This window comes from Pseudomonas sp. NPDC086278, assembly GCF_050280905.1.
Taxonomy (GTDB): domain Bacteria; phylum Pseudomonadota; class Gammaproteobacteria; order Pseudomonadales; family Pseudomonadaceae; genus Aquipseudomonas.
Genome location: NZ_JBNNWE010000004.1, coordinates 57,234 through 113,908 on the forward strand (window position 1 = coordinate 57,234; position 56,675 = coordinate 113,908).

At 57.7% G+C, this 56,675-nt stretch carries 51 protein-coding genes and 2 pseudogenes (2 of these 53 cut by a window edge); 29 read left to right on the top strand and 24 right to left on the bottom strand.

Features of this window, described 5'->3' with window-relative positions; all coding sequences use genetic code 11:
* Nucleotides 1-245 carry the 5' end (the start) of an ATP-dependent nuclease gene (locus tag ACQKP4_RS02510; RefSeq protein ID WP_427630097.1) on the bottom strand. Its footprint begins 1,312 nt before the window's first position, so the window shows 245 of its 1,557 coding nt (coding positions 1-245); the start codon lies at nt 243-245; the stop codon falls past the left edge of the window.
* A gap of 432 nt (nt 246-677) precedes the next feature.
* A complete protein-coding gene (locus ACQKP4_RS02515; RefSeq protein ID WP_427630098.1) occupies nt 678-1,007 on the bottom strand; it encodes a hypothetical protein in 330 nt (109 codons plus the stop codon).
* 417 nt (nt 1,008-1,424) lie between these two features.
* On the opposite strand from ACQKP4_RS02515, the gene ACQKP4_RS02520 reads away from it, so the two are divergent.
* The gene (locus ACQKP4_RS02520) at nt 1,425-2,672 is read left to right on the top strand and encodes an OprD family porin (protein ID WP_427630100.1); all 1,248 of its coding nucleotides are present in this window, start codon (nt 1,425-1,427) and stop codon (nt 2,670-2,672) included.
* Nucleotides 2,673-2,700: 28 nt separating this feature from the next.
* Entirely contained in the window at nt 2,701-4,311 is a 1,611-nt protein-coding gene (locus tag ACQKP4_RS02525; protein WP_427630102.1) for a lyase family protein, read from the top strand.
* Between the two features lie 45 nt (nt 4,312-4,356).
* On the opposite strand, the gene ACQKP4_RS02530 is transcribed toward ACQKP4_RS02525, so the two are convergent.
* Nucleotides 4,357-5,583 carry a cation:dicarboxylate symporter family transporter gene (locus tag ACQKP4_RS02530; protein ID WP_427630104.1) on the bottom strand — a complete coding sequence of 409 codons (1,227 nt, stop codon included), beginning with the start codon at nt 5,581-5,583 and terminating at the stop codon, nt 4,357-4,359.
* A 120-nt stretch (nt 5,584-5,703) separates the two neighbouring features.
* Between ACQKP4_RS02530 and ACQKP4_RS02535 the strand changes: the two genes are divergently transcribed.
* Nucleotides 5,704-6,618, top strand: a complete 915-nt coding sequence (locus ACQKP4_RS02535; RefSeq protein WP_427630106.1) for a LysR family transcriptional regulator — start codon at nt 5,704-5,706, stop codon at nt 6,616-6,618.
* A gap of 290 nt (nt 6,619-6,908) precedes the next feature.
* On the opposite strand, the gene ACQKP4_RS02540 is transcribed toward ACQKP4_RS02535, so the two are convergent.
* Both ACQKP4_RS02540 and ACQKP4_RS02545 read right to left on the bottom strand, forming a co-directional pair.
* Nucleotides 6,909-7,109 (bottom strand): KTSC domain-containing protein, encoded by a 201-nt coding sequence (locus ACQKP4_RS02540; protein WP_427630108.1) that lies wholly within the window; start codon nt 7,107-7,109, stop codon nt 6,909-6,911.
* A 211-nt stretch (nt 7,110-7,320) separates the two neighbouring features.
* The gene (locus tag ACQKP4_RS02545) at nt 7,321-8,295 is read right to left on the bottom strand and encodes a hypothetical protein (protein ID WP_427630110.1); all 975 of its coding nucleotides are present in this window, start codon (nt 8,293-8,295) and stop codon (nt 7,321-7,323) included.
* Between the two features lie 1,149 nt (nt 8,296-9,444).
* On the opposite strand from ACQKP4_RS02545, the gene ACQKP4_RS02550 reads away from it, so the two are divergent.
* Genes ACQKP4_RS02550 through ACQKP4_RS02560 form a run of 3 tightly spaced genes read left to right on the top strand, consistent with a single transcriptional unit; the run spans nt 9,445 to nt 12,394 of the window.
* On the top strand, nt 9,445-10,653 hold the full coding sequence (locus ACQKP4_RS02550) for a reverse transcriptase family protein (RefSeq protein ID WP_427630111.1): 1,209 nt from the start codon (nt 9,445-9,447) through the stop codon (nt 10,651-10,653).
* On the top strand, nt 10,646-11,404 hold the full coding sequence (locus ACQKP4_RS02555) for a retron Ec48 family effector membrane protein (RefSeq protein WP_427630113.1): 759 nt from the start codon (nt 10,646-10,648) through the stop codon (nt 11,402-11,404). The genes ACQKP4_RS02550 and ACQKP4_RS02555 overlap by 8 nt, the downstream gene beginning before the upstream one ends.
* 57 nt (nt 11,405-11,461) lie before the next feature.
* Complete coding sequence (locus tag ACQKP4_RS02560) at nt 11,462-12,394, top strand: HNH endonuclease (protein ID WP_427630115.1); 933 nt, start codon at nt 11,462-11,464, stop codon at nt 12,392-12,394.
* A 78-nt stretch (nt 12,395-12,472) separates the two neighbouring features.
* On the opposite strand, the gene ACQKP4_RS02565 is transcribed toward ACQKP4_RS02560, so the two are convergent.
* Nucleotides 12,473-13,006 carry a hypothetical protein gene (locus ACQKP4_RS02565; RefSeq protein ID WP_427630117.1) on the bottom strand — a complete coding sequence of 178 codons (534 nt, stop codon included), beginning with the start codon at nt 13,004-13,006 and terminating at the stop codon, nt 12,473-12,475.
* A 398-nt stretch (nt 13,007-13,404) separates the two neighbouring features.
* Here ACQKP4_RS02565 and ACQKP4_RS02570 point away from each other — a divergent pair, with 398 nt between their 5' ends.
* Nucleotides 13,405-14,181 (top strand): hypothetical protein, encoded by a 777-nt coding sequence (locus ACQKP4_RS02570; protein WP_427630119.1) that lies wholly within the window; start codon nt 13,405-13,407, stop codon nt 14,179-14,181.
* A 194-nt stretch (nt 14,182-14,375) separates the two neighbouring features.
* Here ACQKP4_RS02570 and ACQKP4_RS02575 read toward each other — a convergent pair whose 3' ends face one another.
* The 11 genes from ACQKP4_RS02575 to ACQKP4_RS02625 form a co-directional block, all read right to left on the bottom strand.
* Nucleotides 14,376-14,741 carry a histone-like nucleoid-structuring protein, MvaT/MvaU family gene (locus ACQKP4_RS02575; RefSeq protein WP_427630121.1) on the bottom strand — a complete coding sequence of 122 codons (366 nt, stop codon included), beginning with the start codon at nt 14,739-14,741 and terminating at the stop codon, nt 14,376-14,378.
* Between the two features lie 219 nt (nt 14,742-14,960).
* Nucleotides 14,961-15,905, bottom strand: a complete 945-nt coding sequence (locus tag ACQKP4_RS02580) for a chromosome segregation protein SMC (protein ID WP_427630123.1) — start codon at nt 15,903-15,905, stop codon at nt 14,961-14,963.
* A 93-nt stretch (nt 15,906-15,998) separates the two neighbouring features.
* The gene (locus ACQKP4_RS02585) at nt 15,999-18,905 is read right to left on the bottom strand and encodes a DUF927 domain-containing protein (RefSeq protein ID WP_427630124.1); all 2,907 of its coding nucleotides are present in this window, start codon (nt 18,903-18,905) and stop codon (nt 15,999-16,001) included.
* Complete coding sequence (locus tag ACQKP4_RS02590; protein ID WP_427630126.1) at nt 18,902-19,174, bottom strand: DUF3077 domain-containing protein; 273 nt, start codon at nt 19,172-19,174, stop codon at nt 18,902-18,904. The genes ACQKP4_RS02585 and ACQKP4_RS02590 overlap by 4 nt, the downstream gene beginning before the upstream one ends.
* Complete coding sequence (locus ACQKP4_RS02595; protein WP_427630128.1) at nt 19,171-19,455, bottom strand: hypothetical protein; 285 nt, start codon at nt 19,453-19,455, stop codon at nt 19,171-19,173. Before ACQKP4_RS02595 ends, ACQKP4_RS02590 begins: the two co-directional genes overlap by 4 nt.
* Nucleotides 19,452-19,610: a hypothetical protein gene (locus ACQKP4_RS02600; protein WP_427630129.1), complete on the bottom strand. Its 159-nt coding sequence runs from the start codon at nt 19,608-19,610 to the stop codon at nt 19,452-19,454. Before ACQKP4_RS02600 ends, ACQKP4_RS02595 begins: the two co-directional genes overlap by 4 nt.
* 373 nt (nt 19,611-19,983) lie before the next feature.
* Nucleotides 19,984-20,289 (bottom strand): hypothetical protein, encoded by a 306-nt coding sequence (locus ACQKP4_RS02605; RefSeq protein ID WP_427630131.1) that lies wholly within the window; start codon nt 20,287-20,289, stop codon nt 19,984-19,986.
* A complete protein-coding gene (locus ACQKP4_RS02610) occupies nt 20,286-20,894 on the bottom strand; it encodes a hypothetical protein (RefSeq protein WP_427630133.1) in 609 nt (202 codons plus the stop codon). Before ACQKP4_RS02610 ends, ACQKP4_RS02605 begins: the two co-directional genes overlap by 4 nt.
* Nucleotides 20,891-21,172: a helix-turn-helix transcriptional regulator gene (locus ACQKP4_RS02615; RefSeq protein ID WP_427630135.1), complete on the bottom strand. Its 282-nt coding sequence runs from the start codon at nt 21,170-21,172 to the stop codon at nt 20,891-20,893. Before ACQKP4_RS02615 ends, ACQKP4_RS02610 begins: the two co-directional genes overlap by 4 nt.
* A gap of 90 nt (nt 21,173-21,262) precedes the next feature.
* Entirely contained in the window at nt 21,263-22,102 is an 840-nt protein-coding gene (locus ACQKP4_RS02620; RefSeq protein ID WP_427630194.1) for a hypothetical protein, read from the bottom strand.
* Between the two features lie 283 nt (nt 22,103-22,385).
* Complete coding sequence (locus tag ACQKP4_RS02625; RefSeq protein WP_427630136.1) at nt 22,386-23,627, bottom strand: tyrosine-type recombinase/integrase; 1,242 nt, start codon at nt 23,625-23,627, stop codon at nt 22,386-22,388.
* A gap of 104 nt (nt 23,628-23,731) precedes the next feature.
* Between ACQKP4_RS02625 and ACQKP4_RS02630 the strand changes: the two are divergent.
* Nucleotides 23,732-24,493 (top strand): annotated as a pseudogene (locus tag ACQKP4_RS02630) (class I SAM-dependent methyltransferase); the annotation flags it as partial.
* A gap of 39 nt (nt 24,494-24,532) precedes the next feature.
* Here ACQKP4_RS02630 and ACQKP4_RS02635 read toward each other — a convergent pair.
* Nucleotides 24,533-25,306: a helix-turn-helix transcriptional regulator gene (locus tag ACQKP4_RS02635; RefSeq protein WP_427630138.1), complete on the bottom strand. Its 774-nt coding sequence runs from the start codon at nt 25,304-25,306 to the stop codon at nt 24,533-24,535.
* 111 nt (nt 25,307-25,417) lie between these two features.
* Between ACQKP4_RS02635 and ACQKP4_RS02640 the strand changes: the two genes are divergently transcribed.
* Both ACQKP4_RS02640 and ACQKP4_RS02645 read left to right on the top strand, forming a co-directional pair.
* Entirely contained in the window at nt 25,418-26,521 is a 1,104-nt protein-coding gene (locus tag ACQKP4_RS02640; protein ID WP_427630140.1) for an extracellular solute-binding protein, read from the top strand.
* A gap of 75 nt (nt 26,522-26,596) precedes the next feature.
* On the top strand, nt 26,597-27,721 hold the full coding sequence (locus tag ACQKP4_RS02645; protein WP_427630142.1) for a P1 family peptidase: 1,125 nt from the start codon (nt 26,597-26,599) through the stop codon (nt 27,719-27,721).
* A 50-nt stretch (nt 27,722-27,771) separates the two neighbouring features.
* Here ACQKP4_RS02645 and ACQKP4_RS02650 read toward each other — a convergent pair whose 3' ends face one another.
* Nucleotides 27,772-28,212 carry a cupin domain-containing protein gene (locus tag ACQKP4_RS02650; RefSeq protein ID WP_427630144.1) on the bottom strand — a complete coding sequence of 147 codons (441 nt, stop codon included), beginning with the start codon at nt 28,210-28,212 and terminating at the stop codon, nt 27,772-27,774.
* Nucleotides 28,213-28,830: 618 nt separating this feature from the next.
* Between ACQKP4_RS02650 and msrA the strand changes: the two genes are divergently transcribed.
* On the top strand, nt 28,831-29,337 hold the full coding sequence (gene msrA / locus ACQKP4_RS02655; protein ID WP_427630146.1) for a peptide-methionine (S)-S-oxide reductase MsrA: 507 nt from the start codon (nt 28,831-28,833) through the stop codon (nt 29,335-29,337).
* A 51-nt stretch (nt 29,338-29,388) separates the two neighbouring features.
* Here msrA and ACQKP4_RS02660 read toward each other — a convergent pair whose 3' ends face one another.
* Both ACQKP4_RS02660 and ACQKP4_RS02665 read right to left on the bottom strand, forming a co-directional pair.
* Nucleotides 29,389-30,477, bottom strand: a complete 1,089-nt coding sequence (locus tag ACQKP4_RS02660) for a polyamine ABC transporter substrate-binding protein (RefSeq protein WP_427630148.1) — start codon at nt 30,475-30,477, stop codon at nt 29,389-29,391.
* A gap of 38 nt (nt 30,478-30,515) precedes the next feature.
* Complete coding sequence (locus tag ACQKP4_RS02665; protein WP_427630150.1) at nt 30,516-31,817, bottom strand: NAD(P)/FAD-dependent oxidoreductase; 1,302 nt, start codon at nt 31,815-31,817, stop codon at nt 30,516-30,518.
* 143 nt (nt 31,818-31,960) lie between these two features.
* Between ACQKP4_RS02665 and ACQKP4_RS02670 the strand changes: the two genes are divergently transcribed.
* On the top strand, nt 31,961-32,857 hold the full coding sequence (locus ACQKP4_RS02670) for a LysR substrate-binding domain-containing protein (protein WP_427630152.1): 897 nt from the start codon (nt 31,961-31,963) through the stop codon (nt 32,855-32,857).
* Nucleotides 32,858-32,990: 133 nt separating this feature from the next.
* On the opposite strand, the gene ptrR is transcribed toward ACQKP4_RS02670, so the two are convergent.
* Nucleotides 32,991-33,869: a putrescine utilization regulator PtrR gene (ptrR, locus tag ACQKP4_RS02675; protein WP_427630153.1), complete on the bottom strand. Its 879-nt coding sequence runs from the start codon at nt 33,867-33,869 to the stop codon at nt 32,991-32,993.
* Nucleotides 33,870-33,971: 102 nt separating this feature from the next.
* Between ptrR and ACQKP4_RS02680 the strand changes: the two genes are divergently transcribed.
* Nucleotides 33,972-35,363: an aldehyde dehydrogenase family protein gene (locus ACQKP4_RS02680; RefSeq protein ID WP_427630154.1), complete on the top strand. Its 1,392-nt coding sequence runs from the start codon at nt 33,972-33,974 to the stop codon at nt 35,361-35,363.
* 36 nt (nt 35,364-35,399) lie between these two features.
* Here the strand turns inward: ACQKP4_RS02680 and ACQKP4_RS02685 are convergent.
* Nucleotides 35,400-36,219 (bottom strand): annotated as a pseudogene (locus tag ACQKP4_RS02685) (aldo/keto reductase).
* 265 nt (nt 36,220-36,484) lie between these two features.
* Between ACQKP4_RS02685 and ACQKP4_RS02690 the strand changes: the two are divergent.
* Together ACQKP4_RS02690 and moaA are read left to right on the top strand one after the other, a co-directional pair.
* On the top strand, nt 36,485-37,273 hold the full coding sequence (locus ACQKP4_RS02690) for an alpha/beta hydrolase (RefSeq protein ID WP_427630156.1): 789 nt from the start codon (nt 36,485-36,487) through the stop codon (nt 37,271-37,273).
* Nucleotides 37,274-37,433: 160 nt separating this feature from the next.
* Nucleotides 37,434-38,432, top strand: coding sequence for a GTP 3',8-cyclase MoaA (gene moaA / locus ACQKP4_RS02695; RefSeq protein WP_427630158.1), 999 nt, complete (start codon nt 37,434-37,436; stop codon nt 38,430-38,432).
* A 49-nt stretch (nt 38,433-38,481) separates the two neighbouring features.
* On the opposite strand, the gene ACQKP4_RS02700 is transcribed toward moaA, so the two are convergent.
* Complete coding sequence (locus tag ACQKP4_RS02700; protein ID WP_427630160.1) at nt 38,482-39,459, bottom strand: NAD-dependent epimerase; 978 nt, start codon at nt 39,457-39,459, stop codon at nt 38,482-38,484.
* A gap of 594 nt (nt 39,460-40,053) precedes the next feature.
* Between ACQKP4_RS02700 and rfaH the strand changes: the two genes are divergently transcribed.
* The 14 genes from rfaH to ACQKP4_RS02770 all read left to right on the top strand — a co-directional run.
* Nucleotides 40,054-40,590, top strand: coding sequence for a transcription/translation regulatory transformer protein RfaH (gene rfaH / locus ACQKP4_RS02705; protein WP_427630162.1), 537 nt, complete (start codon nt 40,054-40,056; stop codon nt 40,588-40,590).
* A 37-nt stretch (nt 40,591-40,627) separates the two neighbouring features.
* Nucleotides 40,628-41,788: an outer membrane beta-barrel protein gene (locus tag ACQKP4_RS02710; protein WP_427630164.1), complete on the top strand. Its 1,161-nt coding sequence runs from the start codon at nt 40,628-40,630 to the stop codon at nt 41,786-41,788.
* 12 nt (nt 41,789-41,800) lie between these two features.
* Nucleotides 41,801-42,334, top strand: a complete 534-nt coding sequence (locus tag ACQKP4_RS02715) for a polysaccharide biosynthesis/export family protein (protein ID WP_427630166.1) — start codon at nt 41,801-41,803, stop codon at nt 42,332-42,334.
* 2 nt (nt 42,335-42,336) lie between these two features.
* The gene (locus ACQKP4_RS02720; RefSeq protein WP_427630167.1) at nt 42,337-44,649 is read left to right on the top strand and encodes a GumC family protein; all 2,313 of its coding nucleotides are present in this window, start codon (nt 42,337-42,339) and stop codon (nt 44,647-44,649) included.
* 148 nt (nt 44,650-44,797) lie between these two features.
* A complete protein-coding gene (locus ACQKP4_RS02725; RefSeq protein ID WP_427630196.1) occupies nt 44,798-46,189 on the top strand; it encodes an undecaprenyl-phosphate glucose phosphotransferase in 1,392 nt (463 codons plus the stop codon).
* Nucleotides 46,190-46,228: 39 nt separating this feature from the next.
* Nucleotides 46,229-47,569 carry a UDP-glucose dehydrogenase family protein gene (locus ACQKP4_RS02730; protein ID WP_427630169.1) on the top strand — a complete coding sequence of 447 codons (1,341 nt, stop codon included), beginning with the start codon at nt 46,229-46,231 and terminating at the stop codon, nt 47,567-47,569.
* Nucleotides 47,570-47,582: 13 nt separating this feature from the next.
* Nucleotides 47,583-48,287 (top strand): WecB/TagA/CpsF family glycosyltransferase, encoded by a 705-nt coding sequence (locus tag ACQKP4_RS02735; RefSeq protein ID WP_427630171.1) that lies wholly within the window; start codon nt 47,583-47,585, stop codon nt 48,285-48,287.
* A gap of 2 nt (nt 48,288-48,289) precedes the next feature.
* Nucleotides 48,290-49,372 (top strand): glycosyltransferase, encoded by a 1,083-nt coding sequence (locus ACQKP4_RS02740; protein WP_427630172.1) that lies wholly within the window; start codon nt 48,290-48,292, stop codon nt 49,370-49,372.
* Nucleotides 49,369-50,481, top strand: a complete 1,113-nt coding sequence (locus ACQKP4_RS02745; protein ID WP_427630174.1) for a glycosyltransferase — start codon at nt 49,369-49,371, stop codon at nt 50,479-50,481. Before ACQKP4_RS02740 ends, ACQKP4_RS02745 begins: the two co-directional genes overlap by 4 nt.
* A complete protein-coding gene (locus ACQKP4_RS02750; protein WP_427630176.1) occupies nt 50,478-51,800 on the top strand; it encodes an O-antigen ligase family protein in 1,323 nt (440 codons plus the stop codon). The genes ACQKP4_RS02745 and ACQKP4_RS02750 overlap by 4 nt, the downstream gene beginning before the upstream one ends.
* Nucleotides 51,794-52,747 carry a glycosyltransferase family 2 protein gene (locus ACQKP4_RS02755; protein WP_427630178.1) on the top strand — a complete coding sequence of 318 codons (954 nt, stop codon included), beginning with the start codon at nt 51,794-51,796 and terminating at the stop codon, nt 52,745-52,747. The genes ACQKP4_RS02750 and ACQKP4_RS02755 overlap by 7 nt, the downstream gene beginning before the upstream one ends.
* A 15-nt stretch (nt 52,748-52,762) precedes the next feature.
* The gene (locus ACQKP4_RS02760; RefSeq protein ID WP_427630180.1) at nt 52,763-54,181 is read left to right on the top strand and encodes an oligosaccharide flippase family protein; all 1,419 of its coding nucleotides are present in this window, start codon (nt 52,763-52,765) and stop codon (nt 54,179-54,181) included.
* Nucleotides 54,182-54,211: 30 nt separating this feature from the next.
* Nucleotides 54,212-55,267, top strand: a complete 1,056-nt coding sequence (galE, locus tag ACQKP4_RS02765; protein WP_427630182.1) for a UDP-glucose 4-epimerase GalE — start codon at nt 54,212-54,214, stop codon at nt 55,265-55,267.
* On the top strand, nt 55,267-56,675 hold the 5' portion of the coding sequence (locus ACQKP4_RS02770) for a family 16 glycosylhydrolase (RefSeq protein ID WP_427630184.1). It continues 70 nt past the right edge of the window; only the first 1,409 of its 1,479 coding nucleotides appear in the window; it begins with the start codon at nt 55,267-55,269; its stop codon lies beyond the right edge, outside the window. The genes galE and ACQKP4_RS02770 overlap by 1 nt, the downstream gene beginning before the upstream one ends.

Consider the following 56,675-nt stretch of genomic DNA (forward strand, 5'->3'; position numbering starts at 1 on the left):
TTGGCTAGTTTAAAGCCTTTTCTAAAATTGTGGTAAGCGCAGCAGGCCAAAGCGAGAATGGTTGACTTTCCTGAGCCGTTCGCACCTGCAAATGCAGTTATAGGATAGTCAAAGGTTACATCTAGTGAGCTTATTCCGCGAATTTCACCTTCGGCTATAGTTATTTGTCTCAATAGCCTTTTCGAGTAGTCGTTAGCAAACCATTGTCGGAGTTCTTTATCTAATTTACTTTCCCTATATTTCACGCGACTACCCTTCGTAAATGGTGACAATAGGCAGTTGGCCATTACGTCTAACGCTAATACTTTCTATGTGAATTGTCTAGGGAGTGATCTGGCGAAATCTTTTAATTTCAGCTTGGCCGCCCGGAATTTAGGAATCAGACTCTACTGTCCGCTTTTTGGGCCGAAACGGCTTTGAAAAATGCAGGTAGACAGAAATTGGGAAAGGGGGCGTGGGTGGGGGCGAATTTATTAATGGATTCGACTTGATGATCAATTTCGATCCAACTATCCGCCGCTACCGCTTTTTATGGCGCCCGCCTTCATTTATTGGATGTCTTTCAGACAGTTCTTGATCGCGAGGGGAGGAAAGGTTGCAGAACTGTTTTTTGCGAAGGCTCGGAAGCCAGTTCAGGTTTACAGAAGAGATGTCCCCGGTCTTGGAAGACTCACTACTCACTGAATGTCTTTCAAATAGTCCCTAAGCGCAATAACCGGAGATTCAAGCTCCTCCATAGTCCGCGCATTGCTGAAAACTGTGGATAACCGATTCAACTCCCGCCCCAGCGGCATCTCAACACCACCAATAGCCTCCAACGCCAACCCTACACAATGCGCCACCCGAAATTGAATCCCCTCAACATCCCCCCGCCGCACCAACAACCCAAAAACCTCCCGCTCATAATCACTCATGATCGGATCATCTCGCAGAATCGGGCTTTCCCCCTCGCGCTCATAAGCCAGCTTGAGGGCGAATAGGGCAACGGTTTCCAGTGGCAATTCCATTGTGTGAATCCTTGATTCGTTAGCTGAGCGGTTTGGGCTGTAGCGACTCAAAAGCAAGATCAAAAGATCGCAGCTTTCGGCAGTTCCTACGGGGTGGTGGGGTGGGCTCGCTTTTGTGTGGGCGAAAAAAAAGCCCTGCGCAGCAAGACCTTATTGATTCGGTGCCGAGGAAGACTCGAGCCTTGGTTTGCGGGCGCCATGTTAAGCGGTGAGAGGGCCGGTGTCGCTGATATTTGCTGCCTCCTAATCATCGATCGCCACCGCAAACTAACCATACTCAAAACCTCTGCAATTAAGACTTTCAATATATTTTCAATCTGCAAACCAGCTCGTTAGCCTGCGCATGCCGGATGCGTCTCCCTGTCGCCGCCCGGACAAAACAATTCTAAAAATGAGCAGTAGACAACGGGTATAACAATGAAAAAAACACCTATCGCCCTGGGGCTGACTTCGGCCACCTTGGGTTTGACGCTCGGTTTCCCTTCCTTCGCTGAAGCTGACTTTCTTAAAGACAGCAAGGCCGATCTCGAACTTCGCAATTTCTACTTCAACAGTGATTACCGTCAGGACGGTGCGAGCCAGTCCAAGCGGGATGAATGGGCCCAAGGGTTTCTACTCAACTATCAATCGGGTTTTACCGAAGGGCCGGTGGGGTTTGGCGTCGATGCCATTGGCTTGCTGGGTGTGAAGTTGGACTCCGGCCCTGATCGGCAAAATACCGGTCTGTTGCCCGTGGGCAGTGATAAAGCGCCGGACGATTACAGCCGCATGGGCGCGACCGCCAAGGCGCGGATTTCCAAGAGTGTGTTGAAAGTCGGGACGTTGATTCCATCGCTGCCGACCGTGCTGCCGAACGACGGACGCCTGTTGCCTCAAACCTTTCGCGGTGCGCAGTTGAGCAGTCTGGATATCGACGGTCTGACCTTCGACGCCGGGCGCCTGACCAGCAATACCTTGCGTAACGTCAGCGGTCACGATGACATCGAAGTCGACGGCAAAGGCATCAAGGGCGCCGTGCCCACCGACAAGTTCGACTTCGCCAGCGCCAACTACAAGTGGACCAAGGACCTCGCCACCGGTTACCACTACGCCCATCTGGAGAACAACTACTCGCAGAGCATCTTCAACGTGGTGCACACCTTGCCGCTGGGCAAGTCCCAGTCGTTCAAGACCGATTTGCGCTACGCCGACTCCAGTAAGGACGGCAACACCAACATCGATAACCAGGCCTTTGGTGCGCGGTTTACCTACAGCATTCAGGGCCACTCGTTCGGCACGGCCTATCAGCGCATGAAAGGCACGACTGGCTTTCCGCACCTCGATGGTACCGACTCCTACCTCGTCAACTACGTGATGATCTCGCCGGACTTCGCCAACCCCGAGGAGAAGTCCTGGCAGGTTCGCTACGACTACGACTTCGCCGCCCTCGGCCTGCCTGGGCTGACCTTTATGACGCGCTACCTGAAAGGCGACAACTTCGAACGCTCCAAAGGCGTGGAAGGCACCGAGTGGGAGCGCAACACCGACATCGGCTACGTGTTCCAGAGCGGCGCGCTGAAGAACCTCGGCGTGAAGTGGCGCAACGGCACGTATCGCAGCAACGACAAGGGCAATGACATCGACCAGAACCGGTTCATCGTCAGTTACACCCTGACCCTATTGTAACCCCCTATAAAAAAAGCGGAGCACTGACATGTTCACCCAGAAAAAACTCATCCACCTCGCCGTGGCCTTCGCCCTGTTCAGCAGTTACGGCGCCTACGCTGCCGACACCGGCGAACTGCCCTGCAAGACCACCGAGCAGTGCGCGGCCCAGGCGGCGAAAGTCGGCGCCGCGGTGGACACCTCGCAGGTGTCGCACAAGGCCAAGGGCGACCCCACCCAAACCCAGTTCGCCTGGCTTAACCGCATCAACAAGGCGTCGATTGTGATGCTCACCGAAGAAGGCATCGTCAAGCCGGACATGGGTCGCAAGATCGCTGGCGGCGTGCGTTATGCCATTGACCAGGGCGCCCAGCCCGGCGGCGTGCGTCCTAGCGATGTGCTGCAACTGGAAAAAATCATGACCGACAAGATCGGTCCCGAGGCGTCGCTGATCCACTCCGGCCGCAGCCGACAGGACATGCTGGCGACGTTCCGCCTGGCCAAATTGCGCTCACAGGTGTTGGCCTACAGCGAGGCGCTGAACGCCACCCGCCAACGCATCCTGAGCCTGGCGGAAAAGAACGTCGACACTATGGTGCCGGCCTATACCAACGGCGTGCAGGCCATGCCGATCAGTTATGCGCACTATCTGCTGGCGTTCGAAGCCGCGTTTGATCGCGATGGTCAGCGCATTCGCGAACTCTACGCCCGCCTCAATCAGAGCCCGATGGGCACCGCCGTGCTGGCAAACTCCGCCTACCCGCTGAACCGCGAGCGTCTGGCCGAGTTGCTGGGGTTTAATGGCGTGCGGGAAAACTCCCTGGATTCGAGCCAGGTCTCGACCTATGACATCCCGATTGAAGCGGCGAACCTGGCGGCATCTTCGGCGATTCGGGTCGGCGCGATGATTGGCGACATCCACACCCAATATCATCAGATTCGCCCGTGGCTGCTGCTGGATGAGGAGTCCACCTACACCAGCAGCGCGATGCCGCAAAAACGTAATCCGGGCTTGCTAATGCGCACCCGTGAGTCGGCCTCGGATGTCGTCGGGCTGGCGCAGACCGTCACCTTGCGCGCTCATAACGTGACCACCGGCATGACCGACTACAAGTTCGCCTTTGATTCGCTGGGGCTGTTTCATTCCACTGGCGAGATGTTCGAGAGCCTGGATGCGGTGCTCGACGCGCTGCAAATTAATCCGCAGCGCGCACTGGAGGAATTGGAGTCGGAGTGGAGCACCTCGATGGAACTGGCCGACACCCTGGAGCGGCAATTCAAGGTGCCGTTCCGCATCGGGCATGGCTTCGCGTCGTTGATTGTCACTGAAGCACGCAGTAACGGCACCACGCCGAAGACTTTCCCGTATGCCGATGCGCAGAAGCTGTATCGCCAGGCGGCCGACAAGTTCAAGTGGACCCCCAACACCTTGCCGCTGGACGAGGCGCAATTTCGCGCGGCGTTGTCGCCGACCAACATGGTCAAGACCCGCAAAGGCACAGGCGGCCCGCAACCGGAAGAGGTCAAGCGCATGCTGGTTGAGGCGCGGCAAACCCTGGATGACGACCAGAAGTGGTTGGCGGAGCGTCGGGCAAAACTGAAAGGCGCCGAAGACAATCTGGACAAGGCATTCAACAAGTTGGCCGACGCCAAGAACTGAGCCGTGACGCCCTGAAGGTCAAATGTGGCGCCGGCAACCCCGGCGTCACTTCAGGTCGGCAAATTCGCGGTTCAAGGCTTCACGATCGATGGAGTTTTGCCACCGGCATATCGCCAGGCATGCCACGCCGTTACCCAGCACATTGGTCAGCGACCGGCACTTCATTAACCGCTCCACCCCCAGCAACAACCCCACTCCTTCCAGCGGCACCAGTTGCAGAATGCTCAAGGTCGCAATCAAGGTAAACAATGCAGAGCCGGCGACACTGGTGGCGCCGAGCGAGGTAAACAAACAAATCAACAGCACTTCCAAGAGTTGCGGTGCGGTGATATCCACCCCGGCCAATTGCGCAAGAAACATCAGTGCGGTGGTCAGGTAAAGATTGGTGCCGGACAAGTTGAAGGTGTAGCCGGTGGTCAATATCAGACGCACTAACTGGCTATCGCAACCTAGCGCTTCAAGTTTGCCAATCAGTCCTGGAAGTGCGGCCATCGAAGAGCCGGTAAACGTTACCAGCAGTAGCTCTTCTTTTAAATAAATGATCAGTCTTGATAATTTCACACCCACCATTCGGGTGATTGTCGCGAATACCAGGATGACAAATAGTCCGCACGCCAGATAAATAACCACAATAAACTTCAGCAGTGGCATGACCGAACTCAGGCCATATTTCCCGACGACAAACGCCATGGCGCCAAAGGCCGCCAGCGGCGCGAATTTCAAGATGATCCGCAACAGCAGGAACATCATCTGTACGCCGCTTTCAAGCCAGCCCAGGCATCGGTCGCTGAAGGCGCCACCGCGCGTGAGCAACAGCCCGCAAACCACCGCAAGCAACATCACCTGCAATAACAGACTCTGGGTCAGAACCCTGTAAATGCTGGACGAAATGGATAGCCATGACAGCTCGTGAAGCAGTTTTTCCGGCACGTTCGGTGTGGGCGCATAGGCAAAAACGGCGGTGTTATCAAGGTTGAACAGCAAGCCCGCGGCGATTCCAAACACCAGCGCGGCGACGGACATCAGCTGAAAATACAGCACGATGCGGTAGGTCACATTGGGGTGTTTGTGCTCACGATTAAGGCCGGCAATGCCGGTGGAAACCAATACAAACAGCAGGAACGGCATCAATAAACCGAGGGTTTTTATGAAAGTGTCACTGAACAGTTTCATATCAATCGCCACTTCTGGATACACCAGGCCTAGCGTCATGCCACAGACAATGGCAATCAATATAGGCAGCGTTCCATTTTTGGCATGAGAGGGCGACATCCGAACTCCAGGCGATTTTTATTATTTGTTATTGTCGTGACTGGCCACTTTCGGCATATTGGTCAGCCTGAAGACTCACTCAGGCCGCAAATAATAAGGCCTTGTTACGGGATATACCACATGGAACTTCGGCATTTACGTTATTTCATCATAGTGGCCGAAGAACGACATATTACTCGCGCCGCCGAGCGCCTGAATATGCAGCAGCCGCCGCTCAGCCAACAGATACGCGCACTGGAACGAGAGTTGGGTTTCGAGTTGTTCAAGCGCCATCCCAAGGGCGTCGACCTGACCGCTGGCGGGCTGGTGTTCCTCGATGAAGCGCGGGTGATTCTCGCGCGTGTCGAGCAGGGTTCCCTCAAGGCCTCCCGCGCAGCCCATGGGATTGAAGGCACGTTGGTCATCGGCTTCACCAGTTCCGCCGCCGCGCATCCGCTGATCCCACGCATCATTCGCGCCTACCGCGAGCAGTACCCCGGCGTGGAGCTCTCGATCAAAGAGGGTAGCGCCCGTGAAGTCACCGAGGACACTACCGAAAAACGTATCGACATCGGCGTCCTTCGCGCGCCGGTCAGCGCGCCCGAAAGCCTGACTTTCCACCGCCTGCTCAACGAGGAAATGCTCTTGGCGCTGCCCGTGGGACACGCGTTGCTCAAAGGGGGCGACCCCAAAATCAACATGATCGACCTCAAGGACGAACGCTTCATCCTCGTCCGCCGTCCCGGCGCACCGGGCATGTATGCCAACCTGATCAAGGCCTGCCAGAACGCCGGCTTCGAGCCGAACATCGCCTTTGAAGTGGAGCGGATGCTGACCAACGTCAGCCTGGTCGCCGCCGGCGAAGGCATCTCGGTGGTGCCCGCGTCGATGCGCGACGTACACCGCGAATCCGTGGTGTATTGCCGCATCCGCGACGCGCAGCCGAGATTGCTGGCGCCCATTACGCTGGTGCAACGCGCCTTCAATCCCTCGGCGCCGTTGCAGAATTTTATTGGTTTGGCACGGGAGCTGGCCGGGGTGTATCGAAAGGCATGAACAGGGTTTGGGAAGGGGAATGCGCAGGAATCGCAGGCACAAAAAAACCGGCTAAGTGCCGGTTTATTTGTTTTCCAGTGGCTGGTAAGGACCGCTGGATCTTTGTATTTGGTGCCCGAGGGAGACTGTAGTGTTCCAGTAAACTCAAGGCCTCCAGAGAGGTTTGCTTTCTAGGGATACATATAGGGATACATGCTCGCCATTGCTGTGGGCAGTATGAAGAGTTTCAGCGATTTCATGCAATCCATTCAGTCACTGTTCCACTGAGACGCCTGGTATGTGCGGCTCGTTCAGCATTGGTAACGATCCTTTATAACTCGGTCGAAGTAGCCCCCTTTTGACGGTGCGTTCATCAGCCCTTGATAGACGTTCAATGGTACGCGGCAAAAGTCGTACGTCTTTCCTTGCTTGAAGGTGATCTTCATAAGGTTGGTCGCCGGGTCGTAACCTACAGCTGTGATCGCACTTGAGTTCACACGAACCATTTCCATTGGGACGTCCTTTCATGGGGGGGAGCTAATCGATATCTCAGCATCACTGAGCATCGTAGCTCACCATCCATTCGGCGTGTTCAAGCCGGGGTCGTTTGCACTCAACCAAAAGAGTCCCGTTTTCGTAGGGTCTCCTTGGCTGTTAGTTTTCTGGGACACAGCAAGGGATACACGAAACCAGAGTCACTGCAATGATTCTCATGCTTCAGTACTAAGTCCAACGTTGGAACGAAACGGTTTCAGGGTGGAAGAGCTCAAAATGTATTGTCTTTCCATCGCCCTCATATTGAGATTCAAGCCGTCCGAAAGTGGGTATTGATGAGGCGGACCAACCGCTACGGATTGAGCCGTATAGCGATGAGTCAAGCAGGTGTAAGGTGGCCTCCGGTGCATTCAGCGTTACGGTTGCTTTGGAGAAAGGATGCGCTTCCCCAAAATCGTAAATTGGTAAACGTGCTGCCGCGACTACAGCTTTTGCGAATTGCTCAGAAGTGGGCCTAACCGGGCCTTCACGCTGAACACTCACTGATCGTAAGAATGTCGCTAGATCCCGGGACACAAGTAAAAGGAACAACACGATTTCCCATGCCAAGCTTGTGAGCGAGTAAAGCTTCTTTGATTTGTGAAAAGTTGAACTAGGGCCTACGACGCCGTTTGCGACGCCTTCAATGAAATATCCATGCAGTGCGCCAACGTACTCATCATCCTTGAATTGAATCGCGGCTAAGCGAATTCGGGACTGTTGATGTTTGATGGCGTTCGCGGCAGAGGCAACGAAGTGTTTATGTTGCTTCACTGCCTTCTCAAGCACTCGGTATGCCGGATCCTTGTCTCGAAAACTGGTGTGCTTGAAAAAACCAGTACAAATCGACTTCACATCATCGACATGCTCTGCAGCCGCATAGAGCGATAGTTCGATGTAATCAATGATCTCTAGAAGCACCTCTCGCGTTTCACCCTGGGGACTCAGCGAATCCGGGGCGTTAAAAAACGTTTCGACCCTCCGACAAAGGCGAATCAATTTGTCAGTCACCCGAGATATCGAAACGTTGTAGATGCCCAGTGGAAGCCGTAACCCTGCGTGTTCGTGGAAGCACCCCTCGTCTGACATGGCGGTAAGGATTGCATGTGCCTCCAGAGCAGAAATTGCGCCGGTGATGTCAACGGAGAAACGTGGTTTAGTCAAAATGAGTCATCCTTCTTTGGAAGCAAAAGTGATCGTGGGGACGAGTCGCTCTGCCCCATACGACGATAGCGGAATACGATCAAAAGAGCGCGGGGGACCCTGGAGACTTCCAAGCTGTACGGGGTCGGAAACCCGCGGGATTTCGTTAGCTGCAGGCGACCCAGCTTACTGAAATTTCAGCGTTGAAATTGAAAGGATATTGAAGAAAGGAGGGCATCGTTACCGCATCGGTAACGATGTTCAGATATTGGTCAGTTCGTAGGGCAGATGCACAGGTGAACAGTAGTTCACCGGGTTCACCGGTTCACTAAGCTGGGAGTTCTCCCGCTAACAAGGTCCTGCGGGTTTCCGACCCCGTGCCATTGAGAAATGCTCAGGGTCCCCGCCGACCTCTCAACACCTTGTGCAATTGCACTTGTAAACTGTGTGTTTACCTGTTCACTAAGCTGCCCCCGGCTCCTGCTGGAAGTTATCCGCTGGAGGAACTCATTTTTAATGGGGGGCGGGGTAGATACGTAAAACTCCGTGTAACAGGTGTTACGGGTGTAACTCCTTCAATTAAACTATTGATTATATTGAAGATAGTCGCGTTACACAGGCCGAAACCTCGTAATCTATGAGGTGTAGCAACTACGCAAGGTGTAACATTTTTGTCCCTTCTAGTGAGTCTAACAGGCTGGCGTTACGCGTCTGACCGAACGGTGCACATAGGACCGTCGTCGGTTCGCCCGGACGCTGCTAGAAGATACGAATCGCCAGTAAGGCGGATTTCGGTTGCGGATCTCATCCCTAAAAAATAGCGAGGGTACCAATCCTTACATAGGTGGCCTTTGGGAATCACAAATGTGTTGCTTCCCCAAGAAAAAGGTGTATTTTGCAAATTGCATGGGCGTATCGCTCATTTGCCGCAATCGAGATAAAACATCCGCTGGTTTGCTCAGTAATGAGCGTTCAATGCGAAAGTATTGAACTGATGAGGAGAGGGCACCGGCAGTCTCCGACCCCCGCGTCCCGCTGGAGTGCTTCACGGTGGGCCTACCATGAGAAAGATGGTGGTTTTCAGCGGATGGTTTCGATGAACGCAACATCTTTCTCTTTACCCTATGTCATGGGTTGGTATGGCTCACACTTACATCCCAGGGATTGGCTATGGTGCTCGCGAACCCACTGAAAGTTTCAAAAAATTCTCTCAGTAGTCGCGAAAATCTATGCAAGCTCCTGCGCGTCTCAGATGAGTTTCTTTCTTCTGTATTGGCATTAAGTCCAGAGGAACGATACACCAAAAAAGACCATGTAAAAAAAGCTGGTGGAATTAGTCGTCCGATTTTTAATCCTCATAGATTTTTAAGAAAGCTCCAAAAAAGAATCAACGTCGCAATTTTTGCTAATCACTACGTGATTCGTTGGCCTCATTTTATTTATGGCTCAGTACCTAATCAGAAAAATAATGATGCCTATGATAGTAAGGATTACGTATCTTGTGCTGGAAGGCACTGTGGCGCAAAAAGTTTATTGAAAGTCGATGTTTCGAGTTTTTTTGACAATATTCATCAGGATATAGTTTTCTCAATATTTAATAGCTTTCTTAAATATGATGAGGAAGTATCTAGGGTGCTTACAAATTTGTGTTGTCATAATTCACACCTTGTTCAGGGTGGGTTGACGTCAAGTTATATCGCCTCCTTGTGTTTGTATGACGTAGAAGGTGATGTGGTCGAGCGGTTGAATAGGAAGGGGCTTACATATACTAGACTGGTTGATGATATAACTGTGTCGTCCAAGTCACTCAGTACTGACTTCACGTTTGCTCTTAAAATTATTAGCGATATGCTAACTGCTAAAGATCTACCTATAAACGAGAGTAAGACTAAGGTTTTTAGGACGTCAACTGAACCATTGACGGTTCATGGATTGAGGGTTAGTTTCAACACGCCGCGGCTTCCTGCCGATGAAGTGGGTAGGATAAGAGCGGCAGTTCGAAACTTGGAGTCTCTTGCAGCCCAACCTGGTTATCGGACTTCTCACAGTTATAGACATGACTATAATCGATGTATGGGAAGAGTTAATAAGCTGCACCGGGTACGTCATAATCAACATGAGCCGCTTCTTGCCCGGCTGAACTTTATCAAGCCTCTGCCGTCGAGACGGGATGTTAACAGAGCTAAAGATATGGTTGCGCGCCTTGAAAAAGATTTTGTGACGAAAAGGCATACGCACTGGTACAAGTCTAGATTTCACCGGGTTATGGAGCGGCTGATAGTTTTGGATCGTGTTTATGACTTAACATCCAAGCAACTGAGGTGTAAGTTAAGAAAGTTAAGGCCCGAGAACGAGGATGTAATTGATAAGCATGAATAACATCATAGTGTTGTTCTTTAATCGAGTTAGAGATGATTTTTTACGTCAGCATCCATACTTTAAATATCTAATTGCCTTGCTCGTTTCGATTGGTGGTATCGGTTTCTGTGTTTTTTTTATTGTCTTTGTCACGATTTTGTTTGTTGATCAGCTTTATTTGTTACCAATTTGTTTGTCCAATAAGTGTTACGTGAGTCTTTATGAAAAGTACAGCTCTGCCTTCGCGGTAGCGAAGTCGACATTAGACCTTATCGTGCTCGTTGCTACGGTTGGTGCAATCTTTGTCGCATTGCTCAGTTATTTGTCTACACTTAAATCTTCATATTTTACTAATCACATATCACATCTGTCGCTATTTCAAAGTTTTTTTGTTGAAGAAGTCAGGAAGAGGGATTTACTTTCAATCACTTCGTTTGACACCTATAAGGTGTACAATTTGATTTATGCGAATTCAAAAAGTGGGGATATGTCTTTGTCTGAGACCTATTTTGAATTTGTCGGGCGGGTAAATAAGGTTATTTCTGATTCTAACTTCAATGCATATAAAGCTACAAAGGGTCCTTTTATTTATAAGGATCATCAATCAGAAATGATTCGTGCCTTAGAAGGTATCGGATTTAATCTTCAGTTTATGCCTAAGAAAGACTTTTACGAAATTGAAACCCAAGTGCTGTCGTTGATTGACTCCATTTCAAAATCTTTCTGTGGGGGTGATACCAGAACTGAACTCGAATTGCGTATGTACAGGTAAAGACATAGAATGCGTTTTATGAACTGGCTCTAATGTCTTTAGTAAAGAGTACATGTCGTGACTAGACCTGCCATCCCGATGGAAATTCAAAGAGCAGTGTTAATTGAGGCAGGACACCAGTGCGCGATTCCTTCCTGCCGGCACCCAAGAGTTGAAATTCATCATATTGTTCCGTGGGCTAAGTCAAAAAAACATGAATACCACAATCTAATTGCTTTATGTCCTAATTGTCATACTCGTGTTCATGATGGTGATATTGACCGAAAGTCGTTAGTTAAGTATAAGTCTGCATTGGTTTCGGCTATTCGCGATTTGGGAGATTCGGCATTCAATCATCCTATCGTAGAGATCAAACGGCGGATCTATAGCATTGATGCCGGTAATCCGGAGTTTTATTTTGACTTCGAGTTTCCGGATTTTTGCAATAAGGATGTAATTATTGCATCAAAAAATATAGAGGCATGGGGCGTCGAGTTGCTCGAGGCTCATAATTCGACCATTGAGAGTAATAAGAAGTACGCAGTTGATAATGGCTGCAATTGCCGCGGAACCTACCTGGTTGGACGGTACGAAGTAAAGCGTAGGGATTCAGATGTTCTTAGTGTCCGATACACGATAAATGGTTTTTTAGGTGGTGCACACGGTTATAGAGAGACTAGGGCCCAAAATTTTCTCTTATCACCTTTCACGCCTTTAACTCTGGATTATCTAATTATTGATGAAGAGTGTTTGGGTAAGTTGTCTGCTCTAATACAGCAAAAATTCTCAAAGCAGAGTCCAGAGTTTAATGGAGAGTGGCTTATGTCAGGAACAATGCCAGAATATATTGCTGTAACTCCATTCGTTGTTGGGCAATATGGAATAGATTTCATATTTGCAGAGTACCAAGTGGCTTGCTATGCTTTGGGTAGCCCAGAAATACATGTGTCATTCTATGAGTTAGATGGTATTGCCAAGCCAGAAATTATAACTATCTTATGCGAGTATTGATGTGAGTTGATTCTCGGCTACGTGCTGTAGAGTGGGTGGGGGCGGGCGTTAGCCCGCTCCTATAGTTATTATTGATCGCTATAAACCTTTTTTGTAAGCACGTGAAAGCTCAGAGAAAAACTCTTGCCTAAGTCGTAGAAGCTCTTCACGTGCGTTGTCCATATCCTCTTCGGTTAAGCCAGGCTTTCCAACATAATATGTGCGCCGAAGCGTTTTTAAGAAGTTTGTGTAGCTCCTAAGTTTGACTGATACAGGCTCTAACCCAATTAGAAGCAATTTCGATTCGGCAATGGTCACGTTTTTTGCTTCGCTAAAGTATTCTGTTTTGACAAGTTCTAGTTGCTCAGCTCTTTCTTTTGGCCATCCTTTATTTAAATTTTCTACACGCACACACTCGACTACTAATGCCCAGTACTTTAACGCGACGTGCGAAAATTCTTCAATGTGCGCGGCGACCTGTTCTAGAGCGTCATAACGTCTTTTTACAACATCCTTCTTAGCGTCATGGTCATGATTCAGCTTTGTGACCACATAAGTGCTTGCAAAGCCGATCAGTCCGCCAAGACCAATTTTTATTGAGGTGTCTATTACTTCGATTACTGTAGTTGGCACAATGAACTCCATGATTGATTATTAATAATGAAAATTGACTTTTCCACCTCTCTTGACGATCAACGTAGTTGGAGGCGATCAATTTCTCCTTACCTTTAGGCGTAGTATCGGGCGTAAACCATGGCCAACCGGCGTCTCTCTGCCGAAACGCTCGCCTATGGGTTCCGACAATACCAGAACGTGACTTCTATCACTGAAATCGAGGCTGATGTCTAAGCATATCTGGCTGGCCGCTTGCCCAAATCTGATGGTGGACACGGTGATGGCAAATGAGTAGTGTCACCTATGCTTGTATCGAACAAGGGCTAACAGGGCGACCAGGAACATTTTGCAACACGCCATCGCGTTGAAATCGCGACGTGGCATTTCAATGACAGCTGGCTTCATGGGCGAGACTTATGCCAAGTTTTGTGTGGGATAGAGACACAGAGGATGCATGGAATGAACCTTATGAGTATGGGGGGCAAGAGCAATTCCATCGAGAGGCATGTAAAGTTTTGTCATCAATAAAGTGTCATTATGCAGAAAAAGATATGCACTTTGATCGTGATGAACAGACCCTCGACAAGGCTATATGGCTAATACAAATAGACGCCTTAGAGGCGCTAATAGATGCCTTGAAATTAACAGAGGAAAAGAGGCACCGAATTGCCTCCCGCTTATTTCGCGATGCGGTAGAAACAATGGATATTTCAGCCTACTTTTATTTGGCCGGTGACGGAGCTAAGAAAGATCTCGCGAAGTGGTACAATAATGAAGTCATTCCACATAGAGTATTTAGGGAGTTTATAAAAAAATTCGAATGCCAAGATAAAGCCAAAAAGTTAAGCAGTCTTTACAGCGATCTAAGTAAGTATACTCATAGGACGCATAGTGCGATAACCAAAAGCTACTTGCTCGGCAGAAACAATAAAATAGCCTATGATGGATTTTCTGAGTCTGGATTTAGAGTACTTCCGCATGTAATATCTCTTTCTTATGCGATAATCGCAGCGTTAATCAAAAGATTCATTACGATTGCTGAAAGTAGCCATCAAATCGACTCTGCCAAAGTTCGCGATATTTGGGAGGCGTCATTGGAGAAAGAAACGGTACCAAGACGTTTTGGTCGAGGGCCAGGTCAGCTATTGCGAAGCGCTCCTGTCGCATTTGAGCTAAAGTTGGATGAGAGTTAACTCACTTATTCCTAATTTGCTGGTGAGTTGAGCGTCTGTTTTATACCGAAAGCGGCCATCAAATTTTGCTGTTAAAACAACTTAGTTTGCGCATCTTTTTCACCACTTCGGTTTGGAGCTGTCGGGTGATTTTGTATGTAAAGGCAAGCAGCAAAAAGGGCCCCGATTGGGCCCTTTTTCAGGTGAAGCTGCTTTTACTTTTTCAGCCATCCTTCGACTACATCGGATCCGTGTTCTGCTTTCCACTCTTTCAAAGCTTTGTGGTTGCCACCTTTGGTTTCGATCATTTCACCGGTATTCGGGTTTTTGTAGACCTTGAGTTGGCGTGGTTTGCGTGTGCTGACGGCGGGAGCGGCAGATTGGCGCCGTGCACTGGTTTGCGGATCGAGTAGGTTGATGATGTGCTTCAGGCTGAAACCATACTGATCAAGCAGTTTGCGCAGCTTCGTTTCGAACTCGATTTCTTTCTTCAGTCCATCATCACCTTTCAGTGCTTCCAGTGCCTGGAGCTGTTCAGCGAGGTGTTTTTCCAGCTGACGGTATTCTGCAAGTTTGGACATTTTGATTTCCTTGTTCTGGGCTGCTGTACGTGATTATTAGGATAGTCACGATGGTTACAAGTTCAGCACTATTTTCGGCGATTCAGTTGGCTATCGATATGCGCCATTTCCGATTTAATCGCGTTGAGGGTTAGCGTTTGTATCGGACTAGCTTTGCCCGGCCCTGCGTTGATGGTCTTCAGCAGGGCATTGAGGTGGGCCTTCCGAGTTTTGAGGGAGTCAGGCCAACTGGCGCTGTTCTGTACTGGTTTGTTCATTACTTTCATCCTTGCGTTGTTCTTGATTGCTCATGTCTTCGGACTGCTGAGGTACCGGTAGGCCGTCGAGCTGGATTAAGTCCCTGGCGCGGTATTGGCGCGAGCGAGCTGATAGCTCTTCCCACGTCCAATTCCCAAAGTTCTCGCCTTGCTCTGGAACGGCAAGCTTCATAAGTCCAATCTGGTCACGGCCAATCAGGTTGTAATTCGCCCAAAGCTTTCCGCCCACCTCGAACAACGTTTTTGCGGCCTCGTTCCACTGCTCTTCTAGTACCGTCTGCGAAAGCAAAAGGGCTGTGCGCTCTATCTCTTTATGCTTTATCTGTGCTTCTGCGATGTATTTATCTACGGTGATCAGCTCCTGCTCCAGCGCAGTCATGATCAAGTGTTGCCTCCGGTTATGTTCGGCGGCGGTTGCCAGATTCTTTGCCGCCTTTTGCGCGTCGGCGTTGGCGGTCTTCTCGCCTTCGGTATCGCCCCACGCAACGGCCTGTGCGTACGCAGTGGCAGCGTCCGATTCAGCTTGGCGGGCGTTAATCATGTCCTCTTCCGCCTGTTGTTGGATCTGTTCCAGGCGGGTGCTGAGGCTTTGACGCTTTTCGTTAAGCTCCTTCTCATCAGCCTTCCAGTTATCCATCGCCTCGATGTAACCCGCCATCAGGGAATCGCAATTGGCGAGGTTCTCACGGCGACTGATCTTCCTATCCAAAATGTCGGCGTTGTTTTTGCACGAATCGAAATTCCGTTTCAGCTCGTTGTACCTGTCGCGGAGTTCGCGCTCCTGAGTCGGCTCGATGGTTTCCTCGCTTTCCAGCACAGCCTCAAGGGGCTGTAGTTCGGCATGCAGTTGGTCGGCCTCGCTCAGCAGATGGTCGCGACGGTCTTTCAGGTTTTGAATCTCGTTCATATGGTTGGTCTCTGTTCAATTCGATTATGGGTTTGTTGAGTGGCTGGCGAGGCCGGGAGCAAGCCGGCGCTACCTCGATCAGCAGAAATGCCCTCAGGCAGCCCGAGCCTCGCTCTCATCCATTCCCGGAATCGTCTTCACGATGTAGCAACGTTGCGTGCCGAGGCCGGGTAACCGGATGAGGCTCGACGCCTTACCGTCCTTGCCCGGCTCCAGAACACCGCGTTGCAGCAGCTCCTTGTTCACAGCGTTGATGTTCATGCCTCGGAAGATTTCCGAGCGCCATAGCTCGGGAAGCACGTAATAGGTATTGGCGGTGTGAAGGGCGTCGCCCAAACCGTGCTCCAATGTTTTACGAAAGCCGAGTCGGTCGATGGTGCGCGGCCCGTGCTCATCGATTTTTGCCGCCGCCGATTCCCAGCGCGTGAAACGGCTTTCGCCAAAGCGCTCAATGACCTGGCGCAGCCGCGCCAAGATCGCATCACCCTCGAAGTTCCCGGCTCCGCCTCGCTCGTTCATCCATGCGTTCAGACACACGCGAGCGGCGGTAGTGGCAGTCCCGTCGGGCCAGCCGGTAATCCCCATCGCGGTAGCCAGCTCACCCGCTGCGGCCGCGAGGCCAAAGCGAGCGGCGGCCCGGTACGCTTGTCCGCTGGCCGAGGCCGGTAGCGACTGGGCGATAAACCCTTCCAGCGTGCGGCGCAGGATGGCGGACCAACCGTGACGTTTGCCCGGTTCGCACAGCGCTGTGAGGAACGCAGTGAGTGGAGTGCCGTAATACTTCGCTACCCGTGCCTTGAGCGCGTCGGCCAGTGCCGCCGCATCCTCAAAGCTGTTGAGTGCGTCGAACATGCCGAGGCCTTTGTTCGCATCGGCCGGGACCGCGAGCATGCGTACTTCCATGCCCGCTTTCAGTTCCTTGTTGGCTTCGGCCATGTGCTGAGCCAGCGTCTTCTCTCCGGTGGAGAGAAACAGCAGACGCCACTCCTGTACCTGTCGGCCTGCTTGGCCTCGGTCATTGGCGCGTGCCTTGCCGGTGCCGTTGCCGAGCATGTAAACCGTCTCGCCTATGATGCGCGGATCGCACATGCCGATTTCATCCAGCACCAAAAGGCCGTCGGAATGCGCGGCGGCGATGGATTCCAGCGCGTTGTCGGTGGAGCGCCAGGAGCGCACCAGACGCGGCCCGCCGTAGATCGAAGCGGCGACTTGCAGGTGCGTGGTCTTGCCGCCTGAACTGTCGCCATACAGGTGGAACCCACCCGACTCATGGCCGAGCATGTGCAGCAGCGGGCCAGCAAAGGCCACGCCGACGACGAATGCCAATCGATGATTGCCGACGCACAATGCTCCGATCTGCTCTTGCCACTGTTCAAGCGTGCCCGCTTCGCTGATCGGCGGAAGCTGAGAACCGGCCTCGTAGAAATGCAGGTGTTCGCTGTGCGCGCCGACCTGTTGCTCGGGCAGGAGGAAAGCGCTGTCGTGCCAACCCAGTCGGGTGACCAGTCGTGCCCGTTGCGCGCTGTCGAAGCCGCCTAGGTAACTTTGTAGGTCATTGCGTGCATTGCGTCCGGAGCGACTACCGGCGAGACGCAAACCCATGTCCACCAGCGGGCCAAGCACGTCTTTGCCGAAGTCGCCGGTCATGGTGCGCGCCGGGATGTTCCAGCGTTTTTTGGCGCCGTCTGGATCGTCGAACTCGACCAGTAGGCCCCAGTTCTGACCTTTGTCATCGCGGGTACGGGCGAGTATTTCCAGAGGCGAACACACCGGCCTCGCCTCGCCGTCATCGCCCGAATAAAACACGCCTTCTGACGTGAGTCGAAAGCCTCCGGGCATCAGGTCATTTTTCGGCTTAGAGGGACGCTTGGCTGCTGCTTTTGCCTTCGGTTCCGGCTTGGTCTCGACCCGCTCAAGCTCCAGCTTTTCGACAACTAAACCGAATAGTTCCCCGCTGCTTTTGAGCCCGGCGAAATGGGCAGATGTCCAGCCTTTGGCGAGTGCATCAGCGGCATCGTCACCGTCGTCCCATTGACCACCTTTGGCGAACTCTGCGGCGCCGTTCTTCAGCATAGGCTTGCGCTTGAACAGCTCCAGCGCGATGACCTGCACCGAGGCGGCGCCGACCTCGCGCAACTTGTCGGCGACGGTTTCCATGCAGGCTTTGCCACTGACATCGTTGTCCGGCCACAGCAACACGTCGCGACCTTTGAGCGGTGTCAGGTCGGCTTTGTGCCAGGAGTTGGAACCGTTCGGCCAGCAGGTGGCCACGTAGCCCGGCAACAGTTCGGCGGCGGCATCGGCAGCTTTCTCGCCTTCGCAGAGAACAACCGGTGCGTCAACGCGTTGGGCCAGTTCATCAAGGCGCAATAATGGGCGCGGATCGGGCAGACCCTGCCAGCGCCATTGCTTGGTTTGGCCATCGGCGCGCTGACACCATGTCAGTGGTGCAAAGACCTTCTTCGGCCTTCCGTCTGCATCGGGGGCGAGGTCGAAGCGGTAGAGCGCCATGAGCGGCTGGCCCTGCACATCGCGGTAGATCCACATCTTGGATGGCGCACCGTGTTGCCGATGCTTGGCTGGGCACTTGTTCATGGCCTCGGGCGGGACTGGCTGAATGGCAATCCACTCAGGTGCTTTTGTCTTGGCGGGCGCTGGCTTCGCCTGGGCGGCGCCGGGCGATACGTTGAGCAGGTCTGCCAGTTTGTTGCAGGCCTCTACATCGGTGCCGCCGTCCAGATAGCGCACCAGATCAATTATGTCGCCGCCCTTGTCACCGGTGGCGAAGTCGGCCCACGTACCCTTGCTCAAATTGATCTTTAGAGAACCGGCGCGCTTGTCGCTACGGGTCGGATTCGGAGCTGTGTATTCCTTGCCGCCGTCGACGCGCTTCCCGTTGGGCAGCCGTTGCGACAGGACACAATCAATGTCTTTCAGCGCGGCGGCTTTCACGTCGGCGAAGCTCGGACGTTTTGTGTTGCTGTTCGGGCGTTGACTCATGTGTCTGCCCTCGGCAAAAACAGCGCGTCGTTGATGTCATCGATCAGGGCTTTGGCCATCTCGCCCAAGTACAAAGCTGGCCAACTGAATCGCTCGCCGTTGTCGCTCATGGCGGCGTCGAGGTTGAGCTGGTTGGCGTGATGCTGAAGCTGCGAAACCATCTCCAGTGCGTTTTCGACCGGAACACCGGCATTGACCCGAAACAGCTTCAGGTCGGTGGCGTTGACGCGGGAAAAAGTGGCGTGGCCAAGAGTGGTGGAAGTGTTCATAGCGCACCGCCTTTCTGCGCAGCAGGCGTAGAGGTGTTATCGCCGTGCAAGGCGAGCGTTTTGATCAGGCCGAGGGTGCCGCGCACGTCCCAAAGAACGGCGGCAATGATGTGATTGGCGAGGCGCGAGGATTCGCTTTCGAAGTGATCCTCCAGCAGCGTCAGCACCGAGTCGGCGCGATCAATGGCGCAGGTGATGGCGTCGATAGGTACACCGGCTTCTGCTTTCGGATTAACGCAGAGCAGGTCTTCAGGCAGGGCACAACTCAGGGCGTTGTTCATTGGGCATCGCCTGCGGTTTCGAGTGCGCGGGCTTTGGCCATGTGGTTGTTGTAGCGGGAGAGGCGTGTAGCGAGGCTGGAATTGGCGTGTAAAGCGGCGAGAGCCATTGCACGGTGTGCAGCGGCGCGATTTTTGAACGGATTGAGGGCAGGCATAGGTGACACTCCAAGTTTGAAGAAGGAGCTGCCACTGATCGTCGCCAAACGATTTAAGGTGACAGCTGTGCGCAGGTTGGCGAACCGGGAACTTGGAACCCGGCAGACCCAAAGGTCTCCCACGCACAGCTGCCATAACACGATACGGCAGGCACAAAAAAAGCGCCTGCTGTCGGATGGGGCGCCTGTGCGCCAAGTAACTCGGGTCGCCAAACCCGGTCGCTGAATTTGCAGCGACGACCAGAGAGTAACGTCCGATTTTTGAAAGTGCAACTGCGTTGATGACTTGCGGTTTTTTCAGGTGCGGCATACATTGTTCGTGCATGTAGATTTACCTCAACGCCTCCGGATCGCTCCCGGAGGCGTTTTCGTTTCAGGCATGGGCTTCCCAGCGCAGGGACAGGAGGGGCAGGAAGCCACCGTTGAGCATGGATCGTGCGTCTTCGTAGGCTTGCGTTTGTTGGCCTTCATCGACGATCACGGATCCGGTCTTTTCGCAGTGGAGGGAAAGGGCGCACCAGGTGCCGTCGGCCCAGCTGAGTACACTGACCACGCGGCCTTGCTTGTCCTGTTGGCTGCGATAGCGCTCAAGGCGCTGCATGAGGCGGGGCGAAAAGCCAATTCGGCGCAGTACCGAAAACGGGTGCATGAAAGCGTTGTCCGCGATCTTTCGGCTCATGCTGCCTCCTGCGCGGAGGCAAACAGCGGCGGCGGTGTTTCGCCTTTGAGCCAAGCCAAGATCTTGCTGTCCTCGGCGCAACGTCGGCGGTGTTCGACAGCCAGCGAATCACGGCTCTGTGCGAGGCATTCATCCACATGCTGGGTAAGATCTGAGGTCAAGCGCATGTCGTGGTGAAGGCGCTCGGTTGCGGTTTTCTCCACGGCGAGATCCTCATCCGTGATGCGTTGCCAAACCGCCGGATCATTCGCGTACCCCGCCGATTGATCCACCAGCCAGTAGGTAACCCAGTCGCTCATGCCACGCGATTTCAGCGAGGCGAGCCGGCTTTGGCTCATCGCGAAATAACCCGTGCCGTGGACACTCGAAAACTCTCTGCGCACGGCATTTTTGCGGATCAACTCGGGCAGCTCCCAAGGATTGGCTTTGAGTGGAAGCACGAGACCGTCAGGGCTGAAAAAGAATGCTTCCTGCTCATCGCCGTTCCAGCTCACGCCTGCGATAGTGCGATGACGCCAGTTGATCGCGCCGGGTTGATACAGACGGAATCCGATGCTGTAGGAGTCGAGAAATGGCCCCTTGAATGGGCAGTGGCTACGTTTCATGCGGCCACCTGGTCACGCGCCTCGATGCGGCTGCGTGCCCACGCTTGGACTTCAGAAAGAACCCAGGCGACAGGTGCACCGCGTGCGTTGCTGTTGCTCAGTTTGACGGGCTGGGGGAAACCGCAGTCGGTGCGCTGCATGAGTTTGTAGATGGTCGAGCGCTTCATCCCCACAATACCCTCCACCTCGCGCATGCGAATCAGGGTCGAAGCGGCATCAAACAGTGAAGGGTGGTTTGGGGGTGTCTTGCGGGGAAAATCGGTGACAGAGGTGTTCATAGGTATTGCTCTCGATTGATTTGGACTGACGAGAGCAATGGTCTAGAGATTGGTCGGCGGTGAGCAGTTCACTTCCATTTGAAATTTCAGTTACAGCACGAAATTGCGCTTGAGAATGCCCTCCACGCTTTTGCGAGCCAGCACTTTTTCAGTCTCGGGAGTTACCCACTCAGGTCGCTTTGGGAGCGGTTTGGCGATTTCACGTTTCAGCCAGGCATGCACGGCTGTTGTGACGCTTCTTATTGGCATGCCCTTCGCTACATAGTGGTCGGCTTGCTTCACTATTGCAGTGTCTCGGGCGTTGACCTCTTGGCTTCGCTCCATGCCGCTGAGGATGCCGCCTTTACTGCGGATGGCTGACCTCATCGCTTGATCAGCGAGAGGCGTCAGTTCGTCATCGATCAAACAGGGCAGAGTGGTGATCGGTTCTAAACTGAAAACATAATCGTCGAGTGCCTCAGTGCGCTCGTTCGTATCGATCTGTGACTCAACAAACCGGCAGTAGAGATCCCATGACCAGTCGGTCGGTACTTCTTTGATATGTAACCACACAGCGTCATCAGCGGCGCGCATCCAGTTGCTCAGAACTCCAAGCGCTTTGACGGCACAGGCCATGATGTAGGCGGCGTGCGCTTCGCGATCGGTAGCCGAGTTGCAAGCGCTGTATTGGCGGACCCAATGAGCGAGACGGTTTCTTTTGTCAGTAGAGGCGTATTGGAAAATGGTCTCTTCGCACATCGTTGTCTTGATGCACATACGGCTCAGATCGACATCGATGCCCTCGGGTTGAATACGTAGGCAGCACTGATCGATCAAGTAGCACACATCTGCGAGCTGCTCACTGCAGAGATTGTAGAGTGGTTGCGCTGATAGATAGTCGATCAGTCCGGCTGTAAACGCTGAATGAAATGCAAGTCGCTGATCAGTCATCACCAAGAAGCTCTGGCAATGTGTAGCAATCGGCCCCACGCCCTAGGTTTTGCAAGCGTAACCAGCGAAAAGCGCTGATAAATCTGCGTGTCTCGAACACGTGCCCTCAGCGACAGAAGGCTAGTATTCGCGTTACACGATTGGCGGGCGTTACATCGGGTATAAGAGCGGTCTTGAATTCGTGTAACAGGCGTGAGAGTCAATGAATTCCGGCGTTTGGCGGAGGTCGTTACACGCGTAACACCTGTAACACGGATTTTGGAGGGGATATGGATGCGCACGTTCATACCACCTTATCGAACTGTTTGTGAATGAGTTTTCCAGTTGCCAACTGATCTAGGTAATCGGCATACCACTGCATCATCTTCACTCTGTGATCGAGATATTGAGCCTTGTTGTAGATCCCAGATATTCCCTCTTCTTTATGAGCGAGTTGTGCTTCAACGTGTTCCTTCGGCCAGCCGTGTTCTCTGAGCAAAGTGCTGGCGGTATGGCGAGTTCCGTGGCCGACCAAGCGACCTTTATAACCAACCGTCGCGAAGACCTTGTTGATGGTGTTTTCACTAATGGTCGGGTTTTTAGCTCCGACGCCGGGAAACAGCCATCGACTGCGCCCGGTGAGGCAATGAAGTTCTTTGAGAGCGGAAAGCGCTTGCTCAGGGAGCGGACACACAAAGTCCCTGCGCATCTTCATCTTGGCGGCAGGTATCGTCCAAATCGCTTTATCAAGGTCGAACTCTTTCCATTCAGCTAAACGAACCATACCCGGTCTCGAAGCCGTCCATATGCAAAGCCATGCTGCAGTTCGGGCTGTCAGTCTGCTGGGTGTGTTTTTCAACGCGGTTAGGAATTCGCCGAGTTCAGGTTCAAGCAGATGGAGATGCTGTTGAGTCTTTGGTGCTTGAGCGGCGATATCACGAAGACGGCTACCCGGATCGTTTTCGGTCAAACCCAATCCAATGGCTCGCCCGAAGATCTGGTTTATCCAAGTGCGGCACTTCTCAGCGACGTTGTGAGCATCTCTAGCTTCTATGGATGCTTGAAGGTCTGCGCAATCTGTGCGGGTAATCTCGTCTAGGGGTTTGTCCCCCAGCGCAGGAAGGATGTCCTTGTCGAGGTACGTTCGGATCTTATTTAGGGTAGAAGGTGCAAGGCCCTTTTCTTCTTTTGCCTTGAGCCAAGCATCGGCAGCCGCTCGGAAGGTTCGAGCTTTAGCGGTATCGATTGCAGCTTTTGCAGATCGCTTTTGTTCGAGAGGGTCGGCACCGCTACTCACTACTTTGCGTAGTTCGGCAGCTTTGTCCCGTGCCAGTGCACCACTTACTTCAGGGTAGCCGCCGAGCCCCATCCAAGCCCAATTGCCCGCCGGACGTTTGTAGCGGAGCTGCCAGGATTTACCACCATCAGGTTTGACCCTGAAGTAGAGGCCGTTTCCGTCCAACTCCCGGTATTCCTTTGATTCCGGCTCCAGTCCCGCGAGTGTCGTGTCAGCGAGAGGGCGGCGCTTGATGTCTGCGCGCTTCATCCTTGTATCCCAAAGTTCGGTATTTTTCTCAGGATACAAGCAGGGATACAGGGATACAACGGATAAGGGGAGACAGGGGTAGACAGACAGGCACAAAAAAACCGGCCAAGTTGGAAGACTTGAAACATCGGCTGCTACAGATCACGCAATCGTCCGAATGGAAACACTGCGGCGCGCACACCTTGCTGTTGCAACATCGTTACCTGCTGCAAAGCACCACCGAGTGGCTGTTGGGCGATGTGATCGAAGAAATGAACATCACCGAGGGCGGCCTGCAATACCGCGTGGACTTGGGCCGCAAACAAAACACCGGCCTGTTCCTCGACATGCGCTACGGCCGCGACTGGGTGCGGGCCAACGCCAGAGGCAAGCGGGTGTTGAACCTGTTTGCCTACACGTGCGGCTTTTCAGTCGCCGCCGTCGAGGGTGGCGCCGAGCATGTGGTCAATCTGGACATGTCCAGCCCGGCGCTGAACCGTGGCCGCGACAACCATCGGCTCAACGGGCATGACATGAGCAAGGTGAGTTTTCTTGGCCACGACCTGTTCAAATCCTGGGGCAAGGTGATTGGCAAAGGACCGTATGACCTGGTGATCATCGACCCGCCGTCTTTTCAGAAAGGCAGCTTTTTGCTGACCAAGGATTACCAGCGTGTACTGCGGCGCTTGCCGGAATTGCTCACCGGTGAAGGCACGGTGCTGGCCTGCATGAACGACCCGGCGTTCGGCCCCGAATTCCTGATTGAAGGCGTCATGCGCGAAGCACCGAGCCTGCGCTTTGAGCGACGGCTGGAGAACCCGCCGGAGTTTCCGGATGCCGATGAGGCGTGCGGACTCAAGGCGTTGGTGTTCACCTTGGCTCAATGAAGAGTCCCGTGTGAGCGGGCCTGCCCCAGGCTTGTGTGCTCAGCGCGGCTGCAATACCAATGCAAACAGTTCGCCGTGCCCACTCACATTGAGCTTGTGATAGAGGTTGCGCCGATGCACCTTCACCGTTTCCGGCGAAATGCCCATCTGTTGGGCAATCGCCTTGCTGGAGAAACCCTGAAGAATCAGGCGCGCCGTTTCGATCTCCCGCGCCGACAAGCGTGCGTCGAAGCGATCCAGCAAGTTCGCGAGATCGCCGGCCACTGACTCGACCACCGGGCCTTCTACCGGCATCAATTGCTGGTGACGCTGAATCGCCGCCAGCACCCAATCGCGCACGCACAGCAAGCGGCCCTGCTCTTGCGGGGTAAAGCGTGTCGAGCGCCCCAACGACAAACCGAGCACGGCGCCGTCAGTGTTGACCATGAACTGCAACTCATCGACACCGACCACCGAACTGAAGTAACTCTGGTAGTACTCGCTGTGCTGGAACTGGTCCGGGGCGACTGATTCCAGGCTGTGCAGGCCACTGGCAATACCCGCGCATGCCGCTTGATAAAACGGATCGAGCAGGTACATGCCGGCGCTGTAGTCGGCCAGTTCTTCGTGCTCGGTGGCGCCCCCTTTCGAGTCGAAATCGATCAACAGCTGCGGCACGCGCCCGGCGCGCATCACCGCCACCAACGCGTTGTCCAGCGGCACCAGCAACCGCAGGGTGTCGACTAGCGCGCGCCAGAAACCGTCCTGGCCCAACGCGCCAAATACCCGCGCCAGCCCCTGGTGTACCGGCAACTCTTTCAACAACGCGTCCACGCACTACCCCTTTCGAGTAACCCATGATGGGAATGGGTGAGTTCCCCGCCTGCCGATACGCTGCAAGCACTTGTTCATCACCGGCCTGCAGCAGGCCAGGAGTGCCGCATCATGAGTCGTCCCCTTCCACAGATCAATCTCGCACTGAGCGCCTGTTTGTGTGTTTCGTTGACGGCCATCGCCGCTGAGGGGCCGACGGTTCATGTCTACAACTGGTACGACTACATCGGCCCCGACACGCTGCACGATTTCAAGCGCGACACCGGGATCGAGCCGGTCTACGACACCTTCGACAGCGCCGAAGTGCTTGAAGGGAAACTGCTGACCAGTCGCAGTGGCTACGACGTGGTGGTCGCCAGCAACTTCAGCCTGCCGACCCTGATCAAGGCCGGAGCGCTGGCGCCGTTGCCGCGTGCGCAAATGCCGGACTTCAAGAACATGGACAGCGATCTGCTGGCGAAACTGGCAAACAACGATCCGGGCAATCAATACGCCGTGCCGTATCTGTGGGGCACCAATGGCATCGGCTACAACATCGACAAGGTCCGGGCCGCGCTGGGCGACAAGGCGCCGGTGGACTCCTGGGACCTGGTGTTCAAAGAGGAGAACCTTGCCAAACTCGGTGAGTGCGGCGTGGCGATGCTCGACTCGCCCTCGGAAATGCTTCCGGTCGCCCTGCACTACCTGGGCTTGCCACCCAACAGCACCAACCCTGAGGACTACAAAAAAGCTGAAGCGTTGCTGCTCAAGTTGCGTCCGCACATTACCTACTTCAACTCGTCAAAATTCATCAGCGACCTGGCCAACGGCAATATTTGCGTTGCCGTGGGCTGGTCTGGCGCGATGCTTGAAGCCAAGACCAACGCCGAGCAGGCGAACAACGGCGTGAAGATCGCCTACAGCCTGCCCAAGGAAGGTGCTCCGGTCTGGTTCGACACGCTGGTATTGCTCAAGGATGCACCCAACCCGGCGCAAGGCATGGCGTTCATCGACTACCTGATGCGTCCCGAAGTCATTGCCCCGGTCAGCGATCACCTGTCCTACCCCAACGGCAATCGCAGCGCCACCGCGCTGGTGGCCGAAGCGACCCGTAACAACCCGGCGGTGTACCCGCCCGCCGAAGCCATGGCCACGTTGTTCACGCTTCAGCCCCTGCCGCCGGCCACTGAACGCGTGCGCACACGGATCTGGAGCAAGGTCAAAAACGGCCAATGACCCCTGGTCCGAGCGCTTGAGCACAGATTGCTCACGCCCCCTTTTTTCTGTCACACCTTGAAAATGAGAGAAACGATGAAACCACGTGCCCGCGACCTGAACATCTCGTTCGGCCAACTGCAACCTGGCCCCCTCAACGCCATCACTGATGTCCCTGGCGTACGCGTCGGCCACAGCGACGTGCGCGGACGCAGCGCCAGTGGCCGCGACATTTACACCGGCGTCACCCTGATCGAGCCGCGTGCCGGCTCGACCAACCAGCAACCGTGTTTTGCCGGTGTCCATGTACTCAATGGCAACGGCGACGCCACAGGACTGGAGTGGATTCGCGAAGCCGGCTTGCTCACCAGCCCTATCGCGTTCACCAACACCCACAGCCTGGGTGTGGTGCGCGATGCGCTGATTGCGCTGGACCGTGAGTCCCAGCCCGATGACGGTCGGCTTTACTGGAACATGCCGGTGGTGCTGGAGACGTTCGACGGCCTGCTCAGCGACATCAACGGCTTCCACGTCAAACCCGAACACGTCGCCCAGGCCCAGCGCAACGCCGTGGGCGGACCGGTGAAGGAAGGCGCGGTGGGAGGTGGTAGCGGGATGATTTGTCACGAGTTCAAAGGCGGCATCGGCACATCCTCGCGTCTCCTGAGCAAGGCACAGGGCGGATGGACCGTCGGCGCCATCGTCCAGGCCAATCACGGTATCCGCAACGAACTGCGCGTCGATGGCTACCCGGTCGGGCGTTACATGGAACAGGCCGATTCACCTTTCCTCAGAGCCTCGCTGCCTTACCCGGGGATGGGTTCGATCGTGGTGTGCCTCGCCACCGACGCACCGTTGCTGCCGCACCAATGCACCCGCCTTGCACAGCGCGCCAGCCTCGGACTGGCGCGCACCGGCGGCGGCAACGAAGACCACAGCGGTGACATTTTCATCGCCTTCTCCACTGGCAACGACCACGTGCCGCCAGCCGCTTATGAAGGCAAAGGTGCGCCCACGTGCAACAACCTGCGCATGGTCAACAACGATCACATCAGCGAGTTGTTCCTGGCGGCCACTGAAGCCGTGGAAGAAGCGATCATCAACGCCCTGCTGGCTGCCGAAACGACTGAAGGCAACGGCCACACCGTGCCGGGCCTGGACGCCACGACACTGCACAAGGCGTTGCGTCGGGCAGGTTGGCCGGGAGACGGCACCGTCTGAACCGCCGTTTCGCCTTGGCGCCCGGTACAACGCACCGGGCGCACATCGGTCTATTTCTCCAGCACCACCAGCGGTGAATCCTTATTGACGATGTAGGTCGCCAGTTCCGAGCCCTTACCGTCACCAATGTTTTTCGCCACATGCGCCGTGCCTGCCGGGATGTACAGCGAGTCGCCAGCGTTCAAGGTGACCGCTGCCCGGCCTTCGAGCTGATACTCAAACGTGCCCGAGATCACATAGGCGACCTCCACGCCCGGATGGGAATGTTTGGGCGACGCAACGCCCGCGTCGAAATCGACTCGCACCTGAATCACCTCACCCTTGGCCACATCAAGCTCCTGGCGCACCAGGTCGGTTCGATGCAACCCGGCCTGCCAGTTTTTCGCCGGGTTGACGGCCTCTTGAGCCTGCGCCACGGCGCCGAATGCTATGAGCGCCGCCAGGGTGATGCCGAGCAGGCCAGTGGTGTTGCGGGGATTGAAACGGGACATCGCAATGCTCCAGTCAGTGCGCGGTAGAACCGCACGAAGTTGGCCGCGAAGGCGGTGACTGCATTACGCGGATTGCGTGTATCAGGCAGGTGTCGAGGACAGTGGGGATTTGTATGCGAAGTTGGCTTGAAGGGCGCCAGATACACCCGAATACAAGCCGGCAGGTCCGATAGCGCTTTTCCATCCTTCAGCCGTTTGCCAAGGATGAAATCAGTCTAAAAACCCCGGCCCGACACTGGCAGGCTTTGCTAGGCTCAAAGGTGTAGGTGAAGACGCAGACTGATGCGCAAGAGGATAGCGAGGAGGCGTGGGGCGCGCTCCTGAGGGTACACGGTTAGAAAGATCCCCGCGCTGGGATCCAGCCCTTATGCCGTGTGAAGCAGGACAGCACAAAACTGTTCTGTCAGAGGCCTGATAAACCTTGTAAGCCAGAGACCAGCGCTGGCCACCTACTCGATTTCAAAGCCCGCCCTGTGCGGGCTTTTTCGTGTCGCGCGGTGGGTTACGCGTCTTGCCATTCGTCGCCGCGCTCGCTTTTTCCCTTGAATTCGACGGGTAACCGCACAACGTTGCGTTCGGCGACCACCTGATCAAATCAATGAAACAGAGGAGTAAGCGATGACCACGCACACTGAAACCGCGATTCTGGCCGGCGGCTGCTTCTGGGGCATGCAGGATTTGATCAGGAAACAGAAAGGCGTGCTGTCGACACGCGTCGGTTACTCCGGCGGTGATGTGCCCCACGCCACGTACCGCAACCACGGCACCCACGCCGAGGCGATCGAGATTGTGTTCGACCCGAGCCTCACCAGCTACCGGCAGATCCTCGAGTTCTTCTTTCAGATTCACGACCCGTCGACCGCTAATCGACAGGGCAACGACATCGGCCTCAGCTACCGCTCGGCGATTTTCTATCTGAATGAAGAACAGCAAGCCGTCGCCGAGGACACCGCCGCGGATGTCGACGCTTCGAAACTGTGGCCCGGCCGGGTCGTGACCGAGATCGTCGCCGCCGGCCCGTTCTGGGAAGCGGAGCCTGAGCATCAGGATTACCTCGAGCGTTTGCCCAACGGTTACACCTGCCACTTCATTCGGCCGAACTGGAAACTGCCGAAACGCGCATGACGCCAACATCCCCGGGCTCCAGCGACGGAACCCGGCGATTGCTTGATTCAATCAGGTATTGGTTTTCAACTTGGTCCACAGCCGCGTGCTCAACCGTGCAATCGCGGCGGGCAAGTCCTCGACCGTGAACAACTTGTCCATCACGCTTTTCGGCGGGTAAATCGCCAGATCCTGTTTCACCTGCGGATTGACCAGCGCATCCGCCGCCAGGTTCGGATTGGCGTAGTGGATGCTGTTGCTGATGTTGGCGATCACGTCCGGTTTCAACAGGTAATTCATGTAGGCGTAGCCGTTCTTCTCGTGCGGCGCGCTTTTGGGCATGACCACCATGTCCATCCATAACGTCGAGCCTTCGTCCGGAATCGAGTAAGCGATCTCGATGCCATTCTTCGCTTCCTTGGCACTCGCTGCCGCTTGCACCACGTCGCCGTTGAAACCGATCACTGCGCAGATGTTGCCGTTGGCCAGGTCGCTGATGTACTTGGACGCGTGAAAGTACTGGATGTAAGGCCGGATCTTGAGCAACGCCTGTTCGGCTTGTTTGTAGTCCGCCGGCTCGTGGCTGTGCGGCGGCAGGCCCAGGTAATTGAGGGTGATCGGCAGGATCTGCGTCGGGTTGTCGATGATCGCCACCCCGCATTCGCTGAGCTTCTTGATGTTGGCTTCATCAAACATCAGCTTCCACGAATGCGTAACGTCGGTGGTGCCAAAGATCGCCTTGATCTTCTCGACGTTGTAACCAATGCCGGCGGTGCCCCACATGTAGGGATAGCCGTACTGATTGCCCGGGTCAATGACCTCGAGCTTTTTCATTAACGCCGGATCAAGGTTCTTCCAGTTGGGCAACTGGCTCTTGTCCAGCTTCTGGATCGCCCCGGCCTTGATCAATCGCGACAGAAAATGGTTCGAGGGGCTGACCACGTCGTAACCGGTGTTGCCGGTCATCAGTTTGGATTCCAGGACTTCGTTGCTGTCGTGGATGTCGTACGTCGCCTTGATCCCGGTTTCCTGGGTGAAATTAGTCAGCGTGTCGTCTGCGATGTAGCCGTTCCAGTTGGAAATGTTGACCGTTTCGGCCGCCTGGCCGACCGTCGAAATCGCCGTGAGCGCGAGCATCAGGGAAAGCGTGTTGAGCTGCATGTTGAATCACCTTTTTGTTGTTCTGTGATAACCGGAATCTAGATTTCTGTCCTGGCCCGCACGGCCTCGACGCGCATCCGTACGAAGGCGCCGATGTCGAGCAACGGGCGCGGCGGGAGCCAGCCGGGCTGGGCTCGACGCATCACCGAATCGAGCATCGGCGAGCCAATCCCCGACGCCAGTTCGGCGAGCAATCGGCCCCACAGGGTGCCGCGCGCCACCCCCGAACCGTTGCAACCGGCCACGGCGTACACGCCCTCTTCCACCCTGGAAAAATACGCTTGCCCGGAGCGCGAGGCGCTCAAATGTCCGGTCCAGGTGTGTTCGATGTCCTGCTCGGTCAGCCACGCGAAGCGCCGCTGCAACCCGAGCACATGGTGTTGGCGCCGAACGCGCAGTTCACTGCCGGACAAGTCCCGCGAACGGTATTCGGCGGTGTTGCGGATCATCACCCGACGATCCGGCGTCAACCGCACCGTGGCGCCCAATGGCCGGGGCGACAGCACGCCCCAGGGCTCGGGACTGCCGATGTTGCGAAATTCCTCATCGCTCAGCGGCCGGGTGAGGCTGGCGCTGAGTTCCATGGCAAAGGTGCCGCTGTCCTGAATGCCGGCGCGCGGCACAAAGGCGTTGAGGCAGACCAACACCTGTTTCGCCTCGATGCTGCCCTCGATGCCGTTGGCACGCAGACGGCCTTTGCCCAGACGTTCGAGGCCGATGATGTCGGTGTTTTCGTAGACGATCACCGACTCCGGCAGCGCTTCCAGCAAGCCTTTGACGTACTTCGCCGGTTGCAGCAACGCGTTGCCTCTGCCGCACCAGATCGCGGCGCGGTAGTGCCGGGTGCCAAGCTTTTGCATCAGCGCCTCGCCTTCCAGAAACTCGGCGGTTGCGCCCAAGGCACTGAGTGTTTGCAACTTGGCGTCGACATGGGTCAGCTTGCCGGGATCGTTGACCGCGAAGAAATAACCGGCATCACGCCAGTCGCAGTCGATGCCGTGACGGGCAATCATCGTCCGCACTTCGGCACTGGCGGCACGGGAAATCGAAGTGTCCACTTCGAACCCGGCGAACCCCGGACTGCCGATCAATTCTTCACTGCCTGGGTGTTCGTGGGCCACCACAAAACCGGAATTGCGCGCCGAAGCACCCTGCGCCGCACGTTGCCGATCCACCACCACAATGCGCGCCTGCGGGTGCAATTGCGCCAGCGCATGGGCGGCGCTCAGGCCGGTGATGCCGGCACCGATCACCAGCCAATCGGCTTTTTGCGAGCCCTTGAGACGATCACGCGAGGGCGCGCTCCCTGCTTGCGCGATCCAGCCACATTCATTTTTCATGCGTCACCTGTTCTCTTGTTCTGCCGGCCTCGCATGCACTCATCGCATAGGCGATGAGTGATGATGGCCGCGTGCACTAGAATCTATTAGCTCTCAGGTGCTACAACCAACGTTATAAAATCATCGAGCCATTCATAAAACGCATGGATAAAATTCGTCACGTCCCATCCCTGCAAGCGATGCAGGCCCTGGTTGAAGTCGCTGATGCGGGCAGTTTCACGCAAGCTGCGCAAAAGCTCTGCCTGACCCAAAGCGCGGTCAGCCGGCAGATTCAACAACTGGAAAGTCATTTCGGTGTGCCACTGTTTATCCGCAGCAGCCGCAGCATCCGGCTGACGCCGGAAGGCGAACAGGTGTCGGCCAGCGCACGCAGCATCCTTGCGCAACTGAAAGCCCTGGAGGATCGGCTGTCACCGCAAAAGCGCCCGTTCCGCATCCGCATGCATGTGTCGCTGGCGGTGCGTTGGTTGTTGCCGAAACTGAGCGATTTCTATCGCGCGCACCCGGACATTTCCCTGTCGATCGAAACGGTTGCCACCGAGGTCGTCGAGCCGGCCAGTGACAGCGACGCCTACATTCTTTATCTGCCGGAACCGTCCAGCGACCCCGCTTGCCTGACCCTGTTCGAAGAAGCGCTGGTGCCGGTGTGCGCGCCCGGCCTGGCCAGTACCGACCGGCCGCTGGCATCGGTTGGCGACTTGCGGCGATTCGCGCTGCTGCATCGTTCCGCCGACCGGCAAGCCTGGAGCGAATGGCTGGCCGCCAACAACGGCAAGCCGCTTGAGGACTACCGGCATATCCCCTTCAACCTCGATGAACTGGCGCTGGATGCCGCCGCGCGTGGGCTCGGGGTGGCGGTGACCGACTTGACCCTGGCGCAGGAATCGATTGATCGCGGCGTGCTCGTCGTGCCGTTCGGGCAGCCGTTGAAGACTCGCGGGATTTATTCGCTATGCCTGCAACCTTCGGCGGCGTCGCATCCGGAATGTGCGCAGGTCATGCAATGGTTTGCCGGGCAGACCGAGCGACACGGCGATTGAAGCGAGTATGAATAACCTCCCCTGTGGGAGCGGGCTTGCTCGCGAAAGCGGTGGGTCAGCATCTATTCCTTAGCTGACCCACCGCTTTCGCGAGCAAGCCCGCTCCCACAGGTTTTTTGTGTTTGTCCAAGACTCAAGCGGTCGGCTGCACCACGCCGCGCTCTTCCAGCAAACGCACAAACATGGTCAGGCTCTGCGACACCGTGCCCCTGCGCCACACCAACCAGGTGCACAAATAGCGGAAGGATTGCGTTAACGGCCAGACGCTGACCGTGGCGCAGCCCGGCATGCTTTCGAGCATGCTGCGCGGCATCAGCGCCAGGCCGGCACCGGCGCTGACGCAGGCCAGCATGCCGTGGTAGGACTCCATCTCGAAGATCTTGCCGGGCACCGCCGCATCGTTGGCGAACCAGCTTTCGAAGTGATGCCGATAGGAGCAATTGGAGCGGAAGGCGTAGATGTTTTCGCCGTTGACGTCCTTGGCGCGATCGATCGGCGCATGGTGCAGCGGCGCGATCAGCACCATTTCTTCTTCGAACACCGGCACGCCTTCCAGCGCCGGGTGCAGCACCGGACCATCGACGAAGGCGGCAGCGAGGCGCCCGGACAGGACGCCGTCGATCATCGTGCCGGAGGGCCCGGTGGACAGGTCAAGTTCAACCTTGGCGTGTTTCTGGTTGTAGGCCGCCAACAGGCCGGGGATGCGCACCGCCGCTGTGCTTTCCAGCGAGCCGAGCGGGAACGAGCCTTGCGGCTCTTCACCGGCCACCGTGGCGCGGGCCTCCTGGACCAGGTCGAGAATGCGCCGGGCGTAATCGAGAAAACTCCAACCGGCCGGCGACAGGCGCAGGCGGCTTTTCTCACGGATAAACAGGTCGACGCCCAGGTCCAGTTCCAGTTGCTTGATCCGCGTGGTCAGGTTCGACGGCACCCGGTGGATGTGCTGAGCCGCCACGCTGATGCTGCCGTGCTCGGCGACGGCTTTGAAGATTTCCAGTTGAATCAGATCCAAGTCATTCTCCAAACGTGAACGATGCGCTCAGTATTATTCAGTTTCCATAAAACCAATGCCACCGTAATCTTCAGCGCATTCCCACCCGAGCAGGACGGTGCCATGACTGACGTTTCCAGCCTCACCCACGCCATTTCGATCAACCCCGCCACTGGCCAGCAGATCGCCCACTACCCGTTCGAATCCGCTGCGGCGCTGGACTCGGCCCTGTCGCGGGCGGCCTCCGGGTTCCGTGTGTGGCGCAGCAAACCGGTGGCGCAACGCGCGCAATTGCTAATCGGTCTGGCGCAAGCCTTGCGCGCCAACGCGGCAACCATGGCCAACATGATCACCCTGGAAATGGGCAAGCCGATCACCCAGGCCCGTGGCGAAATCGAAAAATGCGCGCAGCTGTGCGAGTGGTATGCCGAACATGGCCCGGCCATGCTCAGCGCCGAACCGACCCTGGTCGAAGGCGGCAAGGCGCAGATCGAATACCGCCCGCTCGGGCCGATTCTGGCGGTGATGCCGTGGAACTTCCCGATCTGGCAGGTGCTGCGCGGCGCCGTTCCAGCGCTGATCGCCGGCAATACCTACGTGCTCAAGCATGCGCCGAACGTGATGGGCAGCGCCTACCTGCTGCTCGAAGCATTCAAGCAAGCCGACTTCCCGCAAGGCGTGTTTGAAGTGATCAACGTCACTCCCGACGGCGTGTCGAGCGCAATCAAAGACCCTCGCATCGCCGCCGTGACCCTGACCGGCAGCGTCCGCGCCGGCATGGCCATCGGCGCGCAGGCCGGTGCTGCATTGAAGAAGTGCGTGCTGGAGCTGGGCGGTTCCGACCCGTTCATCGTGCTCAATGATGCCGACCTCGACGACGCGGTCAAAGCCGCCGTCATCGGTCGTTATCAGAACACCGGGCAGGTCTGCGCAGCGGCTAAACGCTTGATCGTCGAGCAAGGCATCGTCGCGCAATTCACCGAAAAATTCGTCGCAGCGACACGCCAACTGGTGGTCGGCGATCCACTGTCCGGCGCGACCTACATCGGCCCGATGGCGCGCTTCGATCTGCGCGACGAACTGGATCAACAGGTGCGCGACACCCTGGAAGAAGGCGCGACGTTGTTGCTGGGCGGCCACAAGGCTGAAGGCCCGGGCAACTTCTACGAGCCGACGATTTTTGCCAATGTCACCGACCAGATGACCTCCTTCAAACAGGAACTGTTCGGCCCGGTCGCCTCGATCATCACCGCCCGCGACGCCGCCCACGCGCTACAGCTGGCGAATGACAGCGAGTTCGGCCTCACCGCCACGATCTACACCGGCAACCTCGAACTCGCCCGGCAAATGGCGGGCGAACTGGAAACCGGTGGTGTGTTCATCAACGGCTACAGCGCCAGCGACCCGCGCGTGACCTTCGGCGGAGTGAAGAAAAGCGGTTTTGGCCGCGAGTTGTCGCACTTCGGCGTACGCGAGTTCTGCAACGCGCAGACCGTGTGGCTCGACCGCCGCTGATCGCATCAAGCATCTGGAAGGCGCTGGCGCCCAATCCTAGCCGACGATATCGATCAACTGCTCACGCTGGGCGTTGGTCAGCATCGGCCCGAAACCGGCGCCGGCGTTATCCGCCATGTAACGCGGGTTGCCGGTGCCCGGAATCACGCAGGTCACCGCCGAATGCGTCAGCAGAAATTTCAGGGCCATTTGCGGCCAGCTGTTGACCTGCACATCGGCGGCCCAGCGCGGCAATGGTTTGTCCTTCAAGCGGGCGAACAGGTTCCCACCGCCAAACGGCCGATTGCAGATCACCGCGACACCGCGCTCGCGACACAACGGCAAGAGGCGTTTCTCGACGCCACGGTCGTCCAGCGCATAGTTGATCTGTAAAAAAGTCCAGCGCCTCGGTCTTGAGCACCGCTTCCACCTCGTCATAGGCCGACGCGGTGTAATGGGTGATGCCGATGTAACGAATTCGCCCCGCTTCCTTCCATTCACGCAACGTCGGCAAGTGGGTTTGCCAGTCCAGCAGGTTGTGAATCTGCATCAGGTCGATGCGGTCGGTCTGCAACAGCGCGAACGACCGCTCCATCTGCGCAATGCCCTCCTCGCGGCCACGGGTCCAGACCTTGGTCGCCAGAAACGCCGGCGACCGCGGCTCATGGATCGACAGCAATTCGCCAGTGGTCTGTTCGGCACGGCCATACATGGGCGAGCTGTCGATCACCGTCCCACCCTTCTCGAACAAGGCGCGCAGCACCGCAGGCAAAAGCTTGTACGCCGGGCTTGAAGGCTCGACATCGAACCCGCGATAAGTGCCCAACCCGACAATAGGCAGCGGCTCGGAGCTCGAAGGAATGGGCCGGGTCAGCATGGTCTTGCCTCCTGTTCCCTGCGACAGCGCGGTTGCAGCAAACGCCCGGTCGAAGGTGAGGACCGCCGAAGCACCGGCAGCCAGCTTGAGTAATTGTCTTCGCGTGTACGCATCAGTGTGGCTCATGGTTGGGACCTTACACTGCGGTGATGTTTCATTTTGCGCGCGGGGTCTGCCGCGCCACGACCATCATCCGCGCCACGGCAGCGATGAACTAGACTCTGCTTTCGAGCAAGCGATCGCCCTGTCTGGCGCCGAGCTGTCCATGCCGCCCACTAAAGTTAGCCGAATGCCGCGAACCTTGATGCTCATCGTCGTCATCCTCGTCGCGTTGTACCTGACGCTGTGTGCGGCGTTGTTCGTGTTCCAGCGGGCGCTGATCTATCACCCGCAGCCACGTGCCGCGAGTTCGGCCGATTCAGTGCTGACCCTGAGCGTTGACGACGCCCAGGTGCTGGTCTCCATGCGGCAGCACGCCGGGCCGAACGCGTTGATTTATTTTGGCGGCAACGCCGAAGATGTTTCGCGCAACCTGCCCGACTTTTCGCAGGCGTTCCCGGATTACGCGATTTACCTGATGCATTACCCAGGCTTCGGCGGCAGCTCCGGCTCGCCCTCCGAAGAGGCGATTGCCCGCGATGCCTTGACCTTGTTCGACAAGGTTTACGACACCCATCCGCACATCGCCGTGGTCGGGCGCAGCCTCGGCTCGGGCGTCGCCGTGCGCCTTGCCAGTCAGCGCCCGGCCGCGCGCCTGGTATTGATCACGCCCTATGACAGCCTTGAAGGGCTCGCGGCGCGGCAGTTTCGATGGTTCCCGGTGAAGTGGCTGCTGCAAGACCGCTTTGAATCCTGGCGCTACGCCCCACACATCTCAGTGCCCACACTGCTCATTGCGGCGCAGCACGATGACGTCATTCCCCCCGCGAGCACCCTGCAGCTCTACCGCCATTTCGCCCATGGCGTAGCCACGCTCAAAGTCATCCCGGACGTGGGCCACAACTCCGTTTCCGACAGCCCCGACTACCTCAAATTAATCGGCGCCGGAATATGAGCGCCGCAACTTCATAGAGCGCGTCGATCACCCGGTCATCAACAGTGATTGGACGAATCGCCCGCCAACTCTTAGCCTTCGGCCACTCAACCCGTTAATCGCGGAAAACTCATTCAACGTGCACCGGTCCCCTCGACCAGGTTCGCCTACCGAGGCTGTGATGTCAGAACGAGTGTTGATCGACGGCTTTTCCAGGCGCGTGGATTACCTGCGGATGTCGGTCACCGACCGCTGCGATTTTCGCTGCGTGTACTGCATGGCCGAAGACATGCAGTTTCTGCCGCGCCAACGCATCCTGAGCCTCGAAGAAATCTTGCAACTGGCCGAACGCTTCGTCGCGCTGGGCACGCGCAAGATTCGCCTCACCGGCGGCGAACCGCTGATCCGGCCCGGCGTGGTGCAGCTGTGCCAGCAGATCGCCGCCCTGCCCGGCCTGCGCGAGTTGTGCATGACCACCAACGGTTCGCAGCTCGGCAAGCTCGCCGCTCCGCTGTTTGAGGCCGGGGTCAAACGGCTCAACATCAGCCTCGACAGCCTGAACCCGCAACGCTTTCGGGAGATGACCCGCACCGGTGATCTGGCGCAGGTCATCAACGGCATCGACGCCGCGAACAACGCCGGTTTCAGTCACACCAAGCTCAATTGCGTGGTGATGAAAGGTCGCAACGACCACGAGATCAACGACCTCGTCAGCTTCGCCATCGACCGCCAGCTCGACCTCTCGTTCATCGAAGAAATGCCCCTGGGCAGCATCCGTGAACACAGCCGCGCCGAGTCGCACTACTCCAGTGCACAGGTACGCGAGCGGATCGCCGAACGCTACACCTTGATCGAGTCCGCCGAGTCGACCCAAGGCCCGTCGCGCTACTGGCGCCTGGCGCAGGCGCCGAACATTCGCCTGGGGTTTATTTCGCCGCACAGTCACAACTTTTGCGGCACCTGCAATCGCGTGCGGCTGACCGTCGAAGGGCGTTTGCTGCTGTGCCTGGGCAACGAGCATTCGGTGGATCTGAAAGCCGTGCTGCGTGGCCATCCAGGGCACCCCGAGCGCCTGGACAGCGCGATCATCGAGGCGATGAAGCTCAAACCCTACCAGCACAATTTTGAAGTGAACGACGACGTTCAGGTGGTGCGCTTCATGAACATGACCGGCGGCTGACCACCTCAAGGCAGGCACCTTGACTGGCCCCGGTTGTGTGTTGAGCTGATCACACCTGGTAAAAGCCCCGATACCACGCGACAAAGCGCGCCACGCCGGTTTCAACCGACACGCCGGGGGCAAAACCGACCCAGTCGGCGAGTGCTGACACATCGGCCCAGGTCTGCACCACATCACCGGTTTGCATGGGCAGGAAGTTGCGCCGGGCCTTGAGGCCCAACGCCGCTTCCAGGCAGTCCACGAAATCCAGCAATGGCATCGGCAGGCCACGCCCGATGTTGAAGAGTCGATTGACGCCGGCACCCTCCTTGTCCGGTACCGGTGGCTTGGGCAACAAGCGGACGATGCCTTCGACGATGTCGTCGATGTAAGTGAAATCCCGCGCCATCTGCCCGTGGTTGTAGATATCGACCGGCTCGCCTTTGAGCATCGCCTCGGTGAACTTGAACAGCGCCATGTCGGGCCGGCCCCAAGGCCCGTATACGGTAAAAAAACGCAAGCCGCTGGCCTTCAGACCGTAGAGATGGCAATAGCTGTGCGCGAGCAGTTCGTTGGCGCGCTTGGTCGCGGCATACAGCGACACCGGATGCTCGACCGCATCGTCGACGCTGAACGGCAACTTGCTGTTGGCGCCGTACACCGAGCTGCTCGATGCGTAGATCAAATGCGTGGGTGGATGGCGCCGACAGGCTTCCAGGACGTTAAGAAATCCCACCAGATTCGATTGCGCGTACGCGTCCGGGTTGTCCAGCGAATAGCGAACACCGGCCTGCGCCGCCAAGTGCACCACTTCGGTGAATCCGGACATGTTGAACAAGGCCATCAAGGCCTGTTTATCGACGATATCCAGCGGCAGAAAACGAAAGCCCGGTAACGAGTCCAATTCATTGAGCCGCGCCTGCTTGAGTTCAACGCTGTAGTAATTGTTGAGGTTATCAAGGCCAATTACTTCATGGCCTTGCAGGCACAAACGCTGGACCGTGTGATACCCGATGAAACCCGCTGCGCCAGTCACAAGAACGGTCATAGTGCCTTGCCCCATTGTTAAGCCAATGAGCGCTTAGTTATAGACCCGCCCATTCAGCGAATCCAGATTTAAAAAGCACACCGACAATGGGGGAAATGCGCTACCGACTTATTACAACCACCGTGACTATAAAGGTAGAAAAAAGTTTAAACCGTTCGACGGAAAAAAATTAATCTTTTAAAACAGTCAGTTGAGTAACAGCAAATCGACCAATGGATAAATGGCGTGTTTTTTGACAAGGAACGTTTGACAGGTTGCAAAGACTGGCCGATAACTACACCGGTCTATTTGAACAAGACACGAGTGCAGTTTTTCTCGCTGGTCTGTGTTCCTGGGACAACTACTGAAGTTCTTGTTTATGGGTCTGACGTGCAGACAGTGCGGTAGCTTTGTCTTCAGTAAAGTGTCAGCCCCTTATTCCGGTTTTATTGCACCGTATAGCGACATCAGGTAATGCCGCGCCCTCTGATGAAGCGCTTTGTGATTCATTTCTGATACACACCTCTATAAAAACTAGATATCTGCTGCTTGACACTACTTGGGCCTCACTAGAGCCACTGCCTGACTAAACTTCTACTCTCAGAGTTTACCAGCATGTCAGCACTCAGCTCCGAACGGTCTAATTGGTACCTTCTGCAATGCAAGCCACGTCAGGATGAACGGGCTCACCTCAACCTGATTCAACAGAACTACCAGATCTTCCACCCGCAACTTTCAAGCGACCGCGTCATTCGCGGGAGACGACAGCGGGTGCTGGAATCGTTGTTCCCCGGGTATTTGTTTATCCAACTCAGCCGTCAAGACAATTGGGCGCCCATCCGTTCTACCCGTGGCGTCAGTCGTATTGTCGAATTCAATCATGGTCCTGCCACGGTGGCCGAACACGTCATCGAGCACTTGCGTGCGCGCTGTTGCGAAGCCTCGGAGCCGACCGTTGATGAAGCGCTGAAACCCGGCGAACACTTACAGATCATTCGCGGCCCATTGTCACCGCTGGAGGGCGTATTCATTGCTCCGCAAGGTGCCGAACGGGTAATGATCCTGCTGCAATTCCTTAACCGCGAACAGCCTGTCTGCGTCCCCTTGAACGCTCTCGAACGTCAGCAGCCTTCATTACATCTCAATAACTGATCACACGCCTTATATGCTTTTCCTCAGGAGCTATAACATGGCCTTGAACTCACGCTGCCCTGTTGCACTGATCATGGCCTCGCTGTATCCCACAATGGCCTGGAGTATTCAACCGCAAGCCATTGATGTTTATGGCTTCGACTTCACTCCCACTTTCCTGTTATCAGAAAGTTACGACGACAACTTCCGGGAGTTGGAGAACAACAAACAGTCTTCAATGATCACCAAACTGGCGCCCTCTTTCGAACTCAAGGCCGAAGACCGCAACAGCGCCACCCGGTTAATTTGGCAGCCGACTCGTTACATTTACCACGACGAAACGGATGCCTCGAACACCGCCGAACGTGTTCGGGCCGACAGCGTGATGGAGTTCACTGATCGCCACCGCCTGACACTTGAAGCCGAATACCGCAAATGGCAGCAAACGGCGTCGACGGCGGTCGAAGGCGAGAATGACAAGCTCAACAACAAACGGGTGGGCGGCTTGTACACGTACGGCGCCAAGAGCGCTGACAACCAGATCGACTTCGGCGCCAATTACGCCGAGCTGCGCTACGACAATGCCGACGGCGTCAACGATGACAAAGAACGTAATACCACTGGCGTGACCAGCACCTGGTATCACCGCATCGGCAGCAACACCCGCGGCTTGCTGGAATACGACCACACCAACTTCGACTACCTGCAATCCGACAGCACCCGCAGCAGCAAATCCAACGCGGTGCTGGCCGGCGCCGTCTGGGATTTCACCGCCAGGACCACCGGTAAAGTCCGCGTCGGGTATGAGAAAAAAGACTTCGACAACAGCCAATCCAAAGACCTCGACAACCCCACCTGGCAAGTCGATCTGCAATGGCAACCGCGCACCTATTCGACGTTTACCTTCCTCGCCCGCCAAGCCCTGGCCGAGGGTGACGACGGCGCCGATGCCGTGAAGTCGACGTTCACTCAGGTCGGTTGGCGCCACGGCTGGACCGAACGCATCAGCACCGTGGCAAAGGCCGGGGTGGGTCGATATGTCTACGAAGGCCAGAGCCGCACCGACAACCTTCAGGACTACAGCCTGGCGGTGGTGTACGCGATGCGCCGGTGGGTAGACATCGAACTCGGCTATCGCTACCGCGACAACGACTCGGATGCCGACAACGAAAGTTTCACCCGCAACGTTTTCTCGCTCAGTTTCAACGTCAGCCTTTAAGAGGGTTTCGACATGAACACACTTACGCTTGGCGTGCTGTTCACACTGGTGTTTGTCCCCGCTAGCTACGCCGCGGACCCCGGCACGCAATACAAACTGGCCGCCGGCGATGTGCTGCGCATCACCGTCTACGGTGAACCGGATTTGAGCCTCAAACGCATCCGCCTGAACGATGCCGGGACCTTCTCCTACCCGTTCCTGGGCGAGATTTCCGCCAAGGGCCTCACCCCCAACCAAGTCGAACAGATCATCGTCAACGGGCTGAAACAGGGTTACCTGAACGATCCGAAAGTCAGCCTGAGCCAGATCGAATACCGCTCGTTCTACATCAACGGCGAGGTGCAGAAACCTGGCAGCTACCCCTTCGTGCCCGGCCTGACCCTGGAAAAAGCCATCGCCCTGGGAGGTGGCCTGACTGAGCGCGCCTCGATCAAACGCGTAACCATCGTGCGCGGCGATGGCGGTTCGACCCTTACCGACGACGTCACACGCAGCACCACGATTGCCCCCGGCGACACCATTTCCATTGCACAAGGCTTTTTCTAATCATGGACAACAGCCCAAGCACCTACGTCGAACGTCCTCTTCAAACGCACCTGCATCAGCAGCACGGCGAAGACAAGGACACCATTGATCTGCTCAAACTGTGGCGGGTGATCTGGCGCGCGAAATGGAACATCGGCTGGCTGGTTCTGCTCAGCTGTGCGCTGGCAATTGCCGCGGTTTCTGCGATGACCCCGCAATACGTCGGCAGCACCACGTTGCTGTTCAACGATAAGAACCCGCCGCTGATGTCGTTCCAGCAAGTCAAGGATTCGGGCAGCAACGCCACCGATTACTTGCAGACCCAACAGGCCCTGCTGGAATCGCGCGACCTGGCCGAACGTGCCGTGAGAAAACTCGGCCTCACCACCAACCCGATCACCGACCCGCGCCAGCAGCCGGCGTCCTGGTTCAAACCACGCCAGTGGCTGGCGGACCTGGACCTCGATCAATGGCTGCCAGGGTTGGGCATGTTGTTGCCCGTGAAGGACGCGCCGACCGAAGAAGACATCTTCAACCAGGTCACACAGAACCTGATGCTGCACACCACCATCAAGTTCGTCGGCAAGAGCCAACTGCTGGAAATCGATGTCGAGCTGCCGGACCCTGACCTCGCCGCCGCTGCGGCCAACGCCTTGGCCCAAGGCTTCACCGACAGCCAGATCGACACCAGCGAGAAGTCGTCTCAGACCACCACCGCCTGGATGAACACCCGGCTGATCGAGTTGCGCAACAATCTTCGCGAGGCCGAGAAAAAGCTCCAGGGCTATCGCGAGGAGCAAGGGCTGGTCGACGTCGGAGGCGTCGCCACCATCAGCGCCAACGAACTGGAAATGACCGGTAGCCGCATGGTCGACGCCCGCCGTACCCGCGCTGAAGCCGAGAGCGAGTACCGTCAAGCGAAGGCCCTGAGCAGCGGCGACCTGAGTCGACTGTCGAGTGTGCCCGCGGTGCTGAGCAACCCGCTGGTCCAGCAATTCCAGGCCGACCGAGCCAAGGCGCAGGCCAAGGTCGATGAGCTGTCGGGGCGCTATGGGCCGAAACACCCGAGCCTGATTTCCGCACAATCGGAATTGCGCGCCGCCACCACCAGCCTGCAATTGCAGGTGCAGCAAGTGGTCGCCGGGATCGAGCGGCAATACCAGCTGGCCTCGGCCAGCGAAGCGTCGATACGCCAATCGTTCAACAGCAACAAGGCGCAGATCCAGGACATCGCGCGCAAGGAGTTCCAATTGCGCGAGTTTCAGCGTGAGGTCGACAGCACCCGTGCGCTGTACGAAACCTTCGTCACTCGCCTGAAAGAAACCGCCGCCACCGCCGACATGGATTCGACCAAGGTGCGCATCGTCGACCCGGCGATTGTGCCGATGGAAGCCAGCAAACCCCGTAAAACATTGATTGTCGGGATCGTCGGCCTGCTCGCGGCGGTGATCGGCGTCGCGCTGGCCCTGCTGTTCGAAAGCCTGAGCAATACCTTCAAAACCGACGAGACCATCGAAAGCACGCTCAACATTCCGCTGCTCAGTGTCGTGCCGCTGGTGACCAAGAAAACCCGCCGGCAACTGGCGCGGCTGTTCGAGGACAACGACAACCCGCGCTTCTCCGAGACCATTCGCAACCTGCGCACCTGGTTGATGCTGCAAAGCAGCGAGATGCCATCGCAGGTGGTGCTGGTGACCTCGACCGTTTCCGGTGAAGGCAAAAGCACGATTGCCAACAACCTCGCCAGCTCGCTGACCTCGCTGGAACGGGTGCTGCTGATCGATGCCGACATGCGCCAGCCGACCCTGTCGCTGAACTTCGATTTCCCGCCCGACGCCCCGGGGCTGGCCAACGTGATTGCCGGCACCGCCCGACTCGAAGACTGCATCGTCTCGGTCGGCAATCTGGACATGCTGCCGGCCGGCAAAATGACCCCGCCACCGCTGGATCTGTTCGCCGCGCCGCGCTTGCCGTCGCCCGCCGACGCGCTCAACCCGGCCCGTCAGCCGCCGCCACAGGACCTGCTCAGTTCGCCGCGCATGGCGCGCATGCTCGAGGCGCTGAAATCCCGCTATCGCCACATCATCATCGACTCACCGCCCGCCGAGATGATCAGCGACGCCTTGTTGCTGGCGCAGCATTCGGACGCGGTGATCTATGTGGTCAAGGCCGACAGCACGCCGATCAGCCAGGTGCAACGGGGTATCGCGATGTTGCAACAGAGCCACGTGCCCGCCTTCGGCACCGTGCTCAATCAGGTCGACCTGCGCAAGGCGCGCAAGTATGGCTATCACCATTCCAAGACGTTTTATAACTACGACTTCGCCCCCCGGTAACCCCCGACACCCGGCCTGCCGCCGCACTTCGTTCTGCCCATGACAAAAAGCTGCTTCACCTCTGCCGAGCTACGGATTAGCCCGCGGGAGCCACGCCGTGTCTGCCCGATCAGTGCCGATGCACTCCTTCTGCCTTGAGGTCAAGCCCATGACACCGCTCTATACCGCTCACATGACGCACCGCCGCGGCCTGACCTTCTGGGGCCAGTGGCTGTGTGCGCTGACGCTGGCCACCGCATTGTTGATGCTGCTGGTGTTCTGGCGCGTCGGTGAACTGTCCAGCGAATACCGGATCCTGATCATCCTCACCGTGCTCGGTTCGGTGCCGATCTACAGCGTGATGCAGGTCTACCACAAGCGTCATGGCCTGCTGGTCGGGCTCGGTCGCTTGCTGGCCGGCTGGCTGATCTTGCTGGCGGTGCTGGCGGCCATTGCCTTCATCACACAGACCAGCGCGATTTACTCGCGCCAGGTGATCATCGTCTGGGCGGTCATGGGGTTCGTGGTCCAGGCCGCGAGTTTTCTGCCGCTGCATTACTTCGCTCGCCTGCATTCGCGGATGGTCTGCAACGAGCGCCGCTCGGTGATCATCGGCACCTCGCCGACCGCACACGAGCTGGCGAAGAAACTCAACCGGCCGAACCGTGCGCTGGTCCTCGGATTTATCGCCGCCGCCGACAACAGTGGCCCGGCACCGAGCATTCTGCCGCTGCTCGGCCACGTCGACGGCATCCGCGAGATCCTTACCCGCCTGGAAGTGCGCCGTGTGTACATCGTGCTGACCATGGAGCACGCGGCGACCATCGAAGCGCTGTACATCGACCTGTTGGACATGAACGTCGACGTGGTGTGGATTCCGGATTTCGGCAGCATGGTGCTGCTCAACCATTCGATCTCGGAAATCGAGCGGATGCCGGCGATTTACCTCAACGAAAGCCTGATCAGCTCGCACCCCGCCAGCCTGTTTTGCAAGGACCTGTTCGAACGCAGCCTGGCCGCCGTCGCCGTTATCTTGCTCAGCCCGTTGCTGTTGCTGGTGGCGGCAGCGATCAAGCTGACCTCCCGTGGTCCGGTGCTGTTCAAGCAAAACCGTCACGGCTGCAACGGCGAAGTGATCAAGGTCTGGAAGTTTCGTTCGATGCGCGTCCACGACGACCGCGAAGTGCGCCAGGCCACTCGCGAAGACAATCGCGTGACACCGGTCGGACGCTTTCTGCGGCGCAGTTCCATCGACGAATTGCCGCAGCTGTTCAACGTGTTGTTCGGCCAGATGGCACTGGTCGGCCCTCGCCCGCACGCCGTCACCCACAACATTTATTACACCGGCAAAGTCCGCGCCTACATGGCCCGTCATCGCCTCAAACCGGGAATCACCGGGCTGGCCCAGGTCACCGGGCATCGCGGCGAAACCGAGACCGTGGAAAAAATGCAGCTGCGCGTCGCCCAGGACCTCAATTACATCAACCAGTGGTCGCTGTGGCTCGACATCAAAATCCTGATCAAGACGCCCTTCACGCTGTTCTCGAAAAACATCTACTGACCCCCGCCCCTTCGTCGCAACGACACCCGAGGTTTCACCATGAATGTGAGCGTATTCGGTATTGGTTATGTGGGCCTTGTTCAAGGCGCGGCACTGGCAGACGTCGGGCACAACGTGCTCTGTGTCGATGTCGATGCGGCCAAGGTCGAGGCGCTGAAGGACGGCACGTTGCCCATTTACGAACCGGGCCTGAAAAGCCTGGTCCGCGACAACTTCCAGAGCGGACGCCTGCAGTTCGGCACCGATCTGGCGGCGGCCGTGCACCATGGCGATGTGTTGCTGATTGCCGTTGGCACACCGCCGGACGAAGACGGCTCGGCCGACCTCAAATACGTGCTCAGCGTGGCGCAAACCATTGCGCTGAACATGGACCGTCACCAGATCATCGTCGACAAATCCACCGTCCCGGTCGGCACCGGCGACCTGGTGCGGGCGCGCATTCAGCAGGTGCTGGCCGACAACGACCGCAGCGAGCTGACCTTCGACGTGGTGTCCAACCCGGAATTCCTCAAGGAAGGCTGCGCGGTGGAAGACTGCATGCGCCCCGACCGGATCATCATCGGCACCGACAGCGCGCACGCCGAAGAGGTCATGCGGGAACTGTACGAACCGTTCAATCGCAACCGCGAAAAAATCATCGTCATGGACATCCGCAGTGCGGAGCTGACCAAGTACGCCGCCAACTGCATGCTGGCGACCAAGATCAGCTTCATGAACGAGATGGCGATCCTCGCCGAAAAACTCGGCGCCGACATCGAAATGGTCCGCCACGGCATCGGCTCCGATCCGCGCATCGGCTATCAATTCATCTACCCCGGCCTCGGCTACGGCGGCTCGTGTTTCCCCAAGGATGTGCAGGCGCTGATTCACGCCGCCACCAGCGTCGACATCGATGCCCGGGTGCTCAAAGCGGTCGAGTCGCGCAACAACGAACAGAAAACCACGCTGTTCAGCAAGATTTTCGACCACTTCGGCGGCTCGCTTCACGGCAAGACTTTTGCCTTGTGGGGCCTGAGCTTCAAGCCCAACACCGACGACATGCGCGAAGCCCCCAGCCGCGTGTTGATGGAGGCGTTGTGGCGCGCCGGCGCCAGCGTCCAGGCGTACGACCCCAAAGCCATGGAAGAAACCCAACGCATTTACGGCCCGCGCGATGACCTGACCCTGGCGGGCACCAAGGAAGCGGCGCTGAATAATGCCGACGCGCTGATCATCGTCACCGAGTGGCAATCGTTCCGCGCACCGGACTTTGACCTGCTCAGCCAGCGCCTCAGGCAACCGCTGATTTTTGACGGGCGCAACCTGTTCGACCCGCAACGCCTGAGCAAGCGCGGCTTTACCTACGTGTCGGTCGGCCGCCAGACGCAGGCCGTCATCTGAAAGGAGTCGGGCCATGATCAAGCTGAAAATTGTCAGGCATTACTCACCGCAATTGCTGGACGCCAATCAGGCGTATTCCTTTATCAACTTCGCGTCCATCGGCAGCTTTTTCATCCAGACACCCGGCACCGTCGCCTATTTTTGCGACGGCATGCTGATGTCGGCGTTCATGTCCCGGGTGACCGGGCGCAGCGTCGGGCGGGTCAGTTTCGACTTCACCTCGATTGCCGACCCGGTGCTCAGCGGTGCCGAGCAACAGGGCAAACGCGTGTATTTCGTCGGCGCCCGGCAGGCCGAACTGGAGCTGTTTGTCGACAAGATCAAGGCTCGCTATCCGCGGCTGGCCATCGCCGGTTATCACAATGGCTATTTCGACGCGGCACAGGCCGAATGCATTCACGCCGACATCTGCCGCAGCGCAGCCAACATCCTGATCGTCGGCCTCGGCGCCGGGCTGCAAGAACGTTTTGAGCAGGACGCACTGCGCGCCGGCTTCAGCGGCGTGGCCTTCACCTGTGGCGGCTTCATTCGCCAGGAAGCGACCGCGACGCAGCAGTACTACCCCGCGCTGATCAACCGCCTGCACTTGCGCGCGTTCTATCGCATGTACCGCGAGCCACACACCATCAAGCGCTACCTCGTCGATTACCCGCGCAACTTTTTGCAGCTGCTGGCGATGGTCGTCCGCCGCCAGGTCGCAATCAGCGTGGGGGAATGACCATGCACATCCTGTTCACTCTCAAGGATTTCAAATCCGGCGGCGGCGTCGAGCGGGTTCAGCAACGCTTGTCCGAGCAGTTTCTCAAGGACGGCCAGCGCGTCAGCTTCTTCGTGATCAATGGCGATACACCGGACACCGAAGGTGCGCAAACCCTCAACAACGGCGGCGGCCGGGGCGTCATCGGTATGCTCAAGTCGATTGTGTTGCTGCGACGTATCATTCGCCGCGAGCGCGTCACCCATCTGATTTCCGCCAAGGAACAGGCCAACCTCTGCACGTGGTTCGCCACCCTGGGCAGTTCCTGCAAAGTCATCTACAGCCGCCACACCACGCTCGATTGCACCGAACAGAAAACCGGGCCGAAGAGCCTGCGATTGCTGTACGCGCTGTACCTGTGTGGCAGCGGCAAGGTGGTCGCGGTGTCGACGGTGTTGCGCCAGTCCCTCGTCGAGATGATGCCGTGGGGTCGGCAACGCATTCGCTACTGCCCCAACGCGGTAATCACCGAACAACTGCTGCGCGCGTCCAACGCGCCATTGCCCAGTGAACTGCCCGACAACTATTGGCTGGGCCTGGGCCGACTGGTGGAGCCCAAGGGCTTTCACCTGTTGCTCGACGCCTACGCCCTGGCGTTGCTCAGCGAAACCCTGCCGGACCTGGTGATCGCCGGCGACGGCCCGTTGCGCGAGGCGCTGACGATTCAGGCGCAGCGCCTGGGGATCTCGCACCGGGTGCATTTCACCGGATTCCTCAGCAACCCCTATCCGCTGCTCCGGCATGCGCGGCTGTTCATTCTGAGTTCGCTGCACGAAGGCATGCCGACCGTGCTGATCGAAGCGTTGGCGCTGGGCACGCCGGTGCTGGCTTGCGATTGCGAGACCGGTCCCCGGGAACTGCTCGACCACGGGCGCCTCGGCCAACTGGTCAACGTCAACGATGTGCCGGCACTGGCCGAAGGCATGCTGCAAAGCCTGTTCATGCAGGGCCAGGTGGCGATCAACGGCGAAATGATCTCCGACGCCATTCGCCAATACACCAGCCAGTACGCCGCACAAGCGTATTACCGGGTATGGAACCAATGAAAAAGTTGCTGATCATCCTGCATGACCTCAGCGCCGGCGGCGCCGAAAAGATGATGACGCGCCTCGCTGGGGCCTTGGTGGACGCGGGCAACGACGTGACGTTGCTGATGCTCACCGGAGGCGGCATCAACGCGGCGCACCTCGACCCACGGGTGAAAAAGATCGAACTGCGCAGCCCGCGCACCTCACGGGCGGTGCCGGCGCTGGCGCGGTTTCTGCGTGACAACCGCTTCGATGCGCAACTGGCCGCCCTCACCCACGTCAACGTGGTGGCGATTGCCGCCGCCATGCTGTCCGGCACGTTGGCCCGGCTGCACGTCAGCGAGCGCAACGCGTTTTCCCACGACAAATACGTGAACCCCGACTTCATGGTGCGGCTCGCTTATCTGGTGGCGCCGTTTTTGTATCGAGTGATTCCCAACCCGGTGATCTGCGTCTCGCGCGGGGTTGCCCAGGACCTGGTCGACACCACCATCGCCCGCCGACAAGACGTGACCATTGCCGACAACCCGGTGCTCGACAACGACTTTCGCGAGAAGGCGCCGGGGCTGCCGAGCCATGCCTGGCTGCTGGAAAAATCCAGCCCGGTGATTGTCGCCGTCGGCCGCCTGGCGCCGCAAAAAGGCTTCGACACGTTGATCAGCGCATTCGCTGCGCTGCCGGACCGCAGCGCCCGCCTGATCATTTTTGGCGAAGGCGCGCTGCGGGCGCGGTTGTTCGATCAGGCCCGCGCGCTGGGGGTGGCGGATCGCTTCGACCTGCCGGGCTACACCAACGACCCCATGGCCGAAGTCGCCGCCGCCGATTGCTTTGTACTGTCGTCACGCTTCGAGGGCAGCCCCAACGCGCTGGTCGAAGCCTTGTCCACGGGCACGCCGGTGGTCTCGACGCGCTGCCCCCATGGCCCGCAAGACATTTTGATCGGCGGGGTCGTCGCGCCGCTGGTGGCCGTCGATGACCCGAGAGCACTGACGAAGGCGATCGACCAACAACTGTCCCGCCCCCGCGAACTGCACCGTCAGGCCCGGATCGATGCCGCCGCCCGCTTCATGAATGCCAGTGCAGTCAAAACCTACCTCGCCGCGTTGCTCGGGAGTCCATCGCCATGAGCTCACTGCAAATCCGCTATTCGACCTTGCGCGACGGTTTCACCTTGTTCGGTGTGCTGTTTTACATCCAGGTCATCACCTTCGTGCTCGGGCTGGGCGGCGCGTCCAGTTTCGACGACATGGACAAAGACCTCGAAGGCAACGTCGTCAACCAGGTCTGCGGCCTGATCACGCTGCTGGTGCCGCTGTTCTTCTTCATCCGCAACAAGGTGTTCCTCAGCAAAACGTTCTACCGCAGCAACTTCTTTCTGCTGCTGTTCATGCTCAGCGTCATCGCCTCGATCAGTTGGTCCTACGACCCGATGCTCAGCCTCAAGCGCTTTATTGCAATGATCAGCGTGGTGTTTTTCGCAGGCTTCATCGCCTACAACTACAGCCTGGAAAAAATCACCTTCATGCTCGGCTGTGCCATCGGCGTGGCGGCATTGATCGGGCTGATCCTGGCGCTGGTCATGCCCAGTGCCGCGTTCATTTCCGGCGGGATTCGCGACGGTGCGTTCAAAGGCATCTTCATGGAGAAAAACGCCGGCGCCCGGATCAATGCGATTGCGATTCTGCTGTTGCTGCCGATGATCCGGCAGCGCAACCGCTGGGCGTTGTTCTGTTCGTTCTTTTCACTGGTGGCGATCCTGCTCGCACAGTCAGCCACCGGTGTGGTGCTGATCGTTGCCGGGACGATCAGCTACGGCTACTTCCTGACGCTGATCCGCTTGCGCATCAACCGCTCGCAACTGGCGTTTCTCGGCTGCACGCTCCTGTACCTGCTGGTGTGCCTGTTTCTCTACAGCAATTTTGCCGTGCTGCTGGAAATGGCCGGGCGCGACCCGTCACTCACCGACCGCACCTTGATCTGGGAACTGCTCGAGCCGTTTGTCGACGGCGCGTTTCTCAAGGGTTACGGCTACGGCGCCTTCTGGTCCAGCCCCGACGCCGACGCCTTCATCACCCGCTGGGGCTACATCGGCAATGCGCACAGCGGCTACATGGAAACGCTGCTCAACGGCGGCATCATCCAGTTGACGGCGCTGGCGCTGTTGCTCGGTGAAGCCCTGCTCAAGCAATACCGCGCCGTGACCGCGAACCAGTCGGCGCCGTTTCGCGCCAGTGCGCTGGTGATCATCGGTTTGTTCGCCGTCACCAATTACGTGGCGTACGTGATTCCCAACTACCGCTCCGCCGAGTTTCTGGTGTTCTGCACCTTGGCCCTGTCCTTCCGGCGCCATTACGCCAAACGTCCTTATCTGTCCCCGGCCACCGCCGGCACCGTGCGCAACGATGCCGTCGCCCAGGTCATTCGCAAGGAGCAACGCCCGTGCTGAATCAAGACTCCCCAGCCCCGTGTTCGGTGTGCGTGGTCATTCCGATGTTCAATGCCGCCGGCAGCATTCAGCAGACGCTCGACTCGCTGAGCGAGCAAACCCGCTTGCCCGATCACGTCATCGTCATCGACGACGGCTCCAGCGATGCCGGGCCGCAACTCGTTCAATACTATGCGGCGCCGTTCCCCTTGACCCTGCTGCGCCAGGCCAACGAGGGGCCCGCCAGCGCGCGCAACAAAGGCGTGCTGCGCTCGACGGAAACCTTCATTGCCTTCCTCGACGCCGATGACCAGTGGCACCCGGAAAAACTCGAAAAGCAGCTGGCGCTGTACGACGAACTCCGCCGCCTCGGGCACTCGGTGGGGCTGATCGATTGCGACGTGTTGATCGAGTACAGCGACGGCTCGCGGCAAGTGGAAGCGCGACACAAGTGCGGCCGGCACTTCAACGACTTCATCCACGCCAACATCGTCAACGGCACCTCGGCCGTGCTGGTGTTGCGCGAAGTGGTCGCGGCGCTGGGGGGCTTCGATCCTTCGTTGCACTTTGCCGAGGACCGCCTGCTGTGGACCCGGATCGCCGAGCACTGGGAAATCCGCACGGTGCCGCAAGTGCTGGTACGGCGCGAGATCAACAGCGGCAACATCACCGCGCAACCGAAAAAATACTACCCGCACAAGTGCAAATTCATCGACCTGTACCTCGCGCGCTACGGCGCGACGCTGACCCGCCAGCAACGCACGCACTTCGTGCTGGCCAACCACGCGGAGTTTCTCGACGCCTTTTCCCGCTACGGCGAGCATTCGCAGGTGGTCACCGTATACCGGCGCATGTTCGAACACTCGTGGCAGACGCTGTTTTTCTGCCGTGGCAAACAGACCCTGCGCTACCTCTATGCGCGGGCGAGAACCCTGCGCAAGGCAGCCGAATCAACCACCGCTCATTGACTCGGTGCCGCCCCCATGGCCAATCATCGCCTGGTTACATTGAGCTGGATCTTCACCGAGAAATTCGGCCTGATCTTCCTGTCCATGATCACCTTTGTCGTCTACGCCAGGTTGCTGTCGCCAGCGGAACTGGGGGTCGGCACGGTGATCATCGCCATCGTCGAGCTGATCGGTCTGGTCTATTCCTCGGTGCTGGAAGACCCACTGGTGCGGCTTGAGCGCCTGGAAGACAAACACATCGCCACCGCGTTCTGGGCGGCGGTGCTGGTCAGCCTGGCGTCCATCATTGTGATCTCGCTGGCGACGCTGCTGTACACCGACTCGACGGTGCTGCGCTGGATGATGGCGGTGGCCTCGGTGAAAATCCTCTTCACCATGATGGCGCGGGTGTACGTGGCGCAGATGCGCCGCAGCGGCAACTTCAAAATGCTCGCCTCGCGCACCTTGTTGGGCAAAGTGGTGGGTGGCGTCGGTGGCGTCGCGGTGGCGCTGTTGGGCCTGGGCGCGTGGGCGGTGATTGCCCAGGCGGTGATCATGGAATTGATCTCGATCATTGTGCTGATGCTCGGCGAGCGGCGGCGCATCGCCTTCCACATCGACGGCCCGTTCCTGCGTGAACTGCTGAAGGCCGGCACCCCGGTGGCGATCAATGCGCTGAGTTCGCAGACCTTGCAGCGCGGGGTCAACGTGGTGCTCGGGATGACGGCGGGCGCCAACGCGGTCGGCATGTTCAACATGGCGATGCGCATCATCGACCTGCCGCGCAGTGCGATCTACAACGGCTTGATGAGTTATGCGCTGCCGGTGTTCGCCCGGCGCAGCGCCGAGCCGTCGCGGTTGCTCGGGATCATCGGCGACTCGACCGCGGTCAGCGGTTTCCTGCTGACGCCGCTGTTCATTGGCATCGCGCTGACCGCCAGCGACCTGATTCTGTTGATCTTCGGCGCCAAATGGGCCGAAGCGATTCCCCTGCTGCAAGTGCTGGCCTGCACCGCCGCCATCGGCAACAGCGCGATGTACGCGACCACGGCGCTGGTGGCGGTCAACCGCAGCCACCTGACAATCAAGGCCGAAGTCGCGACCACCGTGCTGGCCCTGGCGCTGGTCTACAGCTTCGGCAGCCTCTATGGCGGCATGGCCGCCGCATTGGCCTTGCTGGCGCGGATGCTGATCATCACCCCGCTGCAAATCCGCGGGCTCAACCTGGCGATCGGCTATGGCTGGCGCCTGTTCCTCGACTCCAATTACCGCAGCATGATCGCCTCGCTGGTCATGGCCGCGACTGTCCTGTTGGTGTCACCGGTGCTTGGTTTTCAGGGATACCTGCACCTGAGCTGCAGCATCGTTGTCGGCGCGTTGAGCTACGCCGTGGCCTATAGCGTGTTGCACCCGCGCTGGCCGCAAGAATTCAAAACGGTTTTCACCGCTCGCTGAATTCAGTCCCTGAGACAGGAAGCCCTCACCATGCGCAAAACTACGCTGATAACTGGCGGGGCCGGCTACATTGGCTCCCACACCGCCCTGGCGCTGATCAACGCCGGGCACAAAGTGCTGGTGCTCGACAATCTGTGCAACAGCAGCCAGGAGTCGATCGCGCGCCTTGAGCAACTGACCCAGACCCGGGTCGATTTTATCAATGGCGACATCCGCGATTCGATCCTGCTCGACGACATCTTCAGCCGCTACGACATCAACGCCGTGGTGCATTTCGCCAGCCTCAAATCGGTGGAGGAAAGCGTGCGCAAGCCGCTGGACTACTACGCCAACAACGTGGCCGGCACGCTCAACCTGTGCCGGGCGATGGCGCGCAACGAGGTGTTCAAACTGGTGTTCAGCTCCTCGGCCACGGTGTACGGCGACCCGGCGCAGACTCCGATCATCGAAGACGCCGGGACCGGCAAACCGGTCAATCCCTACGGCCGGACCAAGCTGATGATCGAAGAACTGCTCACCGATTTGTGCGAGTCCGACCCGCGCTGGAGCATCGCCCTGTTGCGTTACTTCAACCCGATTGGCGCCCACGAAAGCGGGATGATCGGCGAAGACCCGAACGGGCGCCCGAACAACCTGTTGCCGTGCCTGACCCAGGTCGCCATTGGGCGCCTGGCCGAACTCACGGTGTACGGTTGCGACTACCCCACCGTCGATGGCACCTGCGTGCGCGATTACATCCATGTGGTCGACCTCGCCATCGGCCACCTCAAAGCGCTGCAAGTGTTGCAGCACAACACCGGCATCAACTTCTGGAACCTCGGCACCGGCATTGGCTACAGCGTGCTGCAAATCATCCACAGTTTTGAAGACATCACCGGCATCACCATTCCCTACCGCTTTGCGCCGCGCCGCGCCGGCGATATCGCCAAGTGTTGGGCCGACCCGAGCAAGGCCGGACGCGAGCTGGGCTGGAGCGCGCAACGGGACCTGGAACAGATGATCGTCGACACCTGGCGCTGGCAGTCGTGCAACCCGCAGGGCTATCAATCGTCGTTCGAAATTCCGGCTTTGCTAGCGGTGAAGTGATGCGCGCACTCAAGGCAAGTCTGCTGACGTGGCTGTTGGCGGTTTCGTGGATGTGCCACGCAGCGCCCTCCCCACCCGCTGGCGGGCTGGTGCTGTGGCTGGACGCGGCGGATGCGTCGACCCTGACCCTCGACGCGCAACACCGCTTGCAGCGCTGGCGCGACAAGTCTGGCAACGGCAACGACGCCATGGTTGACGATGCAGCGCCGGACGCACGGCCACAGCGCATAACCGACGGCATCAATGGCCATCCGGTGGTGCGCTTGACCGGGGCCTCGGCGTTCCTCGGTAAAACCCTGCGCAGCGGCAAAGGCCCGGTAACGCTGTTAATCGTTTCGCGCCGATTACCCGAGCAGGCCACCGGCGACCCCTGGCAGCGGCTGTTCAGCTCACGACCGAACAGCGCCGACAACGACAACGTGCTGCCGAATTTCGCGATCAGCCTGCAACAGCCTGGCGCGTACGAACCCACCGTCTCGGTCCTGGAACTGCAAGACGTGCCGATCGGACCGTATGCGCTCGGGCGCAATGTGCTCGGCAGCGATGAGAATTTTCGTGGCGACATAGCCGAGATGCTGGTCTACGACCGCGCGTTTGCCTCGCTCGCTGAACGCCAGCAGGCGTTTCAATACCTCGCGGGTAAATGGTCGGTCGCGATTCCCGCATCCGCCGACAACTGGACGCGGGTCGGGCCGCTTGGGCCGTTGCCAAAACAGACCAACGCCAATCTGCCGCTGTCCGACCAGGCCAACGCCGGCCAGTGGACAATCGACAACAAACTCTCCGACGACTTCAACGGCGCCAAACTCGACCCCGCCCGCTGGCACGTCAACGATGCCACGGGCACCGACTCGCTGGGCCGTCGACCGGCGCTGTACACGCCAGACAATGCCAACCTGGGCAATGGCAACCTGAACATCATCTTCCGCAAGGAAACCTTGCCGCAGAAGTATGTGCAGCTTGGCTTCAAGGACTACACCTCGGCGATGGTTCGCACCATTGATCGCGGGTTCTACGGCTACTACGAGGCACGCGCCAAACCCATGGACTCGGCAGGCTCCAGCGCCTTCTGGCTGGCGTGGACCGGCATGGCCGACAACGCCACCGAAATCGACATTTTCGAAATCGGCGGCAAGACCAAAAACGGCGCCTTCGACCGGTTCTACAACATGAACGCGCACCTCTGGGCGACGCCGCAAAGCACCGCGCATATCGCCAACGGCAGCACCTGGGTCAGCCCGTGGCGATTGGCGAGCACCTTCCATGTCTACGGCTTCGACTGGCAGCGCGATACCTTGCGCTGGTACGTCGACGGCGTGCTGGTGCGGGAGTCGAAGAACACGCATTTCTTCTTCCCGATGCAGATCGTGTTCGACAGCGAAGCCTTCTGGGACTGGTTCGGCGTGGT

What these genes read in the sequence shown, in the direction of transcription:
- ACQKP4_RS02715 (WP_427630166.1), top strand. Translation starts at nt 41,801, where the DNA reads ATGAACACACTTACGCTTGGCGTGCTGTTCACACTGGTGTTTGTCCCC.
- ACQKP4_RS02700 (WP_427630160.1), bottom strand. Translation starts at nt 39,459, where the DNA reads ATGACCGTTCTTGTGACTGGCGCAGCGGGTTTCATCGGGTATCACACG.
- ACQKP4_RS02745 (WP_427630174.1), top strand. Translation starts at nt 49,369, where the DNA reads ATGAAAAAGTTGCTGATCATCCTGCATGACCTCAGCGCCGGCGGCGCC.
- ACQKP4_RS02585 (WP_427630124.1), bottom strand. Translation starts at nt 18,905, where the DNA reads ATGAGTCAACGCCCGAACAGCAACACAAAACGTCCGAGCTTCGCCGAC.
- galE (WP_427630182.1), top strand. Translation starts at nt 54,212, where the DNA reads ATGCGCAAAACTACGCTGATAACTGGCGGGGCCGGCTACATTGGCTCC.
- ACQKP4_RS02595 (WP_427630128.1), bottom strand. Translation starts at nt 19,455, where the DNA reads ATGAACAACGCCCTGAGTTGTGCCCTGCCTGAAGACCTGCTCTGCGTT.
- ACQKP4_RS02590 (WP_427630126.1), bottom strand. Translation starts at nt 19,174, where the DNA reads ATGAACACTTCCACCACTCTTGGCCACGCCACTTTTTCCCGCGTCAAC.
- ACQKP4_RS02610 (WP_427630133.1), bottom strand. Translation starts at nt 20,894, where the DNA reads ATGAAACGTAGCCACTGCCCATTCAAGGGGCCATTTCTCGACTCCTAC.
- ACQKP4_RS02540 (WP_427630108.1), bottom strand. Translation starts at nt 7,109, where the DNA reads ATGGAAATGGTTCGTGTGAACTCAAGTGCGATCACAGCTGTAGGTTAC.
- ACQKP4_RS02625 (WP_427630136.1), bottom strand. Translation starts at nt 23,627, where the DNA reads ATGAAGCGCGCAGACATCAAGCGCCGCCCTCTCGCTGACACGACACTC.
- ACQKP4_RS02535 (WP_427630106.1), top strand. Translation starts at nt 5,704, where the DNA reads ATGGAACTTCGGCATTTACGTTATTTCATCATAGTGGCCGAAGAACGA.
- ACQKP4_RS02605 (WP_427630131.1), bottom strand. Translation starts at nt 20,289, where the DNA reads ATGAGCCGAAAGATCGCGGACAACGCTTTCATGCACCCGTTTTCGGTA.
- ACQKP4_RS02570 (WP_427630119.1), top strand. Translation starts at nt 13,405, where the DNA reads ATGCCAAGTTTTGTGTGGGATAGAGACACAGAGGATGCATGGAATGAA.
- ACQKP4_RS02720 (WP_427630167.1), top strand. Translation starts at nt 42,337, where the DNA reads ATGGACAACAGCCCAAGCACCTACGTCGAACGTCCTCTTCAAACGCAC.
- ACQKP4_RS02575 (WP_427630121.1), bottom strand. Translation starts at nt 14,741, where the DNA reads ATGTCCAAACTTGCAGAATACCGTCAGCTGGAAAAACACCTCGCTGAA.
- ACQKP4_RS02740 (WP_427630172.1), top strand. Translation starts at nt 48,290, where the DNA reads ATGCACATCCTGTTCACTCTCAAGGATTTCAAATCCGGCGGCGGCGTC.
- ACQKP4_RS02710 (WP_427630164.1), top strand. Translation starts at nt 40,628, where the DNA reads ATGGCCTTGAACTCACGCTGCCCTGTTGCACTGATCATGGCCTCGCTG.
- ACQKP4_RS02650 (WP_427630144.1), bottom strand. Translation starts at nt 28,212, where the DNA reads ATGTCCCGTTTCAATCCCCGCAACACCACTGGCCTGCTCGGCATCACC.
- ACQKP4_RS02515 (WP_427630098.1), bottom strand. Translation starts at nt 1,007, where the DNA reads ATGGAATTGCCACTGGAAACCGTTGCCCTATTCGCCCTCAAGCTGGCT.
- ACQKP4_RS02680 (WP_427630154.1), top strand. Translation starts at nt 33,972, where the DNA reads ATGACTGACGTTTCCAGCCTCACCCACGCCATTTCGATCAACCCCGCC.
- ACQKP4_RS02665 (WP_427630150.1), bottom strand. Translation starts at nt 31,817, where the DNA reads ATGAAAAATGAATGTGGCTGGATCGCGCAAGCAGGGAGCGCGCCCTCG.
- ACQKP4_RS02690 (WP_427630156.1), top strand. Translation starts at nt 36,485, where the DNA reads ATGCCGCCCACTAAAGTTAGCCGAATGCCGCGAACCTTGATGCTCATC.
- ACQKP4_RS02555 (WP_427630113.1), top strand. Translation starts at nt 10,646, where the DNA reads ATGAATAACATCATAGTGTTGTTCTTTAATCGAGTTAGAGATGATTTT.
- ACQKP4_RS02600 (WP_427630129.1), bottom strand. Translation starts at nt 19,610, where the DNA reads ATGCCTGCCCTCAATCCGTTCAAAAATCGCGCCGCTGCACACCGTGCA.
- ACQKP4_RS02760 (WP_427630180.1), top strand. Translation starts at nt 52,763, where the DNA reads ATGGCCAATCATCGCCTGGTTACATTGAGCTGGATCTTCACCGAGAAA.
- ACQKP4_RS02725 (WP_427630196.1), top strand. Translation starts at nt 44,798, where the DNA reads ATGACACCGCTCTATACCGCTCACATGACGCACCGCCGCGGCCTGACC.
- ACQKP4_RS02660 (WP_427630148.1), bottom strand. Translation starts at nt 30,477, where the DNA reads ATGCAGCTCAACACGCTTTCCCTGATGCTCGCGCTCACGGCGATTTCG.
- rfaH (WP_427630162.1), top strand. Translation starts at nt 40,054, where the DNA reads ATGTCAGCACTCAGCTCCGAACGGTCTAATTGGTACCTTCTGCAATGC.
- ACQKP4_RS02550 (WP_427630111.1), top strand. Translation starts at nt 9,445, where the DNA reads ATGGTGCTCGCGAACCCACTGAAAGTTTCAAAAAATTCTCTCAGTAGT.
- ACQKP4_RS02530 (WP_427630104.1), bottom strand. Translation starts at nt 5,583, where the DNA reads ATGTCGCCCTCTCATGCCAAAAATGGAACGCTGCCTATATTGATTGCC.
- ACQKP4_RS02525 (WP_427630102.1), top strand. Translation starts at nt 2,701, where the DNA reads ATGTTCACCCAGAAAAAACTCATCCACCTCGCCGTGGCCTTCGCCCTG.
- msrA (WP_427630146.1), top strand. Translation starts at nt 28,831, where the DNA reads ATGACCACGCACACTGAAACCGCGATTCTGGCCGGCGGCTGCTTCTGG.
- ACQKP4_RS02620 (WP_427630194.1), bottom strand. Translation starts at nt 22,102, where the DNA reads ATGACTGATCAGCGACTTGCATTTCATTCAGCGTTTACAGCCGGACTG.
- ACQKP4_RS02670 (WP_427630152.1), top strand. Translation starts at nt 31,961, where the DNA reads ATGGATAAAATTCGTCACGTCCCATCCCTGCAAGCGATGCAGGCCCTG.
- ACQKP4_RS02730 (WP_427630169.1), top strand. Translation starts at nt 46,229, where the DNA reads ATGAATGTGAGCGTATTCGGTATTGGTTATGTGGGCCTTGTTCAAGGC.
- ACQKP4_RS02580 (WP_427630123.1), bottom strand. Translation starts at nt 15,905, where the DNA reads ATGAACGAGATTCAAAACCTGAAAGACCGTCGCGACCATCTGCTGAGC.
- moaA (WP_427630158.1), top strand. Translation starts at nt 37,434, where the DNA reads ATGTCAGAACGAGTGTTGATCGACGGCTTTTCCAGGCGCGTGGATTAC.
- ACQKP4_RS02640 (WP_427630140.1), top strand. Translation starts at nt 25,418, where the DNA reads ATGAGTCGTCCCCTTCCACAGATCAATCTCGCACTGAGCGCCTGTTTG.
- ACQKP4_RS02750 (WP_427630176.1), top strand. Translation starts at nt 50,478, where the DNA reads ATGAGCTCACTGCAAATCCGCTATTCGACCTTGCGCGACGGTTTCACC.
- ACQKP4_RS02615 (WP_427630135.1), bottom strand. Translation starts at nt 21,172, where the DNA reads ATGAACACCTCTGTCACCGATTTTCCCCGCAAGACACCCCCAAACCAC.
- ACQKP4_RS02520 (WP_427630100.1), top strand. Translation starts at nt 1,425, where the DNA reads ATGAAAAAAACACCTATCGCCCTGGGGCTGACTTCGGCCACCTTGGGT.
- ACQKP4_RS02645 (WP_427630142.1), top strand. Translation starts at nt 26,597, where the DNA reads ATGAAACCACGTGCCCGCGACCTGAACATCTCGTTCGGCCAACTGCAA.
- ACQKP4_RS02735 (WP_427630171.1), top strand. Translation starts at nt 47,583, where the DNA reads ATGATCAAGCTGAAAATTGTCAGGCATTACTCACCGCAATTGCTGGAC.